We start from the raw sequence: 56,038 nt of genomic DNA, 5'->3' as shown, positions 1-56,038 counted from the left end.
ACAGCAGCCCACCCAGCAGCAGCCCGCCGATCCCGAAGGCGGCGAAACTGACGCCGGTGCCGACCACGCGCCAGGCGTGGTCGAGGCGGGCGCGCCAGCGCTCAGCCATGGCGCTGCCAGGACCACTGCTGGCCATCGACCTGGAACTGCAGCGCCGGCTCGCCAGACAGCAGGAAGCGCAGCGCGTCCAGGCTGTGCGGCAGCGCGCCGGGCGGGCTGTCCTGCCCGCCCCGGCCCCAGCCCAGCGACAGCCGGGTGCCCGGCGCATCGGCGCGGGCCAGCCGCCAGCACCAGGCGAAGAAGGGGTCAGGCTCATCGGCGAACCCGGCGTACACCGCCGGCAGCGGCGATTCGTAGGCGATCACGCGCACTTCCGGGGCGCCATCGGCGAGCAGCCCGAAGGCCTCCACGCAGGCGGCCTCCACCGTGCCCCGGCCGCCGGCCAGGGCCAGGTAGTTGCCGCGCTGGCCGCGCGCGATCGAATACAGCGCGGCCACCGCGTTGTGCACCGACAGGCCAAAGCCGGTGGGCGACATCGGGGCATCCTGGCGCAGGGTATCGAGCAGTTCCATCGAACGGGCCACGTCGCCATGCCGGGACGCGAACACCAGCGGCACCTGGCCGGCATCGTCGGGCTGTTCGCACCAGCACGCGGCCTGGATGGCCATGCGGCCCAAGCGCTCGATGCGGCGGCGTTGCATGGCCGGCACTTCCGGCAACGCGGGCGTGTCGTCGCCTTCGGGCAACGTCGGTGCGTGGGCCCACGCCTGCCAATCCGATTTCGTGGTCAGTCCCGGTGCCCAGGCCGACCAATCCACAACAGAGAACTCGATCATTCACGCCAACATGGTTATGGGCACCTGGACAGCACGAGCCTTGGCGGCAACGCGGATCGGCTCCCCCATTCCAGCCGGCCCACGCCTGTCTTCGACATCGTCCGGCGTGTTCGGCACGCCGCGAAAGGAGCGCACGCTATCATGACACCCTCGGCACTGGCAGTTTTCACAATCTGAAATGAGTAGCACGATCCACAGCGTAGCGGCCGCGCAGGTCCTTTCTCCCTCGGCAGACCCCGCGCTGTTCCGTGCGTTTTATGCCCCCGCTGCTGAACGCGATGCCGCCTTGGCCGACCCGCGCACGCTGGCCGTGTTCGGCTTTTCAACCGCTGCCGCGCCCTGCGACGACCCGCGCTGGCTGCAGGTGCCGCTGGCCGAACAGGGCCCGGCGCAGGTCGAGATCTGGCAGGGCGCCAGCCCGGTGCAGCACGGCGTGCGCGGGGGCGTGCGCTGGTCGGCCAACGACACGTTGCTGTTCGGCGCGATCGAAATTGACGAGGTCGCCGGTGATATCGAGTCGGCCGCGGCAGACGCCTACGCTCGGATGAGTGGCTTTCTGGCCAACTGCGGTTTCCCGCACCTGCTGCGCACCTGGAACTACCTGGACGCGGTGACCGAAGGCGACGGCGACCAGGAACGCTACCGGCGCTTCTGCGTGGGCCGGGTGCGTGGGCTGCGCGAGCTGGACGAGGCCGCCCTGCCGGCGGCCACCTGCATTGGCCGTTTCGATGGCGTACGCCGCCTGCAGGTGTACTGGCTGGCGGCCCGCGAGGCCGGCCTGCCGCTGGAGAACCCCCGCCAGGTCAGCGCGTTCCGCTACCCGCGCCAGTACGGCCCGCAGTCGCCCAGCTTCTCGCGGGCCCTTTTGCCGCCGCCTGCCACCGGCCTGCCGCTGTTGCAGTCAGGCACGGCGGCCATCGTCGGGCATGTCTCGCAGCACACCGGGTCGGTGGCCGAGCAGCTGGAAGAGACCCTGACCAACCTGCAGAGCCTGGTGGATGCCGCGCGCCTGCAAAGGCCGGGGTTGCCGGCTGCGCTGGGCGCGGAATCCGTGTTGAAGGTGTATGTGCGCCGGGCCGAGGACATGCCGGCGATTGCAGCGCGGATGGCCGGACTGCCGGGCTCGCCGGCCTTCGTGGTGCTGCACGCCGAGGTGTGCCGCGCCGAATTGCTGGTCGAGATCGAAGGCCTGCACGGGTGACGCGCGTGACGACCAACGGTCGTCACCTACCGCGTATCGCCTGGCCAGGGATGTGCCGCGTTTCGGCCGGGCCGGGGATGTGCCCCGAATCGTCCGTTCCGGGATGTACCGCATGCCGGTAGGTGACGACCGTTGGTCGTCACCCGGACCCGGTCAATGGTATCCGGCGTCCGCGCGTACCTTGCCGCGGAATACGCGGTACGACCACGCCGTGTAGCCCAGGATCACCGGCAGCAGCACCACCAGCCCGACCAGGCTGAAGCCCATCGACGAGGCCGGCGCCGCCGCCTGCCACAGGGTCATGCTGGGCGGCAGCAGGTAGGGCCACATGCCCAGCACCAGCCCGATGAAGCCGAGCACGAACAGCGCCAGCGTCAGCAGGAACGGCGGCAGGTCGCGGCGCGGGTGCATGGCGCTGCGCCACAGCGCCACCGCCACGCCCAGGGTCAGCAGCGGCACCGGCGACAGCCACCAGAAGTTGCCGTCGCTGAACCAGCGCGCCATCAGGCGCGAATCCAGGAACGGCAGCCACGCACTGACCAGCCCCATGAACACGATCACCGCCACCACCAGCGGCCGGGTCAGGGTGCGCGCGAAGGTCTGCTCGCGGCCTTCGGTCTTCAGGATCAGCCAGGTACTGCCCAGCAACGCATAGCCGAACACCACCGCCGCGCCGGTCAGCATCGAGAATGGGCTGAACCAGCCGAACGGCCCACCCACGTACTGCCCGTCCACCACCTGCAGGCCCTGCACCAGCGCACCCAGGATCACGCCCTGGGCGAACGCGGCCAGCACCGAGCCCAGCCCGAAGGCCACGCTCCACAGCCGCCGCGAACGGTGCGCCTTGAAGCGGAATTCAAACGCCACCCCGCGGAACACCAGCGCCACCACCAGCAGCAGCACCGGCAGGTACAGGGCCGACAGCAGCGCGGCATAGGCCTTGGGGAAGGCGGCCATCAGCCCCGCCCCGCCCAGCACCAGCCAGGTTTCGTTGCCGTCCCAGATCGGGGCGGCGGTGTTCATCATCACGTCGAGCTGTTCTTCATCCTCGGCCATCGGCGCGAGGATGCCGATGCCCAGCACGAAGCCATCCAGCACCACGTACATCAGCACGCCAAAGCCGATCACCGCGAACCATGCCACCGGCAGCCAGGTCGTCATCTCCATGTCAGCGCTCCTCCAGCGGCTCGTCGGCACCGGACAGCGGCCGCGCCGGGGTGTGGCTGCCGTCTTCGATCGGCGGTTGCTGGTCGTGCGGCTTGGGCCCGGTACGGATGATCTTGACCAGGTACCAGATACCCCAGCCGAACACGAACGCGTAGCCGACGACGTACACGCCCAGCGACAGCGCGGTCATCCACGCGCTCTGCGGGCCCACCGCATCGGCGGTGCGCAGCACACCGTACACCACCCACGGCTGGCGGCCCATTTCGGTGACGAACCAGCCCGACACCAGCGCGATGAAGCCGCTGGGCAGCATCCAGTTCCAGCCGCGCACCAGCCAGCGCGATTCCAGCAGGCGGCCGCGCCACCACTGGAAGGCCGAAGCCCAGGCCAGCAGCAGCATCAGCGTGCCCAGCCCGACCATGATGCGGAAGGCGAAGAACACCGGCACCACCGGCGGCCGCTCGCTGGCCGGCACGGAAGTTAGCGGATCGAAGGTCCCGTCCAGTGAATGGGTCAGGATGAGGCTGCCCAGGCGCGGGATGGCGATCTCGAAGTCGTTGCGCTCGGCCTTCTCGTTGGGCACCGCGAACACCACCAGCGGCACGCCTTCGCCCTCGCCTTCGGCATGCCAGTGCGCTTCCACCGCCGCGATCTTCATCGGCTGGTGCTTGAGGGTGTTCAGGCCGTGCATGTCACCCACGAAAATCTGCACCGGTACCGTGAGCGCGGCGAACGCCACCGCGGCCAGCAGCATGGTGCGCCCGGCTTCAACGTGCTTGCCCTTGCGCAGGTACCACGCGCCCACCCCGCCGATCACGAAGCAGGTGGTGATGAACGAGCCCAGCGCCATGTGCGCCAGCCGGTACGGGAAGGAGGGGTTGAACACCACCTGCCACCAGTCCTGCGGCACCACGATGCCATCGATGATGGCGTGCCCGGCCGGGGTCTGCAGCCAGCTGTTGGACGAGAGGATCCAGAAGGTAGACACCAGCGTGCCCAGCGCCACCATGCAGGTGGACAGGAAATGCAGGCGCGGCGAGACCTTGCCCCAGCCGAACATCATCACGCCCAGGAAGCTGGCCTCCAGGAAGAACGCGGTGAGCACTTCATAGGTGAGCAGCGGCCCGATCACGCTGCCGGCCACCTGGCTCAGCCGCGGCCAGTTGGTGCCGAACTGGAAGGCCATGACGATGCCACTGACCACGCCCATGCCGAAGGACACCGCGAAGATCTTCTGCCAGAAGAAGTACAGCTCGCGCCAGATCGGCTTCTTCGTGCGCAGCCACTGGCCCTCGACGAAGGCCAGCCAGCTGGCCGTGCCGATGGTGAAGGCCGGAAACAGCACATGGAAACTGATGACGAACCCGAACTGGATCCGCGACAACAACAACGCGTCCACGCGACGCCTCCGCAGCATTCTCTGGAATCCGCACCAGTCTGGGCCGATTTCCGTGAAGAGGGCATGCGACCCGGTGACGCGCTGCTTCACTTTGTCGCAGGCACGGTAGGTATCGACCGTTGGTCGATACGGTGGGGCCGGCGCCAGGAGCCCGGCGCGGTGCGCCGACGCACGACCAACGATCATGGCGCGCATGGCCCATGACCTGTGGCCCCCTCGCCGAAGGCCCGGCGCTGCTACGCTTGGCGGGTTTTCCTTTACGGTGCTGCCCGCAATGCCCAGAACGCTGCCCTTGTCCCTGCTGCTGCTCGCCGCCCTCGGCGGCGCGGCCCACGCGGCACCGACGCCGATCACCATCGAACAGGCCATGGCCGACCCGGACTGGATCGGTCCGCCGGTCGAGAGCGCTTGGTGGTCGTGGAACAGCCAGCAGGTGGAGTACCAGCTCAAGCGCACCGGCAGCCCGGTCCGCGATACCTTCCGCCAGCCGGTCAACGGCGGTACCGCCACCCAGGTCGCCGATGACCAGCGCGGCAGCCTGGACGTGGACGCACCGGTGTACGACAGCGCCCGCCAGCGCAGCGTGTTCGTGCGCAACGGCGACGTGTTCCTGCGCGACCTGCGCAGCGGCGCGCTGACCCAGCTCACCCGCAGCACCGAGAAGGCCAGCGCGGTCAATTTCGCCCGCGACGGCGGGGTGATCTGGCGCACCGGCCAGAACTGGTTCCACTGGACCGCCGCCGGCGGCGTGCAGCAGGTGGCCAGCCTGAAGGCCGAAAAGAACCCCGACGACGCCCCGAAGGCCGACGTGCTGCGCGACCAGCAGCTGCGCACCCTGGCCACGCTGCGCAACGACCGCGCCCAGCGCGACGCACTGAAGGAGCAGGAAGCCAGCTGGCGCCGCGCCGACAGCACCCGCGCGCCGGGCCCGGTGTACCTGGGCGCCGATGTGGAGATCGTCGACAGCGCGCTGTCGCCCGATACCCGCAGCCTGATCGTGGTGACCAAGCCGAAGAGCTTTGACGAAGGCCGCGGCGGCAAGATGCCCAAGTACGTGACCGAATCGGGCTACGAGGAGTTCGAGGACACCCGTACCCGCGTGGGCCGCAACGACCCGGAACCGAACGCGCTGTGGCTGGTCGACGCCGTCACTGGCACGGTCAAGCCGCTGTCGCTGGACAGCCTGCCGGGCATCGGCACCGACCCGCTGGCCGCGCTGCGCAAGGCCGCCGGCAAGGACGCGCTGAAGGGCAGCCGCCCGGTGCAGGTGCTGGGTGGACCCGGCGCGCCGGGCATCCGCTGGAGCAATGACGGCCAGCAGGCCGCGATCCTGCTGCGCGCCAACGACAACAAGGACCGCTGGATCGCCAGCGTCAGCCCGGCCGAGGCCAGGCTGCAGACCCGCCACCGCCTCACCGACGCGGCGTGGATCAACTGGAGCTTCAACGATTTCGGCTGGTCCAACGACAACCGCACGCTGTGGCTGCTGTCCGAAGAGTCCGGCTACTCGCACCTGTACACCCAGCAGGGCACGGCCAAGCCGCAGGCGCTGACCGGTGGCAAGTGGGAAACCTCGATGCCGGTGCCCAGCGCCGATGGCCGTGGCTTCTACGTGCTGTGCAACCAGCAGGCCCCCGGCGACTACGAGGTGTGCGCGGTGGATACCGCTTCGCGCCAGGTGCGTGAGCTGACCTCGCTCAACGGCGTGGAAGACTTCTCGCTGTCCCCGGACGGCCAGCAGCTGCTGGTGCGCTACTCCGGCGCCTACCTGCCGGCGCAGTTGGCGGTGGTGCCCACCGCGGGCGGCCAGGCCAAGGTGCTGACCGACACCCGCACTGCCGCCTTCAAGGCCCGCCAGTGGATCCAGCCCAAGCTGGTGCAGGTGCCTTCGAAGCACGGCGCGGGCGTGGTCTGGGCCAAGTACTACGGCCCGGAGAACCTGGAGCCGGGCAGGAAGTACCCGATCGCCATGTTCGTGCACGGCGCCGGTTACCTGCAGAACGTGCACCAGCGCTACCCGGCCTACTTCCGCGAGCAGATGTTCCACAACCTGCTGGTGCAGCAGGGCTACGTGGTGCTGGACATGGATTACCGCGGCAGCGAGGGCTACGGCCGCGACTGGCGCACGGCGATCTACCGCAACATGGGCCACCCGGAACTGGAAGACTACAAGGACGGCCTGGACTGGCTGGTGGCCACCCAGCAGGGTGACCGCGACCATGCCGGCATCTACGGCGGCTCCTACGGCGGCTTCATGACCTTCATGGCGCTGTTCCGTTCGCCGGGCACCTTCAAGGCCGGCGCCGCGCTGCGCCCGGTGGTGGATTGGCACCAGTACAACCACGGCTACACCGCCAACATCCTCAACACCCCGGACATCGACCCGGAGGCCTACCGCGTCTCCTCGCCGATCGAATATGCCGAGGGCCTGCAGGACCACCTGCTGATCGCGCACGGGATGATGGACGACAACGTGTTCTTCCAGGACTCGGTCAACCTCACCCAGAAGCTGATCGAGCTGCACAAGGACAACTGGAGCATCGCGCCCTACCCGCTGGAACGCCACGGCTACGTGCGTGCCGATTCCTGGCTGGACCAGTACAAGCGCATCCTCAAGCTGTTCGAAGAGAACCTGAAGTGAGCCACGACGCGGCGACGATACGGATCGTCGCCGCGGTCATCACCGATGCCGCCCGGCGCGTGCTGGTGGTGCGCAAGCACGGCTCGGCGGTGTTCATCCAGCCGGGCGGCAAGCCCGAGCCGGGCGAGGCACCGCTGGCCGCGCTGGCGCGCGAGCTGGACGAGGAACTGGGCGTGCAGCTGGACCCCGCCACGGCGGTGCCGCTCGGCGTCTACAGCGACTGGGCGGTGCATGAAACCGGCTGCCGGGTGCACGCCGAGGCCTGGTGGGTACAGGTGCTGGGCACCCCACAGGCGCGGGCGGAGATCGCCGAACTGGCCTGGGTGCCGTTGCAGCCACCGCACGGGCGCCGCTTGGCACCGTTGAGCGAAGACCATATCCTGCCGGCGGCCGCGCGCGTGATCGCGCCGGGCTGACCCTACCGCACACTGCCAGGACACCGGATGTCTTCGATTACGCCCCCGCTGCTGCCCGTTGCCCATCCGCGCCCGAAGGGGGATGGCACCCCGACCTTTCTTGCCCCGCTGGCCAAGTCGGTGTTGGTGGTGTGCATCGTGTCGGCCGTGTGCTGGGCCGGTGGCGCGGTGCTCGCCGCGCTGCTCGCCCAGTCGGCCTGGTTGAAGGACCTGCTGGACGGCGCCGACCTGTCCTGGATGCCGTCGTCGCTGCGCTGGTTCGGCCGGCATGCGGTGGCGGTGAACGTGGGCATGCTGGTCCTTTCCCTGGTGGGGGCTGCGGCATGTTGGGGCCTGCTGCGGCGCAACCGCTGGGCGCTGTGGACCTTCATCGTGCTGCTGGTGGTCACCGCGCTGCTGAACTTCGTCGGTGCGTGGGTGATCGACGAGGTATTCCGCCAGCTGATCGTGCACCTGCCGCCGCACGCAGACGCCGATGCCGGCCAGCTGCGCCGCGACCTGCAGATGCAGCGCGTGATCTACACCGGCCTGACCGTGCTCACCGCGCTGGCGTTCGCCGCACTGCACGCCTGGCTGGTGGCACGCGTGCTGCGCCCGGACGTGCGGCGATGGTTCGCCGCAAAGGCCCCGTAGATCGAGGCGCTGCCTCGCTGCCCTGCGGTAAAGTACCGCCATGAACGAATTCGAGCGCGTACGCAGCTACCTGACCGACCTGCAGGACCGCATCTGCGGCGCGGTCGAGACCGCCGACGGCCAGGCCCGCTTCACCGAAGATCTCTGGCAGCGCGCCGAGGGCGGCGGTGGCCGTACCCGCATCCTGCGCGATGGCGCGGTGTTCGAGCAGGCCGGTATCGGCTTCTCCGACGTCTCCGGCACGCGTCTGCCGCCGTCGGCCTCGGCAAACCGGCCGGAGCTGGCCGGCGCCTCGTGGCGCGCCACCGGCGTGTCGCTGGTGTTCCACCCGCTCAATCCGTACCTGCCCACCACCCACGCCAACGTGCGCTACTTCAGCGCCGAGCGTGATGGGCAGCAGGTGGCGTCCTGGTTCGGCGGCGGCTTCGACCTGACCCCGTTCTACCCGTTCGACGAGGACGTGCAGCAGTGGCACCAGGCCGCCCACGACCTGTGCGCCCCGTTCGGCGAAGAACGCTATGCGGCACACAAGCGCTGGTGCGACGAGTATTTCTTCCTGCGCCACCGCAATGAAACGCGCGGCGTGGGCGGGCTGTTCTTCGACGACCTGCACGGCGACTTCGAGCGCGACTTCGCCTACCTGCGCGCGGTGGGTGATGGCTTCCTGCAGGCATACCTGCCGATCGTGGAACGCCGCAAGCACACCCCGTACGGCGAACGCGAGCGCGAGTTCCAGCTGTACCGGCGGGGCCGGTACGTGGAGTTCAACCTGGTCTACGACCGCGGCACGCTGTTCGGGCTGCAGAGCGGCGGCCGCAGCGAAAGCATCCTGATGAGCCTGCCGCCCCGGGTGCGCTGGGAGTATGGTTTCACGCCCGAACCCGGCAGCGCCGAAGCGCGGCTGGGCGATTACCTGGTGCCGCGCGACTGGCTCAGCCCGGGCTGAGCTGCGCCGCGGTGCGGCGGAGCATGGCGGCATGCGCGGCCTGCAGCTCGCGCTTTTTCTCCAGGTAATGCGCGACCTCACCCCGCGCATTGCTGATCGCACTGCATTCGTCCTCATCGAAGAGACCGCCGCCACAGTAGACGCGGCCCGATGCCGAAAGGGTGTCGTGCTGGCGAAGCACCGATTCAAGGTGCCTGCAGGCGGCGTCAAGCTTGCGCTCGGTCCGCTCGCGGCGCTCCAGTTGTTTCTGCAGCTTCCGGTGCTGCGCCTCGGGATGCAGCGGCCTGGAGAAGCGCAGCCGCCACGCGGACGGCTCGTTGGTTACCGCCATGGGCACCGCCCGGGACGGCGGCAGCTGCCGTGGCACCGGCGCGCTGGTGAGCATGGCGTCGTCGTAGGACGGCGGAGGCTCGTACGCGGGCGACGGCTGGACATCCCGACGGGGGAAGGCGCCCCAGGCGGCGTGGACGGCGACCCAGGCACGGTCGGAAGAAACAGGATCGAGAGGCATGGCAGGCATCTCCGTTGCGTGGGCCACTCCAGCAGCGGCCCCTGATGCGGCCGATTTCAGCAGTGCGCGTGGCGAGGCGCTTTCATTTTCCGCTCAGGTGCCGCCGCCGTCCTTGGGTTGCCTGGGAACGATGGTGATGTGGCCGTTGATTTCCAGCAGCGCCATCGAGACCTCGCTGATATGGGTGCAGCCCTGCTGGCGCATGGCCGCTTCCAGATCGGCGCGGGTGACCAGTTCGCGCTTGAGCACCGAGGCGAGCACTTCGCCGTCGCGCGCGATCAGCACCGGTTCGCCTTCCACCAGCGCTTCCACCTTCCTGCTGCGGGTGCTCAGCCAGCCCACGCCATAGTTGATGCCAATCAGCGTGGCGGCCAGCAGCAGGCCGCCGCCGAGCGAGGTGTCCTTGCCCAGCAGCGCGTTCTGCACGGCGTTGCCCAGCAGCACGATCAGCAGCACGTCGAACGGGGTGATCTGGCCCAGGGCGCGCTTGCCCGACAGGCGGACCATGCCGAGCACGACCACATACACCACCACGGCGCGCAGGATGAATTCCCACCAGGGCATGGCCAGGTCGAACAGGTCACTCATGCGAGCCCCGCAGAAGAGAGAGTGCCTGAAGCATACGGGTAGCGCCGGCCGTTGGCCGGGCTCCTGAAAATAAAAAGCCCCGCCGACCAGGGGGAGGTCAGCGGGGCCGGGGAACGGGCGCTTGGGGAGGAGCCCCCGTTCCGAGATCTGCTCCAGGGGATGGGAGAGATCCACAACAGGCATTGCGCCTGTCGAGGTCTATAAAAGCACCTCGAACATTGATAGTTCGTGAAGGGCGCCAATTAATACTGAGGTGAAACCTAAAACATTCATCGAAGAGTCAGTTTATCGGCCCGCAATGAACCAATTCAGCTTATTCAACGTGATTCACGTCTCAATGCGCCTCATCCCAGTTATCCCCGACCCCGGCATCCACCACCAGCGGGACGCGTAATTGAGCTGAAGACGACATCAGCTCGACCACCTGCGCGCGCAAGGTTTCCAGAAACTCGCTTTCGGTTTCGAATACCAGTTCATCGTGCACCTGCAGAATCATCCGGGCGCGGCCACCCTGGCCCTGCAGCCAGTCGTCCACCTTCACCATGGCCCGTTTGATGATGTCCGCGGCGGTGCCCTGCATGGGCGCATTGATCGCCGCGCGCTCGGCGCCGGCGCGCAGGCCCTGGTTGCGCGCGTGAATATCATTCAGATACAGCCGGCGGCCTTCGATGGTTTCCACATACCCCTGGTCGCGGGCCTGCTGGCGCATGCGCTCCATGAAGTCGCGCACGCCCGGGTAGCGGCTGAAGTACAGCGCCACGTAATCCTGCGCCTGGCCCCGGTCGATGCCCAGGTTACGGGCCAGCCCGAACGCGCTCATGCCGTACATCAGGCCGAAGTTGATGGCCTTGGCGGCGCGGCGCTCGTTCGGGGTGACCTCGTCCAGCGCGCGGCTGAATACCTCGGCCGCCGTGGCACGGTGCACATCGACGCCCTGTTCGAACGCGCGCACCAGGCCCGGGTCCTCGGACAGGTGGGCCATGATCCGCAGCTCGATCTGCGAGTAATCGCAGGCCAGCAGCTTGTGCCCCGGCGGGGCCACGAAGGCGCGGCGGATGCGGCGGCCGTCCTCGGTGCGGATCGGGATGTTCTGCAGGTTCGGGTCCGACGAGGACAGCCGGCCGGTGGCCGCGCCGGACTGGTGGTAGCTGGTGTGGACCCGGCCGGTGTCGGGGTTGACCATCTCTGGCAGCTTGTCGGTGTAGGTGCTGCGCAGCTTGGCCAGCCCGCGGTACTCCAGGATCACCCGCGGCAGCTCGTGCTGTTCGGCGATCGCCTCCAGCGCCTCTTCGTTGGTGCTGGGCTGGCCTTTGGGGGTCTTCACCAGCGCGGGCAGCTTCAGCTCGTCGAACAGCACTGCCTGCAGCTGTTTGGGCGAGTCCAGGCTGAAGGTGCGCCCGGCCAGTTCGGTGGCCTTCTGCTGGGCGGCCAGCATGCGCGCGCCCAGGTCCTGGCTCTGCCGGCGCAGCTCGGCGCTGTCGATGTACACGCCGTTGGCTTCGATCCGGGCCAGCACCGGCACCAGCGGCATCTCGATGCTGCGGTACACGTTGTCCAGCGCGGCCGATTCCAGCAGCTGCGGGTGCAGCACGCGGTGCAGGCGCAGGGTGATGTCGGCATCTTCGGCCGCGTAGCGGCTGGCTTCGTCCAGCCCCACCTGGGAGAACGGAATCTGCTTGGCCCCCTTGCCGGCGACGTCCTCGAACTTGATCGTGGTGTAGCCGAGGTAGCGCATCGCCAGCGAATCCATGTCGTGGCGGGTGGCGGTGGAATTGAGCACGAAGCTCTCGAGCATGGTGTCGTCGTGGTAGCCCTGCACGTCCACGCCGTGGCGGCGCAGCACGTGCAGGTCGTACTTGCCGTGCTGGCCAAGCTTCTTCTTGTCGGGGTTCTCCAGCACCGGGCGCAGCGCGTCCAGCACCTGCTGGCGCGGCAGCTGGGCAGGAGCGCCGGGGTAGTCATGGCCGACCGGAATATAGGCCGCACGGCCCGGCTCGACCGCCAGGCTGATGCCGACCAGGTTGGCGCGCATGGCATCGAGCGCGTCGGTCTCGGTGTCGAAGGCGATCAGCTCGGCCGCCTCGGCGCGGGCCACCCAGGCCTGCAGCTGTTCGGGGGTGAGCACGGTTTCGTATTCGCCCGGGGCCGACAGGGCCGCATCCAGGGCCGGCGCCGGCTCGCTGGCCGCGCCGCGCGCGTAGCCGGCGGCGGTGCCGCGCAGGCTCACCGGCGCGTCGCTGGCTGCCGCCGGGGCCGGGACCGGGCCACCCAGCTCCTTCAGCGCCTGGGTGAAGCCGTAGCGCAGGTACAGCTCGCCCAGGGCGGGCACGTCCGGGTCGCGCAGCGCCAGGGTCTGCGGGGTGGCGTCCAGCGCCACGTCGGTGCGGATGGTGACCAGTTCGCGGTTCAGCGGCAGGCGCTCCAGCGCGGCACGCAGGTTTTCGCCGATCTTGCCCTTCATGCCAGGCGCTGCGGCCATCACCCCGTCCAGGGTCTGGTACTCGGCCAGCCACTTGGCGGCCGTCTTGGGGCCGCACTTCTCCACGCCGGGCACGTTGTCCACGGCGTCGCCCATCAGCGCCAGCAGGTCGACGATCTGGTCGGCGCGCACGCCGAACTTGTCCATCACGGTAGCGTCCGAATCCATGCGGCTGCCGGTCATGGTGTTGACCAGCTCGATGCCCGGGCGGACCAGCTGGGCGAAGTCCTTGTCGCCGGTGGAGATGGTGACGGTCATCCCGTCGCGGTGGCCCTGCAGCGCCAGCGTGCCGATCACATCGTCGGCTTCCACGCCCGGAATGCGCAGGATGGTCAGGCCCAGCGCCTCGACGATCTGGCACATCGGCTCGATCTGCGGGCGCAGGTCGTCGGGCATCGGCGGCCGGTTGGCCTTGTAGTCGGCGTACAGGTCGTCACGGAAGGTCTTGCCCGGCGCGTCGACCACGAAGGCCACGTACTCGGGGCGCTCCTTCAGGGTGGCGCGCAGCATGTTGACCACACCGAACAGCGCGCCGGTGGGTTCACCGGCAGCGTTGGTCAGCGGCGGAAGCGCGTGGAACGCGCGATACAGGTAACTGGACCCGTCAATCAGGACTAATCGGCTCATGCGACGATTCTACGCGCCCCGCTGGGGCCATTCCCGGCACCGGCATCACGGGGCATCGGGCATAATCCAGACTCCCCCGACCCAGGAACCGTGGCCCATGAAAACTCTGCTGCTGGCTGGACTGCTTGTGCTGGCGGGTTGTGCCACCACCGGCGGCGGCGCTGGCGTGCCCCCGGTCGATGTGCGGGGCGCCGATATCGCCAAGCGCGTGATGGACAACGGCGATGTGATCGAGGAGTACCGGGTCAGTGGCCAGTTGCGCATGGTCAAGGTCACACCCTCGCGTGGTGCGCCGTACTACATGTACGAAGGCAGCCAGCACGGCGGCGTGGACCGGAGCAAGGATGGCACCTCGCCGGTGTACTGGAAGCTCTACAGCTGGTGAGTTGGCCCTGCCGTACCCGATGACGACTCCTGAACGACGCAAACCCATCGACCCCGCCGCCCTGCGTGCGGGGCTGAATGACGAGCAGCGCCAAGCCGTGGACACCCTGGAGCATTTCGGCTGGTCGCTGCGCTTCGTGCGCCGGCCGCTGTTCCGCGACCCGATCCCGGTGCTGTTTGACCGGGCCGGGGAACGCTACGTGGTGGTGCAGCCCAACGGCAGCCTGGACGAGTCGATGGCGTTGAAGCTGCGCCCTTAGATCACCGGATGACCAGCACCGGCACGGTGCTGCGTGCGAGCACTTCGGCGGTCTGGCTGCCGAGCAGGACCCGGGTCACGCCGCGGCGGCCGTGCGAGGTCATCACGATCAGGTCGCTGTTGCGTTCCATGGCCGTGTCGATGATGCCGTCGGCGGCATAGCGGTCCAGCACGTGCACGGTGGTGGCGCGCAGGCCCTGCGCTTCGCAGGCGGCCTTGGCCGGCGCCAGCACTTTCTCTGCGGTCTCTTCGCGGTCGGCCTTGTACTCAGGGCTGTTCATGTAGCCCACGCTCCAGCCCATGGCGTCATACATGCCGACGGCCCAAGGCTCGGAGACAGTGACGATATCGATTTCGGCGTTGAGGTCGCGGGCCAGTTCCAGCCCCTTGAGCAGGCCCTTTTCGGACAGCTCGGAGCCATCGGTGGCAATCAGGATCCGCTTGTACATGGCACGCTCCTTGGCTAAGGCAGTGGGGACACCATTGCACACCCGGCGTGGAGAGCGTGCCTTGAGGCGGATCAATCCGGGCGGTCAGCCGGGGCGCGGAGCATGGCCTGCGCGGCGTTGGTGAGTTCCTGCCGGACCCTCGCCGCGCGGTCGGGATCGGCCTGCACCCAGTCGGCGATCTGCGCCGGATCGAACCGTGCCAGCAGGGCGTCGCGGCGGCGGAGCAGGTGTGCGGCCAGCTCGTCTGCCGTGGGCCACGCCGGCGCCGCCCCGCCAGGGCCTTCCGGCCAGTGGCGCTCGATGACGGCGGCGAGCGCAGGCAACGGCAGCCGTTCCAAGCGGTAACCCATTTCCAGCAGCGTGTCGGACACGTCGGGATCAAGCACGACAGGTGGCCGGAACAAGGCAGCGATGCTGTCGGACTGGAACCCGTAGGGCCACGCAGTGAGGTCGTGCAGGGGTCCGGAATCGCCGCACATCGCGTCGAAATGGCCGACGTTGACTACATATGCCAAGGGAATGGGGAACAATGACGGGGGTCGTTGGGCGATGGCCACCGCTTGGCTGGCCGCTTTGGGCAGCATCGCGCCCGTCTGGAGGTCGCGGAACCCGAGCGGCCCGCAGGCGCCGAAATCCAGCGACATGCCCACCCGCACCCCGTTCCGGAGGGTGTAGCCGAAGTTCTCCAGCCGGTAGTTGAGCTGGTCCCAGTTGCACAACCAGCGCGAGGCGATGAAATGACGCAGCTGTTCGCAGCGCAGCGGTCGCGGCAGCAGGCGGTTCATCGCGTCCAGCGCGTTGAACCGGCGCTGGTCGTTGGCGGCATGCTGTTGGGCGTCCTCGCCGCGCAGTGCCCACCACTCGATCCCGGCGTCGTTCAGCAGCCTGGTGTTGTCGGATACGGCCTGCGCATGGTCGGCCCGTAGCGCCTCGTAGGTGCTGCGCGCTGAAGGGTCCGCTGCCGCGACCAGCGCTGCGGCCGCGTCACTCATCAGGAAATCGCCCAGGTCCTGGAAGTCCGCCTCGAAGCGTGAGCCGACATGCCGGGACCCGGTCGGCAGGCCCTCGACGGCCGCCACCAGCCCGGTGTCGGGAGCGACCAGCCCGGTGAGCTGGAACAGTTTGCCCAGCGTGACTTCCATGGCGCTGCAGGTGGCGTCGGCCGTTGCCTTCACCCGCCAGCACTCGTCGCCCCGGGTGACGATCATGGCCGGCTGGCTGCCCGCTCCCCGCCAGGGCCGCGCTGGACAGTCGGCCAGATCGAGCATCTGCGGCACCCGGGCCGGTGCGTTGTGCAGATGTAACACCACCAACGCCGGCAGCGACCGGCGCGGCGTGCGGGCCGGCTCTGGAATGCCGGCAAGGGAAGGAAGCGAAGAGGTCCGCTGGATCGCGCTGGTGATCAAGGCCCGTGCCACGGCTGGAGTGGGCACGGACACTATCAGTGTTCGGCCCGCCCGCCGCTCGGACTGGTTGCAAAGCTCACTGCGGAAGGGGCGAACGCCGGCGCGGCGGACGTGTGCGGGTCAGCACCAGCGCTACCGCCGCGACCGCCGCGGCAGTCACCCAGAAGCCCCACCCCTGCAGCAGCAGATCACGCGCGGCACTGGGCGGGGTGCAGCGCATCCGCAGCAGGTCCAGGCTGCCGCCGCTGTCCAGGCAGGCGGCAGCATGTTCGAACAGGGCCAGCACCGGTGCCGCCCAGCCCGCCGACAGCGTCAGCGCGACCAGTGCAGCCATCAGGTACGGGATTCCCTTGTTCATGTGTGTGCTCCCAGCAGACAGCGCCAGACTCTGGGCGCCTGCCCGGGAGGCCACAAGGAGCACGCGACGAACCATGTGAAATCCGGGATGAGTCGCGTTTCACCGGGAACGAAGCGGACGCGCCGGGGCGGGAATGACCGCTTCCGGCGCGCGCTGAGGTCCGGGTCAGCGGCTGACTTGGACCCGCCAGCCCTGCCCGGCCTGCGTCCAGTCGAACTCCACGGGCAGGAATTTTTCGATCAGCCGCGCATTGCTGGCCAGGTGCTCGCTGATCACATGGGTGGTGAAACTGCCGGCACCGGCCAGCGCCATCGGCAGCAGGAGCTGGTCGGACAGGTGTTCGCCTACGCAGCCTTCGCCCTGCAGGTAGCGCTCCACCGCATCGGCCAGTCGCGCACCGACCTGCTCGGCCGACAGCCCACGTTCGCCGTGCCCGCTGAACACTTCCACGTGGGTGTCGTGGCGCACCTGCACCAGCGCCACGTTGCCGGGCCCCAGCGCCGGACGCACGACATGGACGTGGCGCGGATGCGCTTCCACGCCGAGGCGGTCGGCCAGTACCTGCAGCTCGCGCTGGCCGATGCTGGCCGGCAGTCCCGACATCAACACTTTTGCCTCCACCGACGCCAGCGCGCCGCGCGCGTCGAAGGCGATGTGCTTCAGCGTCGTGCACGGCGACACCTGTACCTCCAGCATGCCGCCACCGGCAGGGTGGAACCCGTGCTGGCCCAGGGCGAAATCCACCGCCACGCCCATCTTCGCCAGCGCGGGGAGGTAGGCAGCGGAAATGAAGTCCGCGCTGGGCGCCAGTGGGTTGTGCGTGCCACCTTCCAGACGCAGCCGCGATGGCGACGCCGCCTGCCAGAGCGCGGGCAGCACCGTCTGCAGCACCAGCGTGGCCGAGCCTGCGCTGCCGGTGGCGAAATGGTAGTCGCCACCCTGCACCGTGCCCGGCTCGAACCGCAGCGCGGTCGCTCCCAGTTCCGCGCCGTGCACCGCGGCATTGCCCACTGCGGCCGCCGCGTTCACGGCGGTGAGATGCTGGCGCATCAATCCGGGGCGGCGACGGCGCCCGCGGATATTCTGCATGCTGAAGCCGGTGCCGGTGCACAGGGCCAGCGTAAGTGCCGACCTAAGCAGCTGGCCTCCGCCTTCGGTTCCGTCCAGTTCGATCATGTCCACGTCCGTTTCCTTTTCCTTGCGGTAACTCAACCCTTTACGCAGACCACCTGGCGCAGGGTATGCACGATCTCCACCAGGTCACGCTGCGCCTCCATCACCGCCTCGATCGACTTGTAGGCTGCGGGCGACTCATCCACCACCTCCGCATCCTTGCGGCACTCCACGTGCGCCGTTGCCTTGGCGTGGTCGTCCACGCTGATCAGCTTGCGCGCCTGGGTGCGGCTCATCACGCGACCGGCTCCGTGGCTGCAGCTGTGGAAGCTTTCCTCGTTGCCCAGGCCGCGCACGATGAAGCTCTTGGCGCCCATGCTGCCCGGGATGATGCCCAGCTCCCCCTTGCGTGCGCTCACCGCGCCCTTGCGGGTCACGAACACGTCCTTGCCGTAGTGGTGCTCGCGACTGACATAGTTGTGGTGGCAGTTGACCGCCTCGGCCGCCGCTTCAAACGGCTTGGTGATCACCGTACGCGCCGCCGCCACCACGTTGCGCATCATGATCTCGCGGTTCATGCGTGCGAAGCGCTGCGCCCAGTCCACCGCGAACACATAGTCGCCGTAGTGCTGGCTTCCTTCCGGCAGGTACGCAAGGTCCTGGTCCGGCAGGTTGATCATCCAGCGACGCATCTCCTGCTTGGCAAGTTCGATGAAGTAGGTACCAATGGCATTGCCCACCCCACGCGAACCAGAGTGCAACATGAACCACACCCGCTGGTCCTGGTCCAGGCAGACTTCGACGAAGTGGTTGCCGGTACCGAGCGTGCCCAGGTGCTTGAGGTTATTGGTGTTCTTCAGCTTCGGGTGGCGCTCGCAGATCAGGGCGAAGTCCTGCACCAGCTGCGACCAGCCCTCGACCGCCAGTTCCGGCGGCGTATCCCAGCTGCCTTTGTCGCGCCCACGACCCACGCTGCGGCCGTGCGGCACCGCGCGCTCGATGGCAGTACGCAGCCCCGCCAGGTTGTCGGGCAGGTCGCTGGCAGTGAGGGTGGTACGGGTAGCGATCATGCCGCAACCGATGTCCACGCCAACGGCGGCCGGCACGATCGCGCCGATGGTCGGCACCACCGAACCCACCGTCGCGCCCTTGCCAAGGTGCACGTCGGGCATCACCGCGATCCAGCGGTGGATGAAGGGCAGGCGCGCGATGTTCTGCAGCTGCTCGCGCGCTGCATCTTCCAGCGGTACGCCGCGCGTCCACAGGCGGATCGGCACCGCGCCCGGCTCCTGGATGACATCGTGATTGTGAGTGGTGTGGTTCATGCGTTCGTCCTTTGCATCAAGAATAAGGTGCAGTGACAAGAAGGGCGGGAACCTTCGCCTTCCACCCTGCGGTGGACGACGCCGGGGGTCGAACCCGGGCCCGAAGGCAATCCATGTAGTTCCAGCAGCATTCACTGCGTGAAGCGGGTGCCGGCGCTGCGACAAAAGTGGGGGAACGTCCTGCTCTACCCCTGAGCTACCGTCGTGTTGCCACGACGAGCGGGATTCGAACCCGCGACCTGGAGCGTGAAAGGCTGTAGTTCCCCCGGCATTCGCAATGCCGGCATTGAAGCGATGGTTCCTGGGCCCTGCCCGGCTGGCCCCATTGCCAGCCGGGCAATCCCTGGCGACGTCCTGTCGCCTTACAAGGCCGTGTCCTGGATGCGCTGCACCCAGCCAAGGCCTGCGTCCTTGGCGGCGGCGACCTGCCCCAGTAGGTCGAACACCGCATCACTGAATCCACCGATGTGCAGCACGTCCTCGCGCTGCACGGTCTGGCTGCTGGCCACCGGCTGCAGGTCGATACAGACCAGCTGCGCCTGCGGGCAACGCTGCTTCAGCGTGGCCCACTCGCGCATGGTTTCCGTCGCCCCGTCGCGGCGGGTGTCGCGCCAGCTTTCGTTGTCCGACACGAGCACCAGCAGATCCACCTGCGCGCGCTGGGCATTGAGGTAACGCAGCGGCGCACTGACCGAGGTGCCACCGCCATTGATGGCCAGCTGGCGGGCCAGGGTCATCACGCTGTCGCGCGGGTTCAGCCGGATCGGCCGCACCTCGGTATCGAACGGCAACACCTGTGCCCGTGGCTGTCCGCGCAACACGCATGCGGCGATCAATGCCGCCACGTCCACGCAGGTGACCGCGGTGGAGGCGCCCTTGCGGTAGCCGGTCACCGGCACCTGCATCGAGCCGGACACGTCCACCGCCACCACCACCCGGCCCGGCAGCACCGGTACAGATGCCGTGGCGATCTCCATGGCGTCCTGCAACGCGTCCAGGATCGGCAGCGGCAGCCCGCCTGCGGCGCGGTAGGCCATCATCAGCTGGTAAGGCAACACCCGGGCGCGGCGGACCTGTGCGGGGTCGCGGAGGCGTGCGGCCACCTCCTGCACCATCGCCTCGTCCTGGAACACCCCGTGCCGCGCGAACGTGTTGAGGTTCATGCGCAACGACTGCCAGGAGGCATTGCGGGCCAGCATCGACCATTGGGCAACATCCAGCTCCAGCGTGCTGTAGTACTGGAACGGCAGGTCCGGCGGCATGCCAAGCGGCGCGCGCTTGAAGGCCTCATAGGCCTGCAGAAGCGGCGGCAGCCGCGACGGCTCGTACGGACGCCCCACCACCCAGGCATACAACGCCTCACGCTGGGCATTCGCCGGCTTCGGGTGGACCATGCGGATGATGTCAGCCAGCGACGGCTGGTTGCCGATCGCGGCGCGCACCACGGTCTCCGCCGATGCCTGCCGCAACCACTGGCGCACCAGGCGCTTGGGCAGCGAGCCGAGCGACCGACGGCCCACCTGGCCGCTGCGCATGATCTGCACGAACGTGCGCAGCTGGCGGCCGTTGTCCACCACCTTCGGGAACGCCAGCGCGAAGGCCTCCGGGTCACGCAGGCTGAGCATGGCCAGCAGCAGCACCGGCATGTCCTTCATGTGCGCGACCTGGCGGGCGTACACCGCGGTGCGGGCCACGAAACGCGGTTCGACCTGTGCACTCAGCGCCAGCACCTGCTGCAGCTGCGCCTGGGCATCGCTGTAGAAGGTGCTGTTGAGGCAGCCGGTGCCCGCGTACAACGCCAGCGCCGCACGCGGGTCGCGGCGGTAGGCAGTGCCGCCGGCGTCGTTGAGCGCGTCTGCCGGCGGCAGCACGGCGCTGCGCATCCGGGAGAACAGGGAGAAGTTGGCCATGAGGTGAGGGTCCTGGGCGGGAACGGCCCGCGTCGTGTCTTGCAGGGAATAGAGCAATGGCCGTGCCAACTTTCACCGCGCGTACTCACGCCTTTGATTTATGGAGCTTTTCGTGATTTTTTCTAATCTTGAGCACGACCCCTTGCCGCCACATTGATATAGTTGTCGCGCGCAATGTATATGGATGTATCAATGAAAAAGCGGCAGGTGGTTTTTGGCATGCTCGGCACCCAGCTCGACGCCGGCACCGGCCCGGTGCGCTGGCAGAAATGGCGCCCCACGGTGGCCCTGGGGATGCACGAGGACTTCGTGCCGGATCGGATCGAGCTGCTGCTGGACGAGCGCCGCTTCGCCAAGCTGGCCGAACAGGTCTGCGAAGACCTGCAGCGCGTGGCCCCGTCCACCGAGGTACGCCGGCATGACATCTACATGGCCGACCCGTGGGAGTTCGAGGGCGTGTATGCCTGCCTGCATGACCTGCTGGCCGGATATCGGTTCGCGCCGGAGGAGGAGGACTACTTCATCCACATCACCACCGGCACCCATGTCAGCCAGATCTGCTGGTTCCTGCTGACCGAAAGCCGGCACTTTCCCGGCCGGCTGCTGCAGACCTCGCCGCCGCGAAAACAGGCGGTGGGCGACCCCGGAACGTACGCGCTGATCGACCTGGACCTGTCGCGCTATGACCGCATCGCGCAGCGTTTCGCCCAGCAGCAGCTGCACGACCGCGACTTGCTGAAGGGTGGTATCGCCACCCGCAACAGCGCGTTCAACCGGATGATCGAACAGATCGAAACGGTGGCTTCGCGCTCACGCGCACCGATGCTGCTGATGGGCCCCACGGGCGCCGGCAAGAGCCAGCTGGCCAAGCGCGTGTTCGAGCTGAAGAAGCACAAGCACCACCTGCCGGGCCGGTTCATCGAGGTGAACTGCGCCACCCTGCGCGGCGACGGCGCGATGAGCACGCTGTTCGGGCACACCAAGGGCGCCTATACCGGCGCGTCCAGTGATCGCGCCGGCCTGCTGCGCTCAGCGCACCAGGGTCTGCTGTTCCTGGATGAGATCGGCGAACTCGGCCAGGACGAACAGGCGATGCTGCTGCGTGCGCTGGAAGAGAAGCGGTTCCTGCCGGTCGGCAGCGACCGCGAAGTGGAGAGCGACTTCCAGCTGATTGCCGGTACCAACCGCGACCTGCAGCAGGCAGTACTCGCAGGCCGCTTCCGCGAGGACCTGCTGGCGCGCCTGAACCTGTGGACGTACCGGCTGCCGGGCCTTGCCCAGCGGCGCGAGGACATCGAACCCAATCTGGAGTTCGAGCTGGAGCGCTGGTCGCGTGAACAGCACGAGCGGGTGCGCTTCAATGTCGAAGCGCGCACGCGCTACCTGGCGTTCGCCACCAGCCCGGAGGCCGAATGGCGTGGCAACTTCCGTGACCTCGGCGCATCGCTGATGCGGCTGGCCACGCTGGCTAGCGCCGGCCGCATCCAGACCGAAGGCGTGGACGAGGAAATCGCACGGCTGCGCGCGCAGTGGACCGACGGCACCGGGCTCTCGCCGCTGCATGCGCTGCTGGGCGAAGCGGTCAACGAACTGGACCGCTTCGACCGGGTCCAGCTCGAAGACGTAGTACGGGTCTGCGCCCGGGCCAGATCATTGTCGGCCGCCGGGCGCGAGCTGTTCGCGGTGTCACGCACGCAGCGGGCCAGCACCAATGATGCCGACCGACTGCGCAAATATCTGGCGAAATTCGGGCTGGATTGGGAAACCGTGAGCGGAGGTTCGCCTCAGGCGATCTGAACCACACGCGCGCCCTGGCACAGCGGGTAGGTGGCCACCAGCTCGGCGATGCGCTCGGCCATGGTGTCGAACGAAGCGCCATACAGGTACAGCGCGGTTTCGCTCGGGCCCTGCCACCAGCTGCAGACTTCGCCGTGGCCGTCGATGCGTTCCACAATCTGGTCGAACACATAGTTCGAATCGCACTGCTCGTAGACCTCGTCGGGCAGGTCGGTGCCGTTGAGGTACAGGCCCAGGCCTTCGGTGATGCCGAACGAAAGGTCGGGCTCGCCTTCGCGCTGGATCAGCGAACCCTTGGGGGCGCCGAGCTGTTCGAGCAGTTCGATGACGGTCGGCAATGCGGCCGCGTCATGCAGCTGGATTTCCAGGTCGCCGTATTCCACCTCGCCCTCTTCGGTCATCGCGGTGCCACCCCCCATGATTTCGCCGATGCCGGCTGCTTCAAGCATCGCCTCGAGCGGGTCTTCGAACAGCTGCAGGCGGTGCTCGGGCTGGAGCCGGGCATTGAGTTTGACGTTGATGGCGACGGGGGTGGTGGACATGGGGATACCTGGAATCTGGTGGGAAATTGTAGCGCCACGCCCTGCGTGGCCCTACAGGTGCGGAACTACCTTCTTTTTCAGCAGCTCCACCAGCTCCGACTGCATGAAGTCGTAGTCATCGGGAATGTCGAGGCAGATCACCCGTTTCCCGTTCAACCACTGCCGGTGCCGGCTGGCCAGCCGCGTGCGGTGCGCCGGCTCCATCACGAAGATGACATCCGCCCACTGCAGCAGCTCGGGGCTGACCGGCACATCCGCATCGGCGAGCACGCCGGCCGAGGCGGTTTCCACGCCCGGCCAGTCGGCGAACACCTGCTCGGCCGTGGGGCTGCGCAGGCGATTCTGGCTGCAGAGGAAGAGCACATGGCGGGTCATCCGTGACACGCCCGCTTAGATCACGGTGAGGTTGGCGTAGGCCATCACCAGCCACTTGCTGCCGGCCTCGGCGAACTCTACCTGCACGCGCGCGTGCGCGCCGCTGCCTTCGTAGTCGGTGACCATGCCTTCGCCGAACTTTGCATGGGTGACCATCGCGCCCAGCTTGAGCGGCGGCGCTTCCATCGCGGCGTGGCCGGCCGGGCGGCTGGCGCCGAGCGAGGCGCCCCGCGAGACCTGCACCTTGGGGCGCACTTCGTTCAGCAGCTCACGCGGGATCTCGCGCAGGAAGCGCGAAGGCACGTTGTAGTTTTCCTGGCCGTGGATGCGGCGCGATTCGGCGTAGCTGAGCACCAGCTTCTGGCGCGCGCGGGTGATGCCCACGTACGCCAGGCGGCGCTCCTCTTCCAACCGGCCGCTTTCTTCCAGCGAACGCGCGCTGGGGAACAGGCCGTCTTCCATGCCGGCCAGGAACACCAGCGGGAATTCCAGGCCCTTGGCCGAATGCAGGGTCATCAGCTGCACCCCCTCTTCGCCCGCCTGGGCCTGGCCTTCGCCGGCTTCCAGCGAGGCGTAGGACAGGAAGGCGACCAGCTCACTCATGTTTTCCGCGCCTTCCTCGACGTCGTCCTCGCGCCGGGTGAAGCGCGAGGCCACCGAGACCAGTTCGTCCAGGTTGTCCGCGCGCGATTCCGAATCCAGCGCGTTGCGGCTTTCCTTCGACCAGTGTTCGCGCAGGCCGGAACGGATCAGCACATGGTCGATGCGTTCGGCCAGCGTCATCTCGCCGGCTTCATGGTGCAGCTGGTTCACCAGGCTGAGGAAACCAGCCAGCGCGTTGCGCGCGCGGGCGGCCAGCTCGTTGCCCTGGGTAGTCAGCATGGTGGCTTCCCACAGCGAGATCGCCTGGTGGCGCGCCAACCGGCGCACTTCATCCAGGGTGCGGTCGCCGATGCCACGCGTGGGCGTGTTGACCGCGCGCTCGAAGGCGGCGTCGTCGTTGCGGTTGGTCATCAGCCGCAGGTACGCCAGCGCATCCTTGATTTCGGCACGCTCGAAGAAGCGCATGCCGCCGTACACACGGTACGGCACCTGCTCGGAGAGCAGCGCTTCTTCAAAGGCCCGCGACTGCGCGTTGCTGCGGTAGAGCACGGCGGCGTCACCGTAACTGCCACCGTCGCGAACCCACTGCCGTGCGCGCTCGACCACGTAACGCGCCTCGTCCATTTCGTTGTAGGCCGCGTACAGGTCGATGGGGTCGCCATCGCCGCTGTCGGTCCACAGCTCCTTGCCGATCCGGTCCGGGTTGTGCGCGATCACCGCATTGGCCGCGCCCAGGATGTTGGCGCTGGAGCGGTAGTTCTGCTCCAGGCGTACGGTCTGCGCGCCCGGGAAATCCTTCAGGAAGCGCTGTACGTTCTCGACCTTGGCGCCGCGCCAGCCGTAGATGGCCTGGTCGTCGTCGCCGACCACGAACACGTGGCCGCTGTCGCCGGCCAACACGCGCACGAAGGCATACTGGATGGCGTTGGTGTCCTGGAACTCGTCCACCAGGATCTCGCGGAAACGCGAGCGGTAGTGGGCCAGCAGCGCCGGGTTGTCTCGCAGCAGTTCGTGCGCGCGCAGCAGCAGCTCGGCAAAGTCGACCAGGCCGGCGCGGTCGCAGCGTTCCTGGTAGGCCGCGTAGGCCTGGCGCATGGTTTCCAGCCAGGCATCGTTCGGCTCGGGCTGGATGTGCTGCGGGCGGCGGCCTTCGTCCTTCTGCTCGTTGATCCACCAGGCGATCTGCTTGGGCGGATGCTTGCTGTCGTCGATTTCCAGCTGCTGCACCACGCGCTTGACCAGCCGCAGCTGGTCGTCCGAATCCAGCACCTGGAAACTGTCGGGCAGCTTGGCTTCCTGGTAGTGCAGGCGCAGCAGGCGATGGGCCAGGCCGTGGAAGGTGCCGATCCACGCGCCGCGGCTGCCCTGCGGCAGCTGCACGTCGATGCGGTGGCGCATTTCGCCGGCGGCCTTGTTGGTGAAGGTCACCGCAAAAATGCCGTGCATGGGCACGCCGCAGACTTCGTTGAGCCAGGCGATGCGGTGGATCAGTACGCGGGTCTTGCCGGAACCGGCACCGGCAAGCACCAGATGGTGGCCGGGCGGGGCGGACACAGCTTCGCGCTGAGCGGGGTTGAGCCCGTCGAGCAGGTGGGAGACATCCATGCGCCCATTTTACCCCGCCCGCCGCCGCACGGGGGCGGCGCGCGCAACCCGTTCACGGTAGGTCACGACCGTTGGTCTTGACGCATCAACGCAGCCATCGCGGCCTGTTGCGCCTGGGTCCGAAGCTCCGGAATGGCCAGGCTTTCCCACAAGGTGCCGATACGCAGGCTGCCGACTACCTGCACGCCCGGCTGCGGCCTGCCCTGCCCGTCCTGCAGGAAACCCGCACTGTCACTGTCCAACCCCAGCCCATGCGGGCCGGGGCGCGCATGGCCATCGGCCAGCAACTGCTGCAACAGCGGGTTGCGCATGGCCAGCGCGCGGGTTTCCACGCCGGTAGCGTTGATTACGGCGCCCACATTCAACGGCGGCAGGCCACCCGCGGCGCCGTGTGCATGCAGCTGCAGGGTGCTGTCCAGCACCAGCAGCGCATCCAGCCGCGCGCGGTGGCGCTGCAGTTGGCCCGATTCCTCCAGTTCGGCCAGCTGCGCATGTACCGTTTCGGCAATGCGGTGGCGGTGCACGTCCCAGTAGCGCACCACGTGGCGCAGGAAACGGCGCTGGTCAGCTGCATCAAGTCCCTGCCACAGCGCCTGGCCCAGTGGACGGATGCGGTCCATCACGCCCTGCCACGGAATACCCTTCGCCGCTGCGTCGCGCACATGGCCGCGCAGCGCGCGCATGCGGGCGCGCAATGGCATCGCCAGCAGCGGCTGGGGATCGAACTTGGCGATGCCGCCGTGCGCATGTGGCAGTGGCAGCAGTGCGTGCCGCGACAGCACGTGGATGCGGCCGCGATGACCCGCCGTGGCTAATGCCACCACGCTGTCGGCCATGCTCAGGCCCGAGCCGATGATGGCCACGTCGCCATCGCCGGCCAGCAGGCGCACGCCGTCGTAATCCCACGCATCCACCACGCGGCCGGGCGGCAGGGCCTCGGCACCGGGCGCGGGCAACGGGCGCATGCTGTTGCCGCAGGCCAGCACCACCTGGCGTGACTGCCATTGCTGGCCATCGGCCAGTCGCAACACGTTCCGTGGCGTGCCCGGCTGCAGCGCGATGACCGGCACGTGCACCACGTGCAGCGTCGCCGGGCTCTGCGCCTGCGCTTCTGCAAGGCGATGCTGCAGGTACGCCGCGTAATGGCGGCGCGGAACGAACGTCTCGGTCAGTACGTCGCGCGGGACGCCTGGCAGTGCATCGGCCTGCAGCAGGTAATCGACGAAATCACCCGGCTGTTCGGGCAGGCCGCTCATCTTGCCGGCCGGCACGTTGAGCAGATGCTCCGGCCACGGCGTGGCGTAGGCGATGCCTTGGGCCAGCGTGGAAGCGGGCTCGAACAGGACCACCTGCACGGGCGCGGTGGCGCTGCGCAGCGCGTTGTGCGCGACCAGCACACCGGCCGCACCGCCGCCGATGATGGCCAGGTCGGCCTGGAGCATGGGTTCGGAGTCGGTCATGGCCGCATTGTAGGACATGCGCCCGCAACGCCCCGTGCCCTACATCAGCGCATCGGCCAGCCGCGCGATACCTTCGCGGCTGCGTCGCCACGCAGGCCGCAGCCGCCACGCCTTCAGGTCGAGCTGGCGCGACTGCCGCAGGTAGTCGTCTTCGATCTCGATCAACTGTCGTACCAGCCCCCGGTCGTAGCAGAGCATGCCGATCTCGGCGTTGAGCGCGAACGAGCGGATGTCCAGGTTGATCGAGCCGACCAGCGCGATGTCCTCGTCCACGGTGAGGTGCTTGGCATGCAGGAAATGCGGTTCGTACAGCGCAACGCGCACGCCGGCGCGCAGCAGTTCGTCGTAGTACGCCTCCTGCGCCCAGGCGGTGAGGTGCTGGTTGTTGCTGGCCGACAGGATCAGCTGCACCTGCACCCCCGACAGCGCGGCGATGCGCAGCGCACTCAACGTGGCCTCGTCGGGGACGAAGTACGGCGTGACCAGCACGATGCGGCGGCGTGCCAGGTGGATCAGCGCATTCACCGCATCGCGGGCGTTGCTGAAGGGGTAGGCCGGGCCGCTGGGCAGCAGCTGGGTGGGCACGTCATCGGCGCAGACCGGCTCGACCATCATCACCTCCAGCCGCTGGCCGGTTTCCATGTACCAGTCGCTGGCGAACACCGCCTCCAGGTGGGCGACTGCGGGCCCGCGCACCCGCGCCACCAGTTCGCGGTTGGGGTAGCCGGGCACGAAGCCGGGATGGGCCAGGTTCTGCGAGCCGATGTAGCCGACCCGGTTGTCGATCACCGCGATCTTGCGGTGGTTGCGCAGGTCCATCCGCCCGCTGCGGCGCCAGCGCAGCCCGCCGGGCAGCATGGCGCGCACGTCCACGCCCAGCGCCTGCAGGCGGTGGCGGTAGCGGCGCAGGCCACGCTTGGCGCCCACCGCATCCAGCAGCAGGCGGCAGTGCACGCCGCGTGCGGCGGCGCGCTGCAGCGCCTGCACCACCGCTTCGCCCACCGCGTCGTCGAACATCAGGTAGTACAGCAGGTGCACGCGGTCGCGGGCCTGGTCGATATCGTCGATCAGCGCCTGCAGCGAGGCGTCGTAGTCGGTCAGCAGCTCCACCGCGTTGCCGTGCACGGGCATGAAGTCGCCCTGGCGCTCGATCAGCGGCACCATTTCGGCGGTGGCGGTATCGGGCACCGGGTTCCAGCGCAGCGGCGGCTGCAGCGCCTGCTCCTCGCGGATCACCTGGGAGGCCTCGGCCTGGCGCTGCACGCGCTGGCGCGACAGCCAGGGGTGGCCGAACAGCAGGTACAGCGGCAGGCCCAGCAGGGGCACGAAGCCGACCAGCAGCAGCCAGCTGCGCGCGGCGCCGGGCGTGGTGCGGCTGGGAATCCAGAACAGCGCGGCCAGCCGGATCAGCCAGTCCAGCATCAACAACCATGAACCCAGCAGCCATTCGAACAGCATCGGTTCGCCCGTTTGGGGGTGTGCCGGCATTCTGCCATGGCCGGCGTGCACGCCCCCGGAAACGAAAAAACCCGCCGTGAGGCGGGTTCTTCGTTGGCCATCGAGCAACCCCGTGAGGGATTACTTGATCTTGCCTTCCTTGTACGGGACGTGCTTGCGCACGACCGGATCGTACTTCGAGAATTCCATCTTCCCGGGGGTGTTCTTCTTGTTCTTGTCGGTCGTGTAGAAGTGACCGGTACCGGCGGTCGAAATCATACGGACCTTATCGCGCTTGCCTGCCATGATCGTCTACTCCTCAGACCTTTTCGCCGCGCGCACGCAGCTCAGCCAGAACGGAATCGATGCCGTTCTTGTCGATGGTGCGCAGTGCATGCGCGGAAACACGAAGCTTGACCCAGCGGTTTTCGCTGGCGACCCAGAAGCGGCGCTCGTGCAGGTTGGGCAGGAAACGACGACGGGTCTTGTTGTTGGCGTGCGAGACGTTGTTACCCGTCTGCACTCGCTTGCCGGAAACTTGGCATACGCGGGACATTGCGCACCTCGATGAAAGTATGTGTCAGCCCATAGCCCGGGCGACGGCGGCCTCGACGGTTTCCCGCCACACGTCATGAGAATCAAAGGGTTACGCTGACGAGGGCAGGCCGGATGACGTGTTCCCGGCCACCAATCCGGACAAATCCGGACACAGCGAGCCGCGCATTATGCACGCGCAGCCCCTGCAAGGCAAGGCTTATCCACAGCAAAACCCTGAACGGTGGCGCTCTTGCCCCTGTACCGGGGCGCGCCCGCGTGACATGATTTCACCAAGTGCTGCTGATCGGGACCCGGCGACGGGATAGTAGCGCTGCGAAGGCGGACTTGGTCCGTTCTTTCCTCAGCCATGGGCGGGATAGGCGAAAGCCAACGCGTTTCACTTTCACCGAGACCGTAATTCCAAGGCACCCCAGCGATGGGGTGCCTTTTTTATTCAGGGTCGCGGGATGCCCAGCTTGCTTGCCAACACTTTCTGGACCCGGAACAACCCCTGACCGCGCGGGAGCACCATGCCCTGCCAGTCGCGGTTGTAGGCGCTCACCACCCAGACGCGCACGCGGTTCTGCCGCTCACGTCTCGATATCCGGGTCCAGATGATGTCGCCATGGCCCAGGTCGGTGCAGAAGTACTGTTCCTGAGGCTCGCCATCCACGCTACGGACATGCCGCCGCACCGAAGCGTCGAAGAAGGGCCCACGCATGAAGGCTGCGACAGTGTGACTGAGCTGGTATCGCTTCACGCAGAAATAGCGCTCCTCGGCATGATGCGGGAAGCACGGTCCCCTGCCCTTCTGGTCGGTGAAGACATGGAAGCTGAAGCTCACGTCCACATCGACAAGGACGCCGTGCACCCTCACCTTCACCGAGAACGGATCCAGATGGCGCAGGTCATATCGGAGATTACCCGCAACGAAAGTACCGTAGGACAACGTCTGCTGCCTTGAGCGCAATTCCAGCCAGTGCTCGAGACTAGCTGCGGGTCATCGCCGCCAGGTTTGACGTACTTATCAGATTCAGGGATTGCAGCGGCGGGATAGACCCGTTCTGCACACCGCATGGAGATACTTCAATTTTCGATCATCGGATGCGTCCATGCGACTTCTCGCTGTGACCTATGGAACCGAAGGCGACACCCGGCCGCTGGTGATGTTGTGCCATGGGCTGCAAGCGGCTGGACATGAGGTAATGGTGCTGGCCGAGAGTGGCACGCTGGGCAGCGCGCAGGCGCTGGGCGTGCCGCATGCTGCGCTCGAAGGCGACATCCACGACGAGGTGGTGGCCCTGGTGTCGCGGGGCAACGACATGGCAGCGGCATCGCGCGGGCTGGCGCGGATGGCGCAGCGGCATGTGCCGGCATGGATGCGACAGGCCGACGCGGCTGCGGCCGGGTTCGACGCGGTATTGACGGGCGGGCTTGCCGCCTTCGTGGGCATGACGGTGGCCGAGCACCACGGCATACCGGTGATCGGAACCGGCATGATTCCACTCACGCCCACGCGCGCATTCGCCTCGCCCTTCCTGCCACGGCTGCGCCTCCCCGGTGTGCTCAACAAACTCAGCTACGGGCTGGTCAACGATGCCGTGTGGCGCACCTTCCGTCGCCCCATCAACCAAGCGCGGCGGGCGATGGGCATGCCGGCTCGGCGCACCCTGTGGCGTGACGTTCCAATGCTGTACGGGATTTCGCCGAGCCTGATGCCGCCGCCTGCCGACTGGCCGGCCGATCACCATGTGTGCGGGCAATGGCGTGCACCCGATGCGCCTTGGCAGCCGACGCCGGAACTGCAGGCCTTTCTCGATGAAGGCCCGCCGCCCGTATACGTCGGCTTTGGAAGCATGACGGGATTTGATCGCAACACGGTGTTGCCGGCACTGCTGCAGGCGCTGGCACCGCGGCGCGTGCTGCTGTTCCCGGGCTGGGCAGGCCTTCCAGACGGTCCGCTGCCAGCGAACGTGTTTGTCATCGGCCCTGCACCGCACGAAGCGCTGTTCCCGCGCTGTTCGCTGGTGATCCACCACGGCGGCAGCGGCACCACCCATTCGGCCTGCCGTGCGGGGGTGCCTTCATTGGTGATGCCGTTTGCGGCAGATCAGTTTTTCTGGGCGGCGCGATTGCGGGAGATCGGCGTAGCCGCCGAACCGCTGTCGCCGAAACGCCTGGACACCGGGATGTTGGGGCGTGCTATTGCCGTTGCCGAGCATGTGGACACGCGGGCACGTGCAGCTGCATTGGGACGGGCCATGGCGACGGAGGATGGTGTAGCGAAGGCCGTTCGGCTTATCGAGCAGGGGCAACGCCCGACCAACGGTCGGGCGCTACCCGGATAGCGCTACTGCCTGCGGTGCAGCCAGCGGTACAGCACCGGCAGCACCAGCAGGGTGAGCAGCGTTGATGACACGATGCCGCCGATCACCACCGTGGCCAGCGGGCGCTGGACTTCGGCACCGGCGCCGACGTTGAAGGCCATCGGCACGAAGCCGAGCGAGGCCACCAGCGCGGTCATCAGTACCGGACGCAGCCGCCCCAGCGCGCCTTCGCGTACCGCATCGGCCAGGGGCATGCCGCCCTCGCGCAGGCTGCGCACGAAGCTGATCATCACCAGGCCGTTGAGCACGGCCACGCCCGAGAGCGCGATGAAGCCGACGCCTGCGGAGATGGAGAGCGGAATGCCGCGGGCGGCCAATGCCAGCACGCCACCGGTGAGCGCCAGCGGTACACCGCTGAACACGATGGCCGCATCCTTGACCGAGCCGAACGCCCAGAACAACAGCGCGAAGATCAGGATCAGGGTGACCGGCACCACGATCGCCAGGCGCTGGCTGGCCGAGATCAGCTGCTCGAAGCTGCCGCCGTACTCGATCCAGTAGCCATCGGGCACCTGTACATCACGGTTGACCGCCTGCTGCAGGTCACTGACGAAGCTGCCCAGGTCACGATCGCGCACGTTGGCGGTGACTACGATGCGGCGCTTGCCGTTCTCGCGGTTGATCTGGTTCGGCCCCTCGCTGTTGGCCAGCGTGGCCAGCTCGCGCAGCGGCACGGTACGCGCGGTGCCGCTGGTCCAGCCGCCGCCCTGGCTGGATTCGTCGGCATCGCCTTCCAGTGCCGGGGCCAGCGATACCGGCAGGTCGGCCAGTGCGGCCGGGTCCTGGCGCAGCGCCTCGGGCAGGCGCACCACGATGTCGAAGCGGCGGTCGCCTTCGAACAGCTGCCCGGCCACCTGTCCACCCACGGCGGTGGCCACGGTGGACTGCACCTGGCCCGGGTTGAGCCCGTAGCCGGCCAGCGCGCTGCGGTTGGGAGTGACGGTGAGCAGCGGCAGGCCGCTGGTTTCCTCCACGCGCACATCCGCCGCGCCCGGCACGCTGCCGGCCACGCTGGCGATGCGCCTGCCCACCTTCAGCAACATCTCCAGGTCATCGCCGAACAGCATCACCGCCACGTCGGCGCGCACGCCGGAGATGAGCTCGTTGGTGCGCATCTGGATCGGCTGGGTGAACTCGTAGTTGTTGCCGGGCAGCTGCTCCACCGCTGCTTCCAGCTCAGCCAGCAGCGTGGCGTGCGGTTTGCGCGGGTCCGGCCAGTCCTTGCGCGGTTTCATCATGATGAAGGTGTCGGCCACCGAGGGCGGCATCGGATCGGAGGCCACTTCCGGAGTGCCGATCTTGGAAAATACTTTGCTCACCTCCGGGAACCGCACCAGCCGGTTTTCGATCAGCTTCTGCATCTCGACCGACTGGGTCAGGCTGGTGCCGGGAATGCGCATGGCATGCATGGCCACGTCGCCTTCGTCCAGGTTGGGCACGAACTCGCTGCCCAGCCGGGTGGCAAGCAGGCCGCAGCCCACCACCAGCACCAGCGCGCCACCCACCATCCAGCGCCCGCGCCGCAGCGAGAATGCCAGCAGGGGCCGGTAACGCCGGCGCACCCAGGCCATCACCCGGTTCTCCTTCTCCTGCACGTGGCCGCCCATGAACAGGGCGATGGCTGCCGGCACGAAGGTCAGCGCCAGCACCATCGCGCCGCTCAACGCGAGCACCACGGTAATGGCCATGGGGTGGAACATTTTTCCTTCCACGCCCGACAACGCGAAGATCGGCAGGTATACGGCAGTGATGATGCCCAGCCCGAACAGGCTGGGGCGGATCACTTCGGCGGTGGCGCTGGCGGTTTCGGCGAAGCGCTCTTCGCGGGTCATGTCGCGGCCGAGGGCATGCTGGCGCTCGCCGAAGCGGCGCAGGCAGTTCTCGATGATGATCACCGCGCCATCGACGATCAGGCCGAAGTCCAGCGCGCCCAGGCTCATCAGGTTCGCTGATACGCCCCCGCGCGCCATGCCGGTGAGGGTGAACAGCATCGCCAGCGGAATCACCGCCGCGGTGATCAATGCGGCGCGGAAATTTCCGAGCAGCAGGAACAGCACCACGATCACCAGCAGTGCGCCTTCCACCAGGTTCCTGGCCACGGTCTGGATGGTGCGGTCCACCAGGGTGGTGCGGTCGTAGCTGGCGGTGACGGTGACGCCGGCAGGCAGGCTGCGTTGCGCCTGTTCCAGACGCGCGGCGGCGGCCTGGGCCACATCGCGGCTGTTGGCACCGATCAGCATCACCACCGTGCCCATCACCACTTCATGGCCGTTCTGGGTGGCGGCGCCGCTGCGCAGCTCGGGGCCTTCGGCGACCTCGGCGACGTCGTGCACGTGGATCGGCACGCCTTCGCGACGTGCCAGCACGATGTTGCCGATTTCCTCCAGGTTGGCCACCTGGCCGGGAATGCGCACCAGGAACTGCTGCCCGTTGCGTTCGATGTAGCCGGCGCCGACGTTCTGGTTGTTGCTTTCCACGGCCTGGACCACGTCTTCCAGGGTGAAACCCAGCGCACGCAGGCGGGCCGGATCGGGCGTGATGTGCACCTGGCGCTGGAAGCCACCGATGGTATTGACCTCGGTCACGCCCGGCACGTTGCGCAGCTGTGGGCGGATCACCCAGTCCTGCAGCGTGCGCAGGTCGGTGGCGGTGTAGGCGCTGCCATCGGGTTTACGCGCCGCCGGATCGGCGTCGATGGTGTACATGAAGATCTCGCCCAGACCGGTGGAGATCGGCCCCAGCTGCGGGTCCAGCCCGGCCGGGATCTGCGACTTCACCTGCTGCAGGCGTTCGGCCACCTGTTGCCGCGCGAAGTAGATGTCGGTGCCGTCTTCGAACACCACCGTGACCTGCGACAGCCCATAGCGCGACAGCGAGCGTGCCTGTTCCATCCGCGGCAACCCGGCCATCACCGTTTCCACCGGGTAGGTGATGCGCTGCTCGGCCTCCAGTGGCGAGTAGCCGGGCGCGGCCGTGTTGATCTGCACCTGGACATTGGTGATGTCCGGGGTGGCGTCGATGGGCAGCTTGGTGAAGCTCCATGCACCCACGGCGATCAACGCCAGGGTCAGGCTCATCATCAGCCAGCGGTGGGCGATGGAGGCGGCAATGATGCGCTCAAGCATGGCGATGCCCTCCACGCCCGGGGATGGTTGCGTGCTCAATGCTCATGCGACGCTCCCGCCTTGCCGATGTCGGCCTTCACCACGTAGCTCTGCCCGGTGACGACTTCATCGCCGAGGGTGAGGCCCTCCAGCACTTCCACCTGGTTGGCGTCGCGCGCGCCGAGGCGCACTGGACGGGTGGTGTAGGTCTCGCCGGTGCGTACGAACACCACGTCCTTGCCTTCCATCGTCTGCAGCGCGCTGAGCGGCACCACCTGCGAAGCGGGCCGGGTGGCGACCACGATGCGCGCCTTCACCGCCGCGCCCGGCCGCCACAGGCCGTCGTCGTTGCGCAGCGTGGCGCGGGCCACGGTGCTCTGGCTGGCGGTGGCGGTGCCGGGCAGCACGCGTTCCAGCGTGGTGGCCTGGGTGACCCCGTCGGTCATCCGCGACACGGTGACCGGTACGCCGGCAGTGATGTGCTGGGTGTCGTTGCCGAAGATGTGCAGGTCCACCCACAGCGTGGACAGGTCACCGATCTCGAACAGCGGCGTGCCCTCGCCCGCCACCCCGCCGACCTGCGCCTGGCGGGCCAGCACCACGCCGCTGATGGGAGCGCTGACCGTGTAGGTGGTCAGGCTGAGGTTGCTTTCGATGCTGGCCAGTACCTGGCCGGCCGCGATGCGATCGCCGACATTGGCGCGCAGCGAGCGGATCGGGCCGGGGAAGCGGGCCATCACCTGGGCCACGCGGCCGTCGACCGGGGTCAGCAGGCCCTGCACGTCGTGTTCGTCGGCGATGGTGCCGGCGGCGACCGGGGTGACCTTGATACCGGACTGCTCGGCCATCGCCGCAGGGATGGTGGTGCTGTCCGATGCGTCGTCGTGGTCCTCACCCGCTTCGGTGTGGCCGGGTTCGCCGTGGCCGGCGTCCGGGCTGGCCGGTGCCGTGGGCGCTTCCTTGGCACAGCCGGCCAGTGCGAGCAGGCACAACAGGAGGGCGGCGATGCGCGCCGCGCGGGGGATCGAAAGGTTCATCGGCGGTCCTCCGTGGACGCGGTCGCGGTAGCGGGGGTGGCACTGGCGTGGGCAAGCAGGCCTTGGCCGGTCAGCCGTTGCAGTTCGATGAGTGCGGTCTGCGCGGCGATGGCGGCATCGAGCTGGCGCTGCCGCGCCTCGATGCGCATGGCCTGCAGCTGCGCCCACTCCATGTAGCTGATGGCACCGGCACGCCAGGCCTTTTCGGCGGCGTTCTCGGCGCGCTGCAGCTTCGGCAGTACATCGCTCGCCATGCGGGTGACTTCCAGCCGCGACGTTTCATAGCGTCCGTGCGCTTCGGCCAGGGTGGTGTACAGCTGCAGCGCGCGCGCATCGCGTTCCACCCCGTTGAGGGCGAGCTCGGCTTCGGCTGCGCGGATCTCCGGACCGGCGCGGCGCATGCTCCCCAGTGGCACGCTGAAGCCGCCGACCAGCGCGGTATCGCCGCTGTCGCGGCTGTTGCGCACGCCGACCTGCCAGCTGATGTCCGGCCGTGCCTGGGTGCGTGCCAGCTGCACCTGGGCTTCGCGCACGCGGCGTTCGCCGGCCAGCACGGCCAGTTCCGGGGTGCGCTGCAGTTCGTCGGCAAGGATATCGAAGGGTTGCAGGGCGGGCAGCTGCAGCGGGTCGCCGCTGACCACGTCGAAGCCGGGCTCGCGCTCACGCCACAGCGCCGACAGCGCGAGACGCGCGGCGCGGTCGGCCTGCATGGCGCGATCACGGTCCACTTCGGCCTGCGCCAACATCGCCTGCGCGGTCATCAGCACCGATTCGGGCGACGCGCCGGCCTGCAGGCGCATCCGGGCGGCGGCGACCGCGCGGCGACGCTGGTCGATATCGGTGTCGGCAATGGCAAGCTGCGCGCGGGCTTCTGCAATGGCGAGATAACGCTGGGCCACGGCGGCCATCAGGTCCAGCCGCGCGGTTTCGCGCTGCGGTGCCAACGCGTCGAGATTGGCCTGGGCCAGTACCCGGCGGGCATCCAGCTTGCCGCCGCGCTCCAGCACGCCGGCCAATGTGACGGTCAGTTCGGCGGCGTCGAAGCCACGGCTGCCACCGGTGCCCAGCGCATTCTCCAGCTCAACGCCGACGGTCAGTGGCGGCCCGTACGCGGCCGCCTCACGGCGCGCTTCCCAGACCGGGCGCTGGGCATCGGCCAGGCGAAGGTCGGGGTGGTAGCGGGCGACGCGGGCGATGGCCTCGTCCAGGGTCAACGCGGGGGCCGCCGCCGCTGCAACGGGCAATGCTGCTTGGGCGGAACGGGTAACAGGCGCGGTGCCCTGCGCATACGCGCACGGCACGAGCGCAATGGCAGCAACGGCTGCCAGACGCATCCACATGGGAATCTCCAGAAAGCGGTTCAGAGGTGAAGCCGCGGCAAGGCGCCGCGTGGCATCACACCGCTATCGGGGGGCGCAGCAGGCTCTCGGGTGGCTGGGCAAGCAGCTGCGCGGTCAGGCCGACCGGCACGGCGTGCGCCGGTGCGGCCGGTAGCGACCAGGCCGATGCCGCCAGCGGCAGCACGCCGCCATGACCATGGCAGTGTCCGCAATGGACCAGCGCGTGCAGCAGGCGCGCGCCGTCATCCTCGTCCGCATGGTCAGCCTCGGCAGTGGCCGCGGCCACGTCGACCGGTTCGGCATGCGACACCGCATGCGACAGACCGGCGACCCCGGCGTGCGACAGCGCATGCAGGTCGCCCAATGCCGACGCGAGCGCTCCACCGGCCGTGCCGAACAGCACCACCGCCAGCATCAGCAGGCGGACAGGCAGCGACAGGCGGTGGCGCAGGCGGGACATCATGGCCGCAGGGTAACGACGGCCGCCCCCGTTACACAATCGCAGCGGCGGCGCGCGTTCATGCCGTACGGGCCGGCGGTGGCGCGTGGTGCGCCTGGCGCAGTGCGCGCAGCCGCAGCGCATCGGCCGCACTGCAGGGTGCGGGCGTGTCCGGCCGCGCGCGACCGTCAGCCGCTGGCACCTTGAGCAGGTAGTCGCACTGCAGTTCGCCGCCGCTGCTGCGCACGGCGGGCGGCACGGTCCGGCCAGGATCGCAGCCTGCCTGCAGCCGCTGGCTCCAACCGGGGCTGGTCTCTTCCACGCGAAGGCTGGGCACGCCCAGGCGCTCGGCGATGCCGACAATGTCGTTGAAGGTACCGGCGTGGGCGTTGCCTACCAGCGCCACCCAGCGCTGCGGTCCCGGCTTGCCGGCCTGCCTGCGCTGGTCGTGCGCGATCCGCGCAGCCGCGACGTGGTTCAAGAGCTTGACCCGGATGTCCGGAAGGGCGGCCGCGCTGATTCCGGCGTGGTCGTGGACACCCCGCAGGTGGTAGCTGGCCATCAGGTCGAGCGCGACGACGCGCATGCCGACCTTGAAGGCGGCGTCGACCAGATCGCGGAAGGTCGCGCCGCAGGGCGCGTGGGTCAGGTGGCCGCTCTCCTGCCCTGCCAGGAAGCGCGCCAAGTCGGGGGAAAGCGTGCCACTGCGGTGCAGGCGGTCGAGGTCGGCCTGGTGGAGGTCGCCCTGGAGGTGCTCCAGGTACAGGGTGTCGACCCCAAGGTGGCGCAGCAACGCCATGTGATCGATCAGCAGGCGCCTGCTGGACGGGCTGCAGGGCACCTCGCCCAGTACCAGTCCTTTCGCGCTGCCGAGCAGCTGCCGCAGCAGGTCCGCTTGCGTGCGCGCCGGTGCGAGATCGGGCGGATCATGTCGACCGGTACACACCGGAGGCGGGCTGCCGAGGGCGGCCTCCACCAGCTGCGCGCGTTTGGCGAAGAAGCTGTCGAGCGCCGCGCGCTCGGGGGCTGCAAACGGCATGGTGTAGTCGGGGTCGAGCAGCCTGCGGTGCCGCTGCAGCAACGCGGCCAGGGCCTGGCCATGCTCGGGGGCGAGCGTGAAACGCTGCAGGGGATCGGGGCCGGCTGCACCCATGGACGTCGAGGCGCGGGTGGTCGGTGGACGCTGGCCGTCCGGCAGGTTGCGCAGGCTCAGCAGGGTCGGTTCCGCGTGGCGATGGGCTGCCTTGTTGGCGGTGGTGTGGCAGAACAGGCGGTGGTGCAGTGCGGACAGGGCATCCAGCATGGTCAGGCTCCTTGGGGGGAAACGCGCGCCCGGGGGCGCGCCCTGACCAGCCTAGTCATCTGCTACTGCAGCGCTGCGACGCGCTATGCAGTTTCGTCATCGCGGCGCAGGCCGTGTGCCGATGCGTGCGCGAGCGCACATCGGCACCGACCAGTTGCGACATCAGGGCGCGCGGCGCGCGTCGATGTACGCGCGGATCTGCGCATCCAGCACCGGCAACGGCACCGAGCCCTGGCTGAGTACCGCGTCGTGGAACGACTTGACGTCGAAGCGGTCGCCCAGCGCCTTTTCGGCCTCGCCGCGCAGGCGCACGATCGCGATCTCACCCAGCTTGTAGCTGAGTGCCTGGCCCGGCCACGAGATGTAGCGGTCCACTTCGGTGGTCACTTCGTGCTCGCTCAGCGCGGTGTGGTCGCGCAGGTAGGCCAGCGCCTTCTCGCGGGTCCAGCCCTTGTGGTGCACGCCGGTATCGATCACCAGGCGCGCGGCACGCCACATTTCATAGGTCAGGCGGCCGAAATCCTCGTACGGGGTTTCGTAGATGCCCATTTCCACGCCAAGCTTCTCGCTGTACAGGCCCCACCCTTCGCCATAGGCGGAGATGTAGGCGTTGCGGCGGAACTCGGGCTGTTCGCCCTGCTCTGCCGCCAGCGCACCCTGCAGGGCGTGGCCCGGGTCGGACTCATGCAGGGTCAGCGCCGGCAGGTTGTACAGCGGGCGCGCCGGCAGGTTGTAGGTGTTGACCCAGTAAGTACCCATGCCGCCACGGCCCGCGGTCCAGAACGGGGCGATATCCGGCGGTACCGGCACGATGGTGAAGCGTGCGCGCGGCAGGGTCATGTACTTGCCGATCACGCCGTCCACGCGCTTGGAGATCCAGGCGGCGCGGTGCAGCAGTTCGTCTGGGGTCTTGGCGTAGAACTGCGGGTCGGTGCGCAGGAAGGCCAGGAAGTCGGCGAAGCTGCCCTTGAACTTGACCTCCTTGATGACGTCGTTCATTTCCTTCTGGATGCGCGCCACTTCCTTCAGGCCGATCTCGTGGATCTGCTGCGGGGTGAGGTCCAGCGTGGTGTATTCGTGGATCTGCTGCTGGTAGTACGCCTTGCCATCGGGCAGCGCTTCGGCGGCCAGGGTGGTGCGCGCCTGCGGCACGTACTCACCGACGAAGAAGGTGCGCAGCTTGACGAAGGCCGGCACCACGCTGGCGCTGATGGCCTGGCGGGCCTGCGCCTGCAGCTGGGCCTGTTCGGCGGCGGGAATGCTGGCCGGCAGTTTCTTGAACGGCGCGTACAGCGGCGACTGGGTCGGGTCCTTCAGCTCGGCCACGGTGGCGATCGAGACTTCACGGCCATCGAGCACCGCGCGCGGCACGCTGAAGCCGCGCTTCAGGCCGGCGCGCATGTTGTCGGTCTGCTGGTCGAAGTAGCGGGGTACGTCGTTGAGCCGGGCGATGTAGTTGCGGTAGTCGGCGGCGGTCTTCAGCTCGCGACGCGCCATGAACGAAAGGTTGGACCAGAACGAAGAGTCCGAGTTGAACGGCATCTCGTAGCCGCGCAGGCGCACTTCTTCGGCCAGGTTGAACACCTGGTCGCGGTAGATCGCGTAGTTGACCTGGTTGGTGGGCGAGAGCGCCTTGGTATCGACCTTGCCGAGCTGGGCCAGCACGTCGTCCCACACCGCAAGGCGTGCCTGCTGCGCGGCCGCGCCCACGTCCGGCATGCGGGTGGCCGTGGCCGGGCCATCACCGTCTTCACTGGCTTCGCCGCCACCGGCCTGGCGCCAGGCCCATTCCTTCTCGTAGATGGCGCGGAACGCCGCGTCGGCCGGCGATTCGGTGGCCAGGCTGGCCGGCGCGACCGTCGGTGCCGCAGGGGGTGCGGCCAGTGCCGCATGGGCAGGAAGGGCCAGGGCGAGCAGCAACGCAGCAACGAGCGGTGATTTCACGAGCAGGGGTTCCCGGGGGACGGCAAACCCCGATCATGGCACCCCGATCCAGCGCGCGCATGGATCAAAGGTCCTGCCCGCAAAGCGGGCAGGACCGGGGATCGGCCGCAGGCCGAGACCCGAGCGCCGAAGGCGCGGGTAGCGCCGACTGTTAGTCGGATGCTCTTGATCTTGATGTTGTTCTTGATTCCGGCGAAGAGCAGCCGACTAACAGTCGGCGCTACCGGGCGGGCGCCGAAGAGCAGCCGACTAACAGTCGGCGCTACCGGGGGGGCACCGGGTATCCGCCGGGTACAGGCCGTACCGGGGCGCACCGGGTATCCGCCGGGTACAGGCCGTACCGGGGGGCACCGGGGTATCCGCCGGGTACGGGCCGTACCGGGCGGGCGCCGGGTATCCGCCGGGTACGGGCCGATACCCGCGAGGTTCGCAGCCCTCAGTGTTCGGCTTTATCCCGCTTCCACCCACGGTGCTGGATATCCAGCTTCAAGCTGTAAAGCGCGGTAAACGCCGGAAACAGGTTCTGCAGCACCCCCACCGAATCCTGCTTGGCCGAAAACAGGAAGTAGCTCAGCGTCATCAGGCTGCCCACCACGCTCATGTACCAGAACAGGCGCGGGATCACCGGCTTGCCGGCCCGGCGCGAGGCGACGAACTGCACCAGCCAGCGGCCGCCGAACATCAGTGCGCCGGTATAGCCGATCAGCTTCCAGCCGGTCACGTGCAGCCCGGTCCAGAACAGCCAGCTCAGCGGTTGGTCGAGCCAGTGCAGTTCCATCAGCGTTCTTCCACGGCCGTGCGCTTGCTGCGCGTGATCAGCCAGGCCACCCCGCGCAGGTCGCGGATCCCGACCAGCGCGCGGCCGAGGTTGTTGTACTTGGACACCCCGGCGGTGCGGTGGCGGTGGTTGACCGGCACGCTCACCGTCTTCCAGCCCGCCCGCTGCATCAGCGCGGGCAGGTAGCGGTGCATGTGGTCGAAGTACGGCAGCTCCAGGAACGCGGCACGCTCGAACAGCTTGATGCCGCAGCCGGTATCGGGGGTGTCGTCACGCAGCATGCGGGCGCGGATCGCGTTGGCCCACCTGCTGGCCCAGCGCTTGCTGCCGCTGTCCTGGCGGTTGACGCGCCAGCCAGCGAACAGCTTCACCTGCGGCTCGGCGGACGCACGCGCGGCCAGCAGCTTCGGAATGTCTGCCGGGTCGTTCTGGCCGTCGCCATCCAGCGTGGCGATCCACGGTGCGCGGGCGTGCTTGACCCCGTTCTTCACCGCGGTGCTCTGCCCGCTCTGGCTGACATGGTGCAGGACCCGCAATTCGGGGTTGGCCGGCTTCAACGACTCCAGCACGGCCAGGGTGTCGTCGCGCGAGTGATCGTCGACGTAGACGATCTCGAAGTCCACCTGGCCGCGCAGCGCCGCGGTGATCTCTTCGATCAGGGGCTGTACGTTGTCGCGTTCATTGAATACCGGGACGACGACCGACAACTGGGGTTGGCTCATGATCGGGCTCTGCGAAAGGCCAGGAATGAAAAAGACCGCGCATTTTCCGAGATCAAGGTTATCCGAAGATGAACCCGGCGATGTGAGTCAGGCGCGATCACCGAAATAGTCGCGGCACCAGGCCACCACCGGCGGCAGGCCGCGCTCGATCGGGGTGACCGGTTCATAGCCGAAAGCGTCATGGGCACGACGGGTGTCGGCCATGGTGCGGACCATGTCGCCGGGCTGCATCGGCTTGTAGACCTTCTGTGCCGGGCGTCCAGCGGCGGCCTCGATGACCCCGATGAAATGTTCCAGCTCGATCGGGGTGTGGTTGCCCAGGTTGAAGACACGGTGCGGTACGTCCTCGCTGGACGGATGCGCCAGCGCGCCGAGGATACCGGCCACGATGTCGGAAACATGTGTGAAGTCGCGCTGCATCCTGCCGTCGTTGAACACGTCGATGGGGCGCCCGGCCAGCACCGCGCGCGAGAACAGCAGCGGCGCCATGTCGGGGCGGCCCCACGGGCCGTACACGGTGAAGAAGCGCAGGCCGGTGGCGTGCAGGCCATACAACTGCGCGTAGGTGTAGGCCATCAACTCGTTGGCCGCCTTGGTCGCTGCGTACAGCGAGCGCGGCTTGTCGATGCGCTGGTCTTCGGAGAACGGCGGGGTGGCCGAATCACCGTAGACCGAGCTGCTGGAGGCGTACACCAGGTGCGCCACGCCGCGATGGCGGCACAGTTCCAGGATGTTGACGAACCCGGTCAGGTTGCTGTCCACGTAGGCGTGCGGGTTTTCCAGCGAATAGCGCACACCGGCCTGCGCGGCCAGGTGGATCACCCGGGTCGGCTTGACCTCGTCGAACAGCGCGGCCAGGCCATCACGGTCGATCAGGTCCAGCGCGCGGATATCGGCGTCCGGGCACAGTGCCGCCACGCGATCGCGCTTGATCTGCGGGTCGTAGTAGTCGTTGTAGTTGTCCAGGCCGACCACCGTGTGCCCGGCATCGAGCAGGGCACGCACGGTATTGGCGCCGATGAAGCCTGCAGCGCCGGTCACAAGAAGGGTCATGGCAGTCGTCCCGGAAAATCCAGGCAACAGAATAACGCCGTTACCGGTACGTCACTACAGGCTCAGCGGTGCTTCGCGCGCCAGCGTGGCCTTGCGTTCCTTGCTGAAATCCCACCAGGGACGCGGGGCTTCGCCCTGCATGAAGCGCACGATGGACAGGAACACATCGATCACGCACGGGTCGTGCAGCACCCCGGTGCGCATGCACAGCTGCGCGTACATGTCGTAGGCATCGCGGCCGCGCACGTGCGCGGGGACACGGATCCCGATCAGACGAAGATCCTTCTCACAGGCCGGCCCGACATTTGGCAGGTCGGTCAGGCGCAACAGATGGTTGCGATCGACCTTGGTGGGGTTCATCAGGTAAGTGGGTTCCTCTTGCGTGGCGGGGGACTCAACCCTTGCGTACGCGGAGCTTCTCGAGCACGCCGTCCAGCGTGTCCAGGTCGGTGTAATGGATGATCAGCTTGCCCTTGCCGCCACGGCCGTGGTTGATCGCCACGCGGGCGCCCAGCGATTCGGACAGCTCGGTTTCCAGCGACGCGATGTCGGCCTGCGGGGCGGCCGCGCCCGGCTTGCGGCGCAGCGAAGCAGGCACCTTGCCGGCAGCGAACTGCTGCGCACGGTGTTCGACCTCACGCACCGACCAGCCCTGATCGGCTGCTTCCTGGGCCAGCTTGCTGGCCAGTTCCGGCGCCAGGGTCAGCAGCGCGCGGGCATGGCCCATTTCCAGCCGGCGGGTTTCCAGCAGCAGGCGGATCGCCACCGGCAGCTCGAGCAGGCGCAGCAGGTTGGACACCGCCGCGCGCGAGCGGCCGACGGCCTGGGCGGCTTCGGCGTGGGTCAGGGCGAACTCGCTGATGAGCCGCTGCAGCGCTTCGGCTTCTTCGAGCGGGTTGAGGTCTTCGCGCTGGATGTTCTCGATCAGCGCCATCGCAATGACGGTGCGGTCTTCCAGCTCGCGCACCACCACCGGCACTTCGTCCAGGCCGGCCAGCTGCGACGCGCGCCAGCGGCGTTCGCCGGCCACGATCTCGAAGCTGTCCGGGCCCAGCTGGCGCACCAGGATCGGCTGGATCACGCCCTGCGCCTTGATGGAATCGGCCAGCTCGGCGAGCTTGGTTTCGTCCATGTCGCGGCGCGGCTGGTACTTGCCCGGCTGCAGGTGCTTGACCGGCAGCTTGCGCAGCACTTCACCCGGCAGCGGCTCGATCACGGCCGCGGCCTGCACCTGTGTCACCGCGCCCTTGGGCCCCAACAGCGCATCGAGGCCACGGCCGAGGCCGCGTTTCTTGCCGGGGGCGGGCTTGGTGCTCATCAGGCGGTCTCCATGGCCTTGCCGGCCGTGTTGCGTTGGTGGTGGCGGCGGATGATCTCGCCGGCCAGGCCGAGGTAGGCGACGCCGCCGCGCGAGGCGCGGTCGTAGCCGACGATGCTCTGGCCGTGGCTGGGCGCCTCGGCCAGGCGCACGTTGCGCGGCACGATGGTGCGGAACACGCGGTCGCCGAAGTGGTCGGTCAATTCGGCCGACACGGCATTGGCGAGGTTGTTGCGCACATCGAACATGGTGCGCAGCACGCCCTCGATCTCCAGGCTGGGATTGAGGTTGGCGCGCAGCGCATCGATGGTTTCCACCAGCGCGCTCAGGCCTTCCAGCGCGTAATACTCGCACTGCATCGGCACGATCACCGAATCGGCGGCGGCCAACGCGTTGAGGGTCAGCAGCGACAGCGCCGGCGGGCAGTCGATCAGGATGAAGTCGTACTCGTCCTGGATCGGGGCCAGCGCGCGCTTGAGCCGCTGTTCGCGTTCGCCCTGGTCCATCAGCTGGATCTCGGCGGCGGTCAGGTCGATGTTGCCCGGCAGCAGGTCGAAGCCTTCCGGGGTGGTCACCCGGACGTCGGCCGCGGTGCTTTCGCCCAGCAGCAGGTCGCAGGTGGAGGCGGCAACTTCGCGCTTGTCCACGCCGCTGCCCATGGTCGCATTGCCCTGGGAATCGAGGTCGACCAGCAGCACGCGCTTGGGCGCAGCAGCCAGGGCGGCGGCCAGATTGACGGCAGTCGTGGTCTTGCCGACGCCACCTTTCTGGTTGGCGATGGCGATGATGCGGGCCATGCGGGTGAGCCTCATCGGCAGGGGGTGGGACTGGGCATTATGCGGGCATGGGGCATGTCGTGTCTCACGGACCGGCCACCACCACCAGATGGCGCTCGCCGGTCAGGCCCGGAACATGCAGTGGCAGGACCTGCTCAACCCGCCAGCCGGCCGGCAGCTGGGCGATCTCGTCATGCGGGTGGACGCCCTTCATGGCCAGCAGGCGTCCGCCGGGGCGCAGCAGGTGGCCGCCGACGGCGATGATGCCGGCCAGGGTGTCCATGGCGCGGGCGGTGAGGTTGTCATAGGCGCCCGGCTCTGCCAGCGCTTCGGCACGGGATTCGGCCACGCGGGCGTTGGCCAGGCCCAGCTGGCGCACCGCTTCGCGCATGAAGCGGGCCTTCTTGCCGTTGCTTTCCACCAGGGTCACCTGCAGCTGCGGGCGGGCGATGGCCAGCGGAATGCCGGGCAGCCCGGGGCCGGTGCCCAGGTCGGCCAGGGTGCCCTGCTCCAGGTACGGCTGCATCGCCAGCGAATCGAGCAGGTGGCGGGTGACCATCTCCATCGGGTCGCGGATGGCGGTGAGGTTGTAGGTGCGGTTCCAGCGGTCCAGCAGGGCGAGGTAGGTCAACAGGGGCGGCGCCAGGGTGGCATCCAGGCCCATGGCAGCCAGGCCGCGCTCAAGCGCATCGGCCACGCCGGCCGGGAGTGTGTGTTCGGTCATGCGCCCATTATCGCAGGCTGCGGACCTGCTGACTGCGCGGATTCGGTGCGCTCAGAGCGCGTGCCAGGCCAGTGCGGCGCGGAAATCGTCCGCGGCCTGCCATTCGTGCAGGTGCCAGCGCTGGGCGGGGCCGAGTTCCGGGTCGCACCAGGCCAGGTGCAGGGCGCCGTCGGCGGCGGGCGCCAGCTGCAGGCGGTGCAGGCCGAACGAGATGCCCTGCCCCTGCGCCTTGAGGATGGCCTCCTTGGCGCACCAGACCCGGAAGAACCAATGGGTGCGGGCGTCTTCGTCCAGCCCGAGCAGCCATGCCACTTCGGTCGGGTGGAAGAAGCGCTCGATGATTTCGGCCATGCGCGGCCGTGGGCGCAGCGGCTCCAGGTCCACGCCCAGCCGCACGCCCTCGCCCAGCCCCACCAGCAGCAGGCCATGGCTGTGACTCCAGCCGGTGCCGATATGCGCCAGCGGGCCGTGCAGCTCCGGGCGGCCGCGCGGATCGCGCTGCAGCGGCAGGTCTTCGGGGCTTCCCCCCAACTGGTCAGCCAGCAACACCCGCGCCTGCGGCTCGCCACGGGTACCGGGCACATGCGGCAGGCGCCAGACGGTGACCGGGCCGAACCGCCAGGGCCCGTCCAGGGTCGCCGGCAGCAGGCTCATGCGAACACCCCGCCAATGCGGCTGCACGACGACTTCACGGGGGCTGCCGTCAACTGGCTCCGTCTCATCGGCACACAAACTCTGGAGTGGACAACATGGGCATCATCATCTGGTTGATCGTCGGTGGCATCGTGGGCTGGCTTGCCAGCATCATCATGCGCCGCGACGCGCAGCAGGGCATCATCCTCTACATCGTGGTCGGCATCGTCGGCGCGCTGATCGCCGGCTTCCTGTTCGGCGGCGGCATCAATGAAGCGATCACGATCCGCACGTTCCTGTTCTCGCTGATCGGGGCCGTGATCCTGCTGGCGATCGTGAACCTCTTCACCCGCCGCAGCGTTCGATAACCCCACAGGTAGGTAACGACCGTTGGTCGTTACGCCTTTCCAGCAAGGCCCGGCACCCACCGGGCCTTGTGCGTTTCAGCCCAGCTGCACCCACGCCGGGGCGTGGTCGCTCGGCCGGTCCCAGGTGCGCGGCTCGCGGTCGATGCCCGAAGCCAGCGCACGCGCCTTGAGGGCATCCGACACCAGGGTCAGGTCGATGCGCAGGCCGAGGTTGCGGCGGAACCCGGCGGCGCGGTAATCCCACCAGCTGAACACGCCTTCCTCTTCGCTGTGCAGCCGGAAGGCATCGTGCAGCCCCAACTGCAGCAGCTTGTTGAGCGCGCCGCGTTCGGCGGTGGAGGTCAGGATGTGGTTCTCGTTCCAGACCAGCGGGTCGTGCACATCGCGCGCGTCCGGGGCGATGTTGAAGTCGCCCATCACCACCAGCTCCGGGTATTTCTGCAGTTCCGAGGCCACCCAGGCCTGCACCGCGTCCAGCCAGCGCAGCTTGTAGGCGTACTTGTCGGTGTCCACGTCCTGGCCATTGACCACGTACAGGTTGATGATGCGCACGCCGTTGACGGTGCCGGCGATCACCCGCTTCTGCTCGTCCTCGAAGCCTGGAATGCCGATCTGCACGTCCTGCGCCGGCTCGCGCGACAGCAGCGCCACGCCGTTGTAGGTCTTCTGCCCGGCGAACACGCTGCGGTAGCCCAGCCCGGCCAGCACCGCGTCGGGGAACTTGTGGTCCTCCATCTTGGTTTCCTGGATGCCGACCACGTCCGGCGCGAACGCGGTGAGCCACTGTTCCAGGTGCGGCAGGCGCACGTTGAGCGAATTGACGTTCCAGGAGGCGATTTTCATGGGCGCATTGTAGCGGGTCGGCGGTTCCGTACCGACCAACGGTCGGTACCTACCGGTCGACCGCGAGCCTCGGCCGCGACGCATGCGGAGCGGTGCTGCCCCTCGGGTAGGTACCGACCGTTGGTCGGTACCTCCATCAGCGCAGAATCACCTTGAGCAGGCCGGCAATGCGTGAATACGGCGGTTTGAGCATATCGCTCGCCGCCCACCGCGACTGCCACAGGATCGGCAGCTGCTTGCTCATGGCATCGAACCCGGCACGCCCGTGGTAGGCGCCCATCCCGCTGGGGCCGACGCCGCCGAACGGCAGGCCGTTGATGGCGAAATGCAGCAGGGTGTCGTTGACGGTGACGCCGCCGGCCACGATCTGGCCGAGCACGCGCTCCACCACGGGCCGCTGTTCGCTGAAAACGTACAGCGCAAGCGGCCGGTCGCGGCCCTGCACTGATTCCAGGGCGGCATCCAGGTCGGGATAGGCGCACACCGGCAGGATCGGGCCGAAGATTTCCTCCTGCATCAGGTCCAGGTCGGCCGGCGGGTCGAGCACGATGGTGGGCACGATCAGCCGCTCGCGGCGCGCGCGCTCGGGATCGATGCTGGCCAGTTCGATCACCGGCACGCCGCGTTCGCGCGCCTGGGCCAGGTAGCCGAGCAAGCGCTGGTACTGGCCTTCATTGATGATGCGGGTGTAATCGTCAGTATTGCTGAAGTCACCGTAGCGCGCGCGCACCTGGGTCTGCAGCTGCTGCACCAGCTCGCGCTGGCGGCGGCTGTCGACCAGCACATAGTCCGGCGCGATGCAGGTCTGGCCGGCATTGAACCACTTGCCGGTAGCCAGCCGCGCGGCGGCCTTGCCCAGCGGATAGTCGCTGCACACGATGGCCGGTGACTTGCCGCCCAGCTCCAGGGTGAGCGGGGTCAGATGCTGCGCGGCGGCCGCCATGACCTTGCGGCCCACCGCCGTGGAGCCGGTGAACACCAGGTGGTCCAGCGGCGCGCCGGCCAGCGCCGAGGCCAGCGCGGCGTCGCCCTGCACTACCGCTACGCGCTCGGCCGGGAACACGTCGGCCAGCAGGTCGTGCAGGAAGGCGCTGGTGCGCGGGGTGTGCTCGGAGGGTTTCAGGACGACGTGGTTGCCTGCCGCGATGGCAGTGGCCAGCGGAATCAGCGCCAGGTTCACCGGGTAGTTCCACGGCGAGATCACCCCGACCACGCCGAGTGGCACCGGCCGCACCTGCGCCCGCGCCGGCCAGAACCGCCAGCCCACCCCGACCCGGCGCGGGCGCATCCACCCGCGCAGGTGCGCCAGCAGGTGGTCGATCTCATTGAGCACGGTCATGCCGTCGGCGATCAGCGACTCATGGGTGGAGCGGTGGCCGAAATCGGCTGCGATGGCCTCGGCCATCTGCGGCAGGCGTGTCTTCAACGCAGCGCGCAGGCGCTGCAGGTCGCTGCGGCGCTGTTCCAGCGACGGGCGGTTGGCCTGCCAGGCGTGGCGCAGGGTATGCAGAATGGCCTGGAGAGCGGCAGTGTCGGTGTTGGGGTAGTCCATGGCCGGAATATAGCAATGGTTGTGGCCGGCACCGCGAGGACACGCATGGCGTGTCGCTACACATCGGACGCACTGTAGCGACACGCCATGCGTGTCCTCGCAGACCCAAACGAAGAAGGGCCGTGGCAATGCCACGGCCCTTCTGGTTCACGCCATCACCGGTTACTTGGTGATGTCCACACCCTTGGTTTCATGCAGGAACAGGCCGCCGACCACGACCGTCATCAGCGCGATGATGATCGGGTACCACAGGCCGTAGTACAGGTTGCCGGTGCCGGCCACCAGCGCGAACGAGATCGCCGGCAGGAAGCCACCGAACCAGCCGTTGCCGATGTGGTACGGCAGCGACATCGAGGTGTAGCGGATGCGGGTCGGGAACAGCTCGACCAGGTAGGCAGCGATCGGGCCGTAGACCATGGTCACGTACAGCACCAGGATCCACAGCATGAGCACGGTGCCGGCGATGTTGATGCGCGCGTTGTCGGCCTTGGCCGGGTAACCGGCTGCGGTCAGCGCCGCCTTGAGTTCGCCACCGAAGGCATCGCCCTTCGCCTTGAGCTCATCCTTGGTCAGGCCAGCGGCCTCGAACGACGTCACCTGGCTGTTACCCACGCTCACCAGCGCCAGCGAACCGGCGGCGGCAGGCTGCACGTCGTACGGCACACCGGCCTTGGTCAGCGCGGCGGTGGCCACGTCGCAGGAGCTGGTGAACTTGCGCAGGCCGACCGGATCGAACTGGAACGAGCAGGTGTTCGGATCGGCGATGACCAGGGCCGGCGAGCTGCTGCGGGCTTCTTCGATGGCCGGGTTGGCGAAGTGGGTCAGGCCCTTGAACACCGGGATGTAGGTCACTGCGGCCAACAGGCAGCCGGCCAGGATGATCTTCTTGCGGCCGATGCGATCGGACAGCCAGCCGAAGAAGATGAAGAACGGCGTACCCAGGGCCAGCGCGCCGGCGATCAGCAGGTAGGAGGTGGTGGCATCGACCTTGAGCATGCTGCTCAGGAAGAACAGCGCGTAGAACTGGCCGCCATACCACACCACGGCCTGGCCGGCTGCGGCGCCGAGAAGGACCAGCAGCATCAGCTTGAGGTTGCCATCCTTGAGGCTGTCACGGAACGGGGTCTTGGAGCCCTTGCCTTCGGCCTTCATCTGCTGGAACAGCGGCGACTCGCTCAGCTGCAGGCGGATCCACACCGAAATGCCCAGCAGGATGATCGAGACCAGGAACGGAATGCGCCAGCCCCAGGCTTCAAATGCCTCGTTGCCCAGGAAGTAGCGGCAGGCCAGGATGATCAGCAGCGACATGAACAGGCCAAGCGTGGCCGTGCACTGGATGAAGCTGGTGTACAGGCCACGCTTGTCGGCCGGTGCATGCTCGGCCACGTAGGTCGCCGCGCCACCGTACTCGCCACCCATCGCCAGGCCCTGGGCCAGGCGCAGGACGATCAGGATCACCGGCGCCGCGAAGCCGATCGACGCGTAGTTGGGCAGCACGCCGACCAGGAAGGTCGAGATGCCCATGATCAGGATCGTGACCAGGAAGGTGTACTTGCGGCCGATGCGGTCGCCGAGGCTGCCGAAGAAGGCCGCGCCGAACGGACGCACGAAGAAGCCGGCCGCGAAGGCCAGCAGCGCGAAGATCATGCCCGTGGTTTCATTGACCCCGCTGAAGAACTGCTTGGCGATGATCGCCGCCAGCGAGCCATACAGGAAGAAGTCATACCATTCGAACACGGTGCCAAGGCTGGACGCGAAGATGACCTTCTTGTGGCCCTTGGTAAGTTCTGCTTTTGCAGGTACGGGTGTGGTGGACATAAGACGCTTCCCCTCCGAAGCAATCATTGGTGGCAGGTGCCGACAATGCGTCGGCACCCATGCTTAAAAACTGTACTTCGTGGTGAACTGCACGCGGTTGATGTCGCCCTTGCGGCCATCTTCGATCTCGCGCACGCCGTACATGTACTCCGCGCCGATATCGACCTTGGGCATCGGCGTGTAGAAGATGTTGCCGCGGATGCTCTGCACGCTCTTGGTGACCAGCGGGCCCAGCACGCTGTCGTTGTCGTAGTCGCTGCGGGCGTAGATCAGGTTGGTGCGCAGCTTCGGGGTGAAGGCGTGGCGCCAGCCGACATAGCCGGCCAGCACGCCAGTGGGGTTGAGTTCGTCCTGGGCCACGTCGTAGGCCGTATCGGCGGTGACGCCCAGGCCAACGTAACGGGCGATGCCTTCGCCACCGCTGATCTGGTAGTGCAGCTGGTCGCTGCCGCCCATCACCCACTTGCCGCCCAGGGTCAGGCCGCCGCCGATCTTGTCGGCGTCGGCACCGGTGGCCTGGTTGTCGACCTTGAGCTGACGCACGATACCGCCCACCCCGAAGGTGCCCCAGTCGCCCTTCCAGCCATAGCGCAGGGTCAGGTCCGGCAGGGAGCCACGGTCGCTGTTGCTGGCCACGTTGGTCCACGCCCCGGTGACGGGATTGCGGGTGCCGGTGAGCACGGTGGTTTCCGGGTTTTCCAGCGCGACGCTGAAGCCGCCCTGGGTGTAGCGGATCTGCGCCTGGCGCACGAACAGCACGCCGTCGGTCGGACCGACGAAGTCGGCCGCTTCCGGCAGCGAGGCGGCGTCCATGAAGTTCGACCAGGTCTGGCCGGCCATCCAGTTGTTCCAATACATGTACGCGTGGCGCAGGGTCACGCCGTAGGTATTGGTGGCGGTCTGGTTGCCCAGCGAGTTGCCGAAGAAGTCCATCTCGAAGAACGCGCCGGACTTGTTGCCCTTGTCCGAGACGTTGTCGATGCCCAGGTTGAAGCGCGAGAACTTGGCGTGGGCATTGAAGTCCACGTCGGAACGCTCGCCGCTGCCGCCGGCACCGGCCACCGGGGTCTGGCCCGGCAGGTACAGCGCGCGGCCGGTGGCATCGTCGGCCAGCTGGCCATCGCCGGTCTGGGTGGCCAGGAAGTCGGCCTTGATGAAGCCGCCGATCTTGACCGTGGTGCCCGGCGCGGCGCCCGGGGTGATGGTGGTGACCTGGATCGGCTGCTTGCCGGCGGGCACGTTGGCGCCGGCAGGCTGTTGCGCCTGCACGGTCTTCACCGCGGTCACATCGGTCTGGGCCTGGCTGATCTGGGTCTGTTGCTGCTGGGTGGTGGACAGCAGCAGCTGCACCTGGCGCTCCAGCTCGGCAACGCGCGCTTCCAGCTGCTTCTCTTTGGCGGTTTCGGCAAACGCCATGCCAGGCGCCACCAACGCGACCAACAGGCAGGTCGCCAACGGCTTGCGCATGGTCTTCAACATACGGGTACTCATGTTGCCCTCTCTCCCGGGTGGCAAAGTGATCGCCGCGTGTGGGGTCACGGTCGAGCCGAGCGTGCGGCCGGTTGACGCACCCCGGCTATTGGCAATTGGTCGAACCCGGGGTCACGACCAACGGCCGTGACCTGCCGGCAATCGCTCGTTACGACCAAGGTCTAACCATTCCCTTACCTCGTGGCGCAGTGGATGCGGCAAACTGAGCGGGATGAATCGCGGGTTATGCTGCGATCGCACAACCCAGTCCTAGTGCAAGTGAGGGTGCCATGGCCGATCTTTACCCCGTCAAGGCGGACGTTGCCGCCAAGGCGCGCATTGACAACAACACTTACCAGCAGCTCTACCGCGAATCGGTGGACAACCCCGACGCGTTCTGGGGCAAGGCCGCCGAGCGGCTGGACTGGTACAGGAAGCCGTCCACGATCCGCAACGTCAGCTACCAGCTCGACGATTTCCGCATCAAGTGGTTCGAAGACGGCGAACTCAACGCCAGCGTGAACTGCCTGGACCGCCAGCTGGACAAGCGCGGCGACAAGGTTGCGCTGCTGTTCGAACCGGACAGCCCGGATGCGCCGGCGCAGGGCGTGACCTACCGCGAGCTGTACGAGCGCACCTGCCGCCTCGGCAACGCGCTGCGCAACCTGGGCGTCAAGAAGGGCGACCGGGTCACCATCTACCTGCCGATGATCGTTGACGCGGCCGTGGCCATGCTGGCCTGCGCGCGCATCGGTGCGATCCACTCGGTGGTGTTCGGCGGCTTCGCGCCCAATTCGATCGCCGACCGCGTGATCGACTGTGGCAGCAAGTTGATCATCACCGCCGACGAAGGCCTGCGCGGTGGCCGCAGGATTCCGCTGAAGGCCAACGTGGATGCCGCGCTGAAGCTGCCCGGCACCACCACGGTGGAAACCGTGCTGGTGGTGCGCCACACCGGCGGCGCGGTGGACATGCAGGCCCCGCGCGACCGCTGGTTCCACGACGTGGTGGACCCGCAGCCGGCACAGTGCGAACCGGAGCGGATGAACGCCGAAGATCCGCTGTTCATCCTCTACACCTCCGGTTCCACCGGCAAGCCCAAGGGCGTGCTGCACACCACCGGCGGCTACCTGCTGTACGCGGCCTACACCCATGAAGCGGTGTTCGACCTGCGCGAGGACGACATCTACTGGTGCACCGCCGACGTGGGCTGGGTCACCGGGCACAGCTACATCGTGTACGGCCCGCTGGCCAACGGCGCCACCTCGCTGATGTTCGAAGGCGTGCCGAACTACCCCGACACCTCGCGCTTCTGGCAGGTGATCGACAAGCACCAGGTCAGCATCTTCTATACCGCACCCACCGCCATCCGTGCGTTGATGCGCGAAGGCGATGCACCGGTCAAGCGCACCTCGCGCGCCTCGCTGCGCCTGCTGGGCAGCGTCGGCGAGCCGATCAACCCGGAAGCCTGGCGCTGGTACTACGACGTGGTCGGCGATGGCCGCTGCCCGATCGTGGATACCTGGTGGCAGACCGAAACCGGCGGCATCCTGATTTCGCCGCTGCCCGGCGCGATCGATCTCAAGCCCGGGTCGGCCACCCTGCCCTTCTTCGGCGTGCAGCCGGCGCTGGTCAACGCCGATGGCGAGATCAAGGACGGCGCCACCGAAGGCAACCTGATCATCCGCGATTCGTGGCCGGGCCAGATGCGCACCGTCTACGGCGACCACCAGCGCTTCATCGACACCTACTTCCGCACCTACCCGGGCAGCTACTTCACCGGTGACGGCTGCCGTCGCGACGAGGACGGCTACTACTGGATCACCGGCCGCGTCGACGATGTCATCAACGTGTCCGGCCACCGCATCGGCACCGCCGAGGTGGAAAGCGCACTGGTCTCCCACCCGAAGGTGGCCGAAGCGGCCGTGGTCGGCTTCCCGCACGACATCAAGGGCCAGGGCATCTATGCCTACGTGACCCTGGTGGCCGACGAAACGCCGAGCGACGAACTGCACAAGGAGCTGGTGGCGTGGGTGCGCAAGGAGATCGGCCCGATCGCCTCGCCCGACCACCTGCAGTGGGCCCCGGGGCTGCCGAAGACGCGCTCGGGCAAGATCATGCGCCGCATCCTGCGCAAGATCGCCGAGAACGCACCCGACCAGCTGGGTGACACCTCGACCCTGGCCGACCCGTCGGTGGTGGCATCGCTGGTGGAAGAGCGTAAGGTCAAGTAATTGGTTCCCACCTCCCCCATGACAACCCTGCTGATCGCCGATGACCACCCCCTGTTCCGTGAAGCCCTGCGCGGCGCGGTGCAGCGGGTGATGCCGGGCGTGCTGCTGTACGAGGCCGACAGCGTGGAAGCGCTGTACCAGCTGGCCGACCAGCATGCCGATGCCGACCTGGTCCTGATGGACCTCAACATGCCCGGTGCGCAGGGCTTCAACGCGCTGGTGCACATGCGGGCGCTGCACCCGCAGTTGCCGGTGGTGGTGGTGTCCGCGCGCGAAGAGCCTACCGTGATGCGGCGGGCGCTGGACCACGGCGCGTTCGGGTTCATTCCCAAGTCGGCCGACTCGGACACGATCGGGCATGCGCTGGGCACGATCCTGGACGGCGAAACCTGGGCCCCGCCGGAGGCGCACAACGTGCCGCCGACCGGGCGCGAGGAACGCGAGGTCGGCCAGCGCCTGCGCGAGCTCACCCCACAGCAGTTCCGGGTGCTGCAGATGCTCGGCGCCGGGCGGCTCAACAAGCAGATTGCGTATGACCTCAATGTGTCCGAGGCCACCATCAAAGCGCATGTGACCGCGATCCTGCGCAAGCTGGGCGTGACCAACCGTACCCAGGCGGTGTTGATGGCCGGCAAGCTGACGCTGGATGACGAGCCGTTGGTGTTGCCGCCGGAAGAGGATTGATCGGGGGTTGCGGGGCCGCCTGGCTGCGTCGTTGCGTCGCTGCGTCGTTGCGTCGTTACGTCGTTACGTCGTTACGGTAGAGCCGACTGTTAGTCGGCTGCGGAGACATGCAGCGGACTAACAGTCCGCTCTACCTTCGGCTGCGGAGACATGCAGCGGACTAACAGTCCGCTCTACCCCCCGGCTGCGGAGACATGCAGCGGACTAACAGTCCGCTCTACCTCCGGCTGCGGAGACATGCAGCGGACTAACAGTCCGCTCTACCTGCTTCGGCTTATAGCCGAAGCTATACATCCCAGCACGCCCTGCGCAATTCGGCGATTTGGGCGGTAAACCGCGTTCGCGGTGCTAAGCTTCGCGTCCCCTTGGGGAGTAGCCTGTTTCCTGCTGAAGGAAACGCCCGTATCAACATGCTCGGCCAGTGCGCCGTGGTGCGGGCAGCCAGTGATGGTTGGCGAGACCAGCGGTCCGCGTGCGCAACGACAGGTTGGGCGCGAACGTGGGCCG

At 67.8% G+C, this 56,038-nt stretch carries 51 protein-coding genes and 1 tRNA gene (1 of these 52 running past the window's edge); 12 read left to right on the top strand and 40 right to left on the bottom strand.

The genetic code is table 11. The features are described 5' to 3' along the window. Positions 1 to 109, bottom strand: partial view of a lysophospholipid acyltransferase family protein gene (locus SOM39_RS05280; protein ID WP_320457717.1) — the start only. 695 nt of this gene lie to the left of the window's left edge; 109 of the gene's 804 nt are visible here — the first part of the coding sequence; it begins with the start codon at positions 107 to 109; its stop codon lies off the left edge, out of view. Then, positions 102 to 836: a beta-ketoacyl synthase chain length factor gene (locus SOM39_RS05275; protein ID WP_320457716.1), complete on the bottom strand. Its 735-nt coding sequence runs from the start codon at positions 834 to 836 to the stop codon at positions 102 to 104. Before SOM39_RS05275 ends, SOM39_RS05280 begins: the two co-directional genes overlap by 8 nt. 178 nt (positions 837 to 1,014) lie before the next feature. Between SOM39_RS05275 and SOM39_RS05270 the strand changes: the two genes are divergently transcribed. Then, positions 1,015 to 2,037: a pteridine-dependent deoxygenase gene (locus SOM39_RS05270; RefSeq protein ID WP_320457715.1), complete on the top strand. Its 1,023-nt coding sequence runs from the start codon at positions 1,015 to 1,017 to the stop codon at positions 2,035 to 2,037. Positions 2,038 to 2,190: 153 nt separating this feature from the next. Here the strand turns inward: SOM39_RS05270 and cydB are convergent, their stop codons facing one another. Further along, on the bottom strand, positions 2,191 to 3,204 hold the full coding sequence (gene cydB / locus SOM39_RS05265) for a cytochrome d ubiquinol oxidase subunit II (protein ID WP_068854461.1): 1,014 nt from the start codon (positions 3,202 to 3,204) through the stop codon (positions 2,191 to 2,193). Between the two features lies 1 nt (position 3,205). Continuing rightward, complete coding sequence (locus tag SOM39_RS05260; RefSeq protein WP_320458058.1) at positions 3,206 to 4,603, bottom strand: cytochrome ubiquinol oxidase subunit I; 1,398 nt, start codon at positions 4,601 to 4,603, stop codon at positions 3,206 to 3,208. A 274-nt stretch (positions 4,604 to 4,877) separates the two neighbouring features. Here SOM39_RS05260 and SOM39_RS05255 point away from each other — a divergent pair, with 274 nt between their 5' ends. The 4 genes from SOM39_RS05255 to hemF are packed head-to-tail and all read left to right on the top strand — an operon-like array spanning position 4,878 to position 9,239. Further along, positions 4,878 to 7,244 (top strand): S9 family peptidase, encoded by a 2,367-nt coding sequence (locus SOM39_RS05255; protein WP_320457714.1) that lies wholly within the window; start codon positions 4,878 to 4,880, stop codon positions 7,242 to 7,244. After that, a complete protein-coding gene (locus SOM39_RS05250; protein WP_320457713.1) occupies positions 7,241 to 7,660 on the top strand; it encodes an NUDIX domain-containing protein in 420 nt (139 codons plus the stop codon). Before SOM39_RS05255 ends, SOM39_RS05250 begins: the two co-directional genes overlap by 4 nt. 27 nt (positions 7,661 to 7,687) lie before the next feature. Next, positions 7,688 to 8,293: a tetraspanin family protein gene (locus tag SOM39_RS05245; RefSeq protein WP_068847817.1), complete on the top strand. Its 606-nt coding sequence runs from the start codon at positions 7,688 to 7,690 to the stop codon at positions 8,291 to 8,293. Between the two features lie 40 nt (positions 8,294 to 8,333). Further along, complete coding sequence (gene hemF / locus SOM39_RS05240) at positions 8,334 to 9,239, top strand: oxygen-dependent coproporphyrinogen oxidase (protein ID WP_210131353.1); 906 nt, start codon at positions 8,334 to 8,336, stop codon at positions 9,237 to 9,239. Here hemF and SOM39_RS05235 read toward each other — a convergent pair. The 3 genes from SOM39_RS05235 to polA form a co-directional block, all read right to left on the bottom strand. After that, positions 9,226 to 9,750 carry a hypothetical protein gene (locus SOM39_RS05235; protein ID WP_320457712.1) on the bottom strand — a complete coding sequence of 175 codons (525 nt, stop codon included), beginning with the start codon at positions 9,748 to 9,750 and terminating at the stop codon, positions 9,226 to 9,228. The two genes, hemF and SOM39_RS05235, sit on opposite strands and share 14 nt — an antisense overlap. Positions 9,751 to 9,843: 93 nt before the next feature. Continuing rightward, positions 9,844 to 10,338: a DUF421 domain-containing protein gene (locus SOM39_RS05230; RefSeq protein ID WP_320457711.1), complete on the bottom strand. Its 495-nt coding sequence runs from the start codon at positions 10,336 to 10,338 to the stop codon at positions 9,844 to 9,846. A 334-nt stretch (positions 10,339 to 10,672) separates the two neighbouring features. Further along, positions 10,673 to 13,444, bottom strand: coding sequence for a DNA polymerase I (gene polA, locus SOM39_RS05225; RefSeq protein ID WP_320457710.1), 2,772 nt, complete (start codon positions 13,442 to 13,444; stop codon positions 10,673 to 10,675). A gap of 97 nt (positions 13,445 to 13,541) precedes the next feature. Between polA and SOM39_RS05220 the strand changes: the two genes are divergently transcribed. Continuing rightward, positions 13,542 to 13,829, top strand: a complete 288-nt coding sequence (locus SOM39_RS05220) for a DUF2782 domain-containing protein (protein ID WP_068847828.1) — start codon at positions 13,542 to 13,544, stop codon at positions 13,827 to 13,829. 19 nt (positions 13,830 to 13,848) lie between these two features. Next, entirely contained in the window at positions 13,849 to 14,088 is a 240-nt protein-coding gene (locus tag SOM39_RS05215; protein WP_320457709.1) for a hypothetical protein, read from the top strand. A 1-nt stretch (position 14,089) separates the two neighbouring features. Here the strand turns inward: SOM39_RS05215 and SOM39_RS05210 are convergent, their stop codons facing one another. The 7 genes from SOM39_RS05210 to SOM39_RS05180 all read right to left on the bottom strand — a co-directional run bounded on the left by SOM39_RS05210 (position 14,090) and on the right by SOM39_RS05180 (position 20,648). After that, positions 14,090 to 14,536, bottom strand: a complete 447-nt coding sequence (locus SOM39_RS05210; protein WP_068847830.1) for a universal stress protein — start codon at positions 14,534 to 14,536, stop codon at positions 14,090 to 14,092. A gap of 71 nt (positions 14,537 to 14,607) precedes the next feature. Further along, positions 14,608 to 15,969: a hypothetical protein gene (locus SOM39_RS05205; RefSeq protein ID WP_320457708.1), complete on the bottom strand. Its 1,362-nt coding sequence runs from the start codon at positions 15,967 to 15,969 to the stop codon at positions 14,608 to 14,610. Positions 15,970 to 16,018: 49 nt separating this feature from the next. Beyond that, the gene (locus SOM39_RS05200) at positions 16,019 to 16,300 is read right to left on the bottom strand and encodes a hypothetical protein (protein ID WP_320457707.1); all 282 of its coding nucleotides are present in this window, start codon (positions 16,298 to 16,300) and stop codon (positions 16,019 to 16,021) included. A 165-nt stretch (positions 16,301 to 16,465) separates the two neighbouring features. Next, a complete protein-coding gene (gene rtcA, locus SOM39_RS05195; protein ID WP_221414437.1) occupies positions 16,466 to 17,476 on the bottom strand; it encodes an RNA 3'-terminal phosphate cyclase in 1,011 nt (336 codons plus the stop codon). A gap of 32 nt (positions 17,477 to 17,508) precedes the next feature. After that, entirely contained in the window at positions 17,509 to 18,738 is a 1,230-nt protein-coding gene (locus SOM39_RS05190; RefSeq protein WP_093532634.1) for an RtcB family protein, read from the bottom strand. Between the two features lie 73 nt (positions 18,739 to 18,811). After that, positions 18,812 to 18,942 (bottom strand) — tRNA-OTHER (locus SOM39_RS05185). Between the two features lie 158 nt (positions 18,943 to 19,100). Then, positions 19,101 to 20,648: a VWA domain-containing protein gene (locus SOM39_RS05180; RefSeq protein ID WP_093532633.1), complete on the bottom strand. Its 1,548-nt coding sequence runs from the start codon at positions 20,646 to 20,648 to the stop codon at positions 19,101 to 19,103. 192 nt (positions 20,649 to 20,840) lie between these two features. Here SOM39_RS05180 and rtcR point away from each other — a divergent pair, with 192 nt between their 5' ends. Next, the gene (rtcR, locus tag SOM39_RS05175) at positions 20,841 to 22,445 is read left to right on the top strand and encodes an RNA repair transcriptional activator RtcR (RefSeq protein ID WP_093532632.1); all 1,605 of its coding nucleotides are present in this window, start codon (positions 20,841 to 20,843) and stop codon (positions 22,443 to 22,445) included. On the opposite strand, the gene SOM39_RS05170 is transcribed toward rtcR, so the two are convergent. The 8 genes from SOM39_RS05170 to SOM39_RS05135 all read right to left on the bottom strand — a co-directional run bounded on the left by SOM39_RS05170 (position 22,433) and on the right by SOM39_RS05135 (position 29,953). Beyond that, complete coding sequence (locus SOM39_RS05170) at positions 22,433 to 22,987, bottom strand: hypothetical protein (protein ID WP_320457706.1); 555 nt, start codon at positions 22,985 to 22,987, stop codon at positions 22,433 to 22,435. The genes rtcR and SOM39_RS05170 overlap by 13 nt on opposite strands. Before the next feature lie 51 nt (positions 22,988 to 23,038). Further along, a complete protein-coding gene (locus SOM39_RS05165; RefSeq protein WP_210131457.1) occupies positions 23,039 to 23,362 on the bottom strand; it encodes a low molecular weight protein tyrosine phosphatase family protein in 324 nt (107 codons plus the stop codon). 15 nt (positions 23,363 to 23,377) lie between these two features. Beyond that, positions 23,378 to 25,570, bottom strand: coding sequence for a DNA helicase II (uvrD, locus tag SOM39_RS05160; protein ID WP_068847841.1), 2,193 nt, complete (start codon positions 25,568 to 25,570; stop codon positions 23,378 to 23,380). 62 nt (positions 25,571 to 25,632) lie between these two features. After that, complete coding sequence (locus SOM39_RS05155; protein WP_320457705.1) at positions 25,633 to 27,048, bottom strand: FAD/NAD(P)-binding protein; 1,416 nt, start codon at positions 27,046 to 27,048, stop codon at positions 25,633 to 25,635. A 21-nt stretch (positions 27,049 to 27,069) separates the two neighbouring features. After that, positions 27,070 to 28,488, bottom strand: a complete 1,419-nt coding sequence (gene cls, locus SOM39_RS05150; RefSeq protein WP_320457704.1) for a cardiolipin synthase — start codon at positions 28,486 to 28,488, stop codon at positions 27,070 to 27,072. 120 nt (positions 28,489 to 28,608) lie between these two features. Continuing rightward, positions 28,609 to 28,776: a 50S ribosomal protein L33 gene (gene rpmG, locus SOM39_RS05145; RefSeq protein ID WP_170272460.1), complete on the bottom strand. Its 168-nt coding sequence runs from the start codon at positions 28,774 to 28,776 to the stop codon at positions 28,609 to 28,611. A gap of 10 nt (positions 28,777 to 28,786) precedes the next feature. Then, positions 28,787 to 29,023, bottom strand: coding sequence for a 50S ribosomal protein L28 (gene rpmB, locus SOM39_RS05140; RefSeq protein WP_005411638.1), 237 nt, complete (start codon positions 29,021 to 29,023; stop codon positions 28,787 to 28,789). Positions 29,024 to 29,458: 435 nt separating this feature from the next. Continuing rightward, positions 29,459 to 29,953, bottom strand: coding sequence for a hypothetical protein (locus tag SOM39_RS05135; protein WP_320457703.1), 495 nt, complete (start codon positions 29,951 to 29,953; stop codon positions 29,459 to 29,461). 163 nt (positions 29,954 to 30,116) lie between these two features. On the opposite strand from SOM39_RS05135, the gene SOM39_RS05130 reads away from it, so the two are divergent. Continuing rightward, entirely contained in the window at positions 30,117 to 31,352 is a 1,236-nt protein-coding gene (locus SOM39_RS05130) for a glycosyltransferase (protein ID WP_320458057.1), read from the top strand. Positions 31,353 to 31,354: 2 nt separating this feature from the next. Here the strand turns inward: SOM39_RS05130 and SOM39_RS05125 are convergent, their stop codons facing one another. The 14 genes from SOM39_RS05125 to SOM39_RS05060 form a co-directional block, all read right to left on the bottom strand. Beyond that, positions 31,355 to 34,516, bottom strand: coding sequence for a CusA/CzcA family heavy metal efflux RND transporter (locus SOM39_RS05125; protein ID WP_320457702.1), 3,162 nt, complete (start codon positions 34,514 to 34,516; stop codon positions 31,355 to 31,357). A 35-nt stretch (positions 34,517 to 34,551) separates the two neighbouring features. Beyond that, positions 34,552 to 35,532: an efflux RND transporter periplasmic adaptor subunit gene (locus tag SOM39_RS05120; protein WP_320457701.1), complete on the bottom strand. Its 981-nt coding sequence runs from the start codon at positions 35,530 to 35,532 to the stop codon at positions 34,552 to 34,554. Continuing rightward, a complete protein-coding gene (locus SOM39_RS05115; RefSeq protein ID WP_320457700.1) occupies positions 35,529 to 36,872 on the bottom strand; it encodes a TolC family protein in 1,344 nt (447 codons plus the stop codon). The genes SOM39_RS05120 and SOM39_RS05115 overlap by 4 nt, the downstream gene beginning before the upstream one ends. 55 nt (positions 36,873 to 36,927) lie before the next feature. Further along, on the bottom strand, positions 36,928 to 37,332 hold the full coding sequence (locus tag SOM39_RS05110) for a DUF2946 family protein (RefSeq protein ID WP_184126037.1): 405 nt from the start codon (positions 37,330 to 37,332) through the stop codon (positions 36,928 to 36,930). A 58-nt stretch (positions 37,333 to 37,390) separates the two neighbouring features. Beyond that, positions 37,391 to 38,614: a membrane-targeted effector domain-containing toxin gene (locus SOM39_RS05105; protein WP_320457699.1), complete on the bottom strand. Its 1,224-nt coding sequence runs from the start codon at positions 38,612 to 38,614 to the stop codon at positions 37,391 to 37,393. A gap of 162 nt (positions 38,615 to 38,776) precedes the next feature. Then, on the bottom strand, positions 38,777 to 40,558 hold the full coding sequence (locus SOM39_RS05100) for a DUF885 domain-containing protein (protein ID WP_320457698.1): 1,782 nt from the start codon (positions 40,556 to 40,558) through the stop codon (positions 38,777 to 38,779). A gap of 436 nt (positions 40,559 to 40,994) precedes the next feature. Then, positions 40,995 to 41,336 carry a lipid-A-disaccharide synthase N-terminal domain-containing protein gene (locus SOM39_RS05095; RefSeq protein ID WP_068847856.1) on the bottom strand — a complete coding sequence of 114 codons (342 nt, stop codon included), beginning with the start codon at positions 41,334 to 41,336 and terminating at the stop codon, positions 40,995 to 40,997. Further along, positions 41,336 to 42,058, bottom strand: a complete 723-nt coding sequence (locus SOM39_RS05090; RefSeq protein WP_320457697.1) for a glycosyltransferase family 2 protein — start codon at positions 42,056 to 42,058, stop codon at positions 41,336 to 41,338. The genes SOM39_RS05095 and SOM39_RS05090 overlap by 1 nt, the downstream gene beginning before the upstream one ends. Positions 42,059 to 42,145: 87 nt before the next feature. Further along, complete coding sequence (locus tag SOM39_RS05085) at positions 42,146 to 43,111, bottom strand: NAD-dependent epimerase/dehydratase family protein (RefSeq protein ID WP_320457696.1); 966 nt, start codon at positions 43,109 to 43,111, stop codon at positions 42,146 to 42,148. Between the two features lie 54 nt (positions 43,112 to 43,165). Then, a complete protein-coding gene (locus SOM39_RS05080; RefSeq protein WP_068847862.1) occupies positions 43,166 to 43,471 on the bottom strand; it encodes a helix-hairpin-helix domain-containing protein in 306 nt (101 codons plus the stop codon). Between the two features lie 34 nt (positions 43,472 to 43,505). Then, positions 43,506 to 44,429 carry a ParB/RepB/Spo0J family partition protein gene (locus SOM39_RS05075; RefSeq protein WP_320457695.1) on the bottom strand — a complete coding sequence of 308 codons (924 nt, stop codon included), beginning with the start codon at positions 44,427 to 44,429 and terminating at the stop codon, positions 43,506 to 43,508. After that, positions 44,429 to 45,226, bottom strand: coding sequence for a ParA family protein (locus SOM39_RS05070; protein WP_217537486.1), 798 nt, complete (start codon positions 45,224 to 45,226; stop codon positions 44,429 to 44,431). The genes SOM39_RS05075 and SOM39_RS05070 overlap by 1 nt, the downstream gene beginning before the upstream one ends. Before the next feature lie 64 nt (positions 45,227 to 45,290). After that, positions 45,291 to 45,929 (bottom strand): 16S rRNA (guanine(527)-N(7))-methyltransferase RsmG, encoded by a 639-nt coding sequence (gene rsmG, locus SOM39_RS05065; protein ID WP_210131371.1) that lies wholly within the window; start codon positions 45,927 to 45,929, stop codon positions 45,291 to 45,293. A gap of 51 nt (positions 45,930 to 45,980) precedes the next feature. Then, positions 45,981 to 46,583, bottom strand: coding sequence for a 4'-phosphopantetheinyl transferase family protein (locus SOM39_RS05060; protein WP_320457694.1), 603 nt, complete (start codon positions 46,581 to 46,583; stop codon positions 45,981 to 45,983). A gap of 95 nt (positions 46,584 to 46,678) precedes the next feature. Here SOM39_RS05060 and SOM39_RS05055 point away from each other — a divergent pair, with 95 nt between their 5' ends. Further along, entirely contained in the window at positions 46,679 to 46,930 is a 252-nt protein-coding gene (locus SOM39_RS05055) for a GlsB/YeaQ/YmgE family stress response membrane protein (RefSeq protein ID WP_320457693.1), read from the top strand. A 75-nt stretch (positions 46,931 to 47,005) separates the two neighbouring features. Here the strand turns inward: SOM39_RS05055 and xth are convergent, their stop codons facing one another. From xth to SOM39_RS05035, 4 genes are all read right to left on the bottom strand, one after another. Next, the gene (xth, locus tag SOM39_RS05050) at positions 47,006 to 47,773 is read right to left on the bottom strand and encodes an exodeoxyribonuclease III (protein ID WP_320457692.1); all 768 of its coding nucleotides are present in this window, start codon (positions 47,771 to 47,773) and stop codon (positions 47,006 to 47,008) included. 136 nt (positions 47,774 to 47,909) lie between these two features. Then, complete coding sequence (locus SOM39_RS05045) at positions 47,910 to 49,325, bottom strand: coniferyl aldehyde dehydrogenase (RefSeq protein ID WP_320457691.1); 1,416 nt, start codon at positions 49,323 to 49,325, stop codon at positions 47,910 to 47,912. A gap of 162 nt (positions 49,326 to 49,487) precedes the next feature. Then, positions 49,488 to 51,143, bottom strand: a complete 1,656-nt coding sequence (locus tag SOM39_RS05040) for an MFS transporter (protein ID WP_068847877.1) — start codon at positions 51,141 to 51,143, stop codon at positions 49,488 to 49,490. A 63-nt stretch (positions 51,144 to 51,206) separates the two neighbouring features. Continuing rightward, positions 51,207 to 52,634, bottom strand: coding sequence for a DcaP family trimeric outer membrane transporter (locus SOM39_RS05035; RefSeq protein ID WP_320457690.1), 1,428 nt, complete (start codon positions 52,632 to 52,634; stop codon positions 51,207 to 51,209). Positions 52,635 to 52,903: 269 nt separating this feature from the next. On the opposite strand from SOM39_RS05035, the gene acs reads away from it, so the two are divergent. Together acs and SOM39_RS05025 are read left to right on the top strand one after the other, a co-directional pair. After that, positions 52,904 to 54,847 carry an acetate--CoA ligase gene (gene acs / locus SOM39_RS05030; protein ID WP_320457689.1) on the top strand — a complete coding sequence of 648 codons (1,944 nt, stop codon included), beginning with the start codon at positions 52,904 to 52,906 and terminating at the stop codon, positions 54,845 to 54,847. An 18-nt stretch (positions 54,848 to 54,865) separates the two neighbouring features. Continuing rightward, positions 54,866 to 55,531 (top strand): response regulator transcription factor, encoded by a 666-nt coding sequence (locus SOM39_RS05025; protein WP_068847883.1) that lies wholly within the window; start codon positions 54,866 to 54,868, stop codon positions 55,529 to 55,531. Positions 55,532 to 56,038 lie beyond the last annotated feature (507 nt).

The organism is Stenotrophomonas sp. CFBP8994, from assembly GCF_034044835.1.
In the GTDB taxonomy this organism is placed as follows: Bacteria; Pseudomonadota; Gammaproteobacteria; order Xanthomonadales; family Xanthomonadaceae; genus Stenotrophomonas; species Stenotrophomonas rhizophila_A.
Note: the sequence above shows the minus strand (reverse complement) of the source record. Positions and strands in the feature narration are given on the sequence as shown.

Excerpts from the sequence above, each read along its gene's own strand:
- SOM39_RS05275 (WP_320457716.1), bottom strand. The coding sequence starts at position 836 with ATGATCGAGTTCTCTGTTGTGGATTGGTCGGCCTGGGCACCGGGACTG.
- SOM39_RS05270 (WP_320457715.1), top strand. The coding sequence starts at position 1,015 with ATGAGTAGCACGATCCACAGCGTAGCGGCCGCGCAGGTCCTTTCTCCC.
- cydB (WP_068854461.1), bottom strand. The coding sequence starts at position 3,204 with ATGGAGATGACGACCTGGCTGCCGGTGGCATGGTTCGCGGTGATCGGC.
- SOM39_RS05255 (WP_320457714.1), top strand. The coding sequence starts at position 4,878 with ATGCCCAGAACGCTGCCCTTGTCCCTGCTGCTGCTCGCCGCCCTCGGC.
- SOM39_RS05245 (WP_068847817.1), top strand. The coding sequence starts at position 7,688 with ATGTCTTCGATTACGCCCCCGCTGCTGCCCGTTGCCCATCCGCGCCCG.
- hemF (WP_210131353.1), top strand. The coding sequence starts at position 8,334 with ATGAACGAATTCGAGCGCGTACGCAGCTACCTGACCGACCTGCAGGAC.
- SOM39_RS05235 (WP_320457712.1), bottom strand. The coding sequence starts at position 9,750 with ATGCCTCTCGATCCTGTTTCTTCCGACCGTGCCTGGGTCGCCGTCCAC.
- SOM39_RS05230 (WP_320457711.1), bottom strand. The coding sequence starts at position 10,338 with ATGAGTGACCTGTTCGACCTGGCCATGCCCTGGTGGGAATTCATCCTG.
- polA (WP_320457710.1), bottom strand. The coding sequence starts at position 13,444 with ATGAGCCGATTAGTCCTGATTGACGGGTCCAGTTACCTGTATCGCGCG.
- SOM39_RS05220 (WP_068847828.1), top strand. The coding sequence starts at position 13,542 with ATGAAAACTCTGCTGCTGGCTGGACTGCTTGTGCTGGCGGGTTGTGCC.
- SOM39_RS05215 (WP_320457709.1), top strand. The coding sequence starts at position 13,849 with ATGACGACTCCTGAACGACGCAAACCCATCGACCCCGCCGCCCTGCGT.
- SOM39_RS05210 (WP_068847830.1), bottom strand. The coding sequence starts at position 14,536 with ATGTACAAGCGGATCCTGATTGCCACCGATGGCTCCGAGCTGTCCGAA.
- SOM39_RS05200 (WP_320457707.1), bottom strand. The coding sequence starts at position 16,300 with ATGAACAAGGGAATCCCGTACCTGATGGCTGCACTGGTCGCGCTGACG.
- rtcA (WP_221414437.1), bottom strand. The coding sequence starts at position 17,476 with ATGATCGAACTGGACGGAACCGAAGGCGGAGGCCAGCTGCTTAGGTCG.
- SOM39_RS05190 (WP_093532634.1), bottom strand. The coding sequence starts at position 18,738 with ATGAACCACACCACTCACAATCACGATGTCATCCAGGAGCCGGGCGCG.
- SOM39_RS05180 (WP_093532633.1), bottom strand. The coding sequence starts at position 20,648 with ATGGCCAACTTCTCCCTGTTCTCCCGGATGCGCAGCGCCGTGCTGCCG.
- rtcR (WP_093532632.1), top strand. The coding sequence starts at position 20,841 with ATGAAAAAGCGGCAGGTGGTTTTTGGCATGCTCGGCACCCAGCTCGAC.
- SOM39_RS05170 (WP_320457706.1), bottom strand. The coding sequence starts at position 22,987 with ATGTCCACCACCCCCGTCGCCATCAACGTCAAACTCAATGCCCGGCTC.
- SOM39_RS05165 (WP_210131457.1), bottom strand. The coding sequence starts at position 23,362 with ATGACCCGCCATGTGCTCTTCCTCTGCAGCCAGAATCGCCTGCGCAGC.
- uvrD (WP_068847841.1), bottom strand. The coding sequence starts at position 25,570 with ATGGATGTCTCCCACCTGCTCGACGGGCTCAACCCCGCTCAGCGCGAA.
- SOM39_RS05155 (WP_320457705.1), bottom strand. The coding sequence starts at position 27,048 with ATGTCCTACAATGCGGCCATGACCGACTCCGAACCCATGCTCCAGGCC.
- cls (WP_320457704.1), bottom strand. The coding sequence starts at position 28,488 with ATGCTGTTCGAATGGCTGCTGGGTTCATGGTTGTTGATGCTGGACTGG.
- rpmB (WP_005411638.1), bottom strand. The coding sequence starts at position 29,023 with ATGTCCCGCGTATGCCAAGTTTCCGGCAAGCGAGTGCAGACGGGTAAC.
- SOM39_RS05130 (WP_320458057.1), top strand. The coding sequence starts at position 30,117 with ATGCGACTTCTCGCTGTGACCTATGGAACCGAAGGCGACACCCGGCCG.
- SOM39_RS05125 (WP_320457702.1), bottom strand. The coding sequence starts at position 34,516 with ATGCTTGAGCGCATCATTGCCGCCTCCATCGCCCACCGCTGGCTGATG.
- SOM39_RS05120 (WP_320457701.1), bottom strand. The coding sequence starts at position 35,532 with ATGAACCTTTCGATCCCCCGCGCGGCGCGCATCGCCGCCCTCCTGTTG.
- SOM39_RS05115 (WP_320457700.1), bottom strand. The coding sequence starts at position 36,872 with ATGTGGATGCGTCTGGCAGCCGTTGCTGCCATTGCGCTCGTGCCGTGC.
- SOM39_RS05110 (WP_184126037.1), bottom strand. The coding sequence starts at position 37,332 with ATGTCCCGCCTGCGCCACCGCCTGTCGCTGCCTGTCCGCCTGCTGATG.
- SOM39_RS05105 (WP_320457699.1), bottom strand. The coding sequence starts at position 38,614 with ATGCTGGATGCCCTGTCCGCACTGCACCACCGCCTGTTCTGCCACACC.
- SOM39_RS05095 (WP_068847856.1), bottom strand. The coding sequence starts at position 41,336 with ATGGAACTGCACTGGCTCGACCAACCGCTGAGCTGGCTGTTCTGGACC.
- SOM39_RS05090 (WP_320457697.1), bottom strand. The coding sequence starts at position 42,058 with ATGAGCCAACCCCAGTTGTCGGTCGTCGTCCCGGTATTCAATGAACGC.
- SOM39_RS05085 (WP_320457696.1), bottom strand. The coding sequence starts at position 43,111 with ATGACCCTTCTTGTGACCGGCGCTGCAGGCTTCATCGGCGCCAATACC.
- SOM39_RS05080 (WP_068847862.1), bottom strand. The coding sequence starts at position 43,471 with ATGAACCCCACCAAGGTCGATCGCAACCATCTGTTGCGCCTGACCGAC.
- SOM39_RS05075 (WP_320457695.1), bottom strand. The coding sequence starts at position 44,429 with ATGAGCACCAAGCCCGCCCCCGGCAAGAAACGCGGCCTCGGCCGTGGC.
- SOM39_RS05070 (WP_217537486.1), bottom strand. The coding sequence starts at position 45,226 with ATGGCCCGCATCATCGCCATCGCCAACCAGAAAGGTGGCGTCGGCAAG.
- rsmG (WP_210131371.1), bottom strand. The coding sequence starts at position 45,929 with ATGACCGAACACACACTCCCGGCCGGCGTGGCCGATGCGCTTGAGCGC.
- SOM39_RS05060 (WP_320457694.1), bottom strand. The coding sequence starts at position 46,583 with ATGAGCCTGCTGCCGGCGACCCTGGACGGGCCCTGGCGGTTCGGCCCG.
- SOM39_RS05055 (WP_320457693.1), top strand. The coding sequence starts at position 46,679 with ATGGGCATCATCATCTGGTTGATCGTCGGTGGCATCGTGGGCTGGCTT.
- xth (WP_320457692.1), bottom strand. The coding sequence starts at position 47,773 with ATGAAAATCGCCTCCTGGAACGTCAATTCGCTCAACGTGCGCCTGCCG.
- SOM39_RS05045 (WP_320457691.1), bottom strand. The coding sequence starts at position 49,325 with ATGGACTACCCCAACACCGACACTGCCGCTCTCCAGGCCATTCTGCAT.
- SOM39_RS05040 (WP_068847877.1), bottom strand. The coding sequence starts at position 51,143 with ATGTCCACCACACCCGTACCTGCAAAAGCAGAACTTACCAAGGGCCAC.
- SOM39_RS05035 (WP_320457690.1), bottom strand. The coding sequence starts at position 52,634 with ATGAGTACCCGTATGTTGAAGACCATGCGCAAGCCGTTGGCGACCTGC.
- acs (WP_320457689.1), top strand. The coding sequence starts at position 52,904 with ATGGCCGATCTTTACCCCGTCAAGGCGGACGTTGCCGCCAAGGCGCGC.
- SOM39_RS05025 (WP_068847883.1), top strand. The coding sequence starts at position 54,866 with ATGACAACCCTGCTGATCGCCGATGACCACCCCCTGTTCCGTGAAGCC.